Origin of the sequence: Rickettsiales endosymbiont of Trichoplax sp. H2, assembly GCF_009690945.1 — a bacterium.
In the GTDB taxonomy this organism is placed as follows: domain Bacteria; phylum Pseudomonadota; class Alphaproteobacteria; order Rickettsiales; family Midichloriaceae; genus Aquirickettsia; species Aquirickettsia rohweri.
Genome location: NZ_NPHZ01000006.1, coordinates 1 through 57,671 on the forward strand (window position 1 = coordinate 1; position 57,671 = coordinate 57,671).

Genomic DNA, 57,671 nt, shown 5'->3' on the forward strand with positions numbered 1-57,671 from the left:
ATTTATCAAAGTAATGATAAAAAACTCTATGTGCCCGAAATAACGATATAACCGCTTGTTTAATATATACTTTGCCGTTTTCTCAACTTCCCTACCCTTAGGCCTAATGCTAACTTTCTTCTTTTTTATTTGCAAGTTTTTTTATATAGATCCATATGATAAAACTTTGTCATTTGGTAAAATAAGAACTGTGAACAAAGGTTGTTAGTTTTTACTGATATGAGACCTAAAGATCCAATAATTAATATTTTTTAATACTAAATATTATAAATAAATCACTTATTCATTGGGAGATAATAAAAATGTGTCGATAGAAAATAGAGAGAAGCTAAAATGAAATTAGCTATTAAAAATAATAGCAACTAAACCTAATTACCTTTTCTGAATTTAAAAATTTATTCACCAAAAACATCTACATTTGGCATTTTAGATAACTCACTAGTGGATCTACTTTTTTTCTCTACCCTCCAATCCCACTTCTTTTATAATTTCTAATGCTATTTTTATAGCATTCAGTTAATATAGAAAGAAGAAAAAATAATTATATGTGTAAAGATAATTTATGTTATAAATTAGTTATAGAAAGCACCTAAAATTATTCTTACAAACTTATATTTTAGTATTTTATTCTTATATTTTTCAATAGATCTCATGTTACGAACAATTTGTTTAGAAACTCTATCTGTTTTACTAACCACTTTTATTTGCTGCTTTATCTCAAGTAATTGATTGTTAGCATCATTAAGCATATCGTTTGCATAACAGATAGCTCTTTGCTTATTGCTATATTACCATTATTTTTTAGCTCTCTTTTTAAATTATTATAACACTTTTGGATATCTTCTTTTATATCTTCAATGATTGACAATTTAATACCAAGCTCCATAGAATTTTAGATTATTAATTAATTATTTCTTACTATAATGGCATCTATTTTATTATATTCAACATGCATACCTATAAATCTAATATAAATATTTTATACTTACTATCAATCTATATTTATTACCTTTAATTTTATATCATTAGATTTTTCTCAAATACTAGCTTTTACAATTTCAAACCAAGCTTTTAAAGATTACTTGCATCTGAGTATTTAATCCAAAATAATTTTAAAGTGCTAAAAGCAACAATTCACAACATTCTAATACTAAATTTTATAATAATTATTATCTAATACCAATATGGGAATAATTGTTTTAGTGCTCTTGAAGTTATACAAAAAGCCATGGTTTTTTGTATAGGAATTTGATTACTGACAATGCCTTCTTTTCAATAAAATTTTACTTCCCATTAGAGATTTTGTTTATTTAGATCAATAGCATCCTCTATATAATAATCAGCAGGAACAGAAATTTTGTTGATATATTTGAAGTTACTAAAAGTATTTTATAAAATAACTATCTACTAAAATTTTTATATCTAATATTTCTATATGCTATAATTTTTATATAGTTATAAAGCATAATTATGTTATTGAACTTCTAATAGTACTAACATCCTCAATGATTTGATTATCCTTTTTCATCAATTCTTCAAGTTTATTAATATAATATAAAATAGTTGAATGATCTCTGTCTCCTATTTTATTACCTATTACTTTAAGACTATTTGTTGTTAACTCCTTACTTAGATAAGCTATTATTTGTCTACCTATCACCAACTTTCTATTTCTTTTTTTGGAGATTATATCTGTCAGCGCTATTCTATAGTATTTTGCAACAGCATTCATTATACCAGTTTGACTTATTTTTTTATTACTACTTCTTATATAGTTTTGAATATATTTACATATATTTTCAGTTGTTGAATTCTTTTGAGATACACTTAAATAAATCTTGAGATTATTTATTCCTGCTTCTAATTCTCTAATACTTGTTGTAACTTTTTCTGCTATTAATTTCAGTATATTTTCTTCAAACTTAATATCATTTCTTTCATTATGATGATTTAATATTTTTAAACGTAATTCATAATCACAGGGGTCTATATAAATTGTATTACTTGATCTAAGTATTGATTTTGTTTTCTCATCGTTAAGTTCCAACATATGACAAGGTACACTTGATGCTATAACTACTTTTTTCCCTGATTCAATAAAAGAATTCAATATATAAGCAAATTCCTTTTGTGTACTTTCTTTACCACATATAAATTATAAGTCATCTATTAAAAATATATCCAATTCATTTATTTTACTCCTTAATTCAAACAAACTATTTGATTTAACTGCACTTACAAAATTATACATAAATCTTTCTGCACTTAAATATCCAGCTCTACATTTACAAACACTGCTATTCTTATCATCATTCCTTTTGATACTAGTATTGCTTATTTCATTAACAATAGATTGTAATAAATGTGTCTTTCCCATTCCTACATGTGAATGGATATAAAATACATTACTATGACTATAATTTATATTACCATCAGCAATATTTTTAGAGACTTTATATGCAACTTGATTAGATTCCCCTATCACATAGTTTGCAAATGTATGTTTTGAATTCGCCTTAGTAAATATATTATTTGTGTTAATTCCTAGCTTTTCATTTTTATAGAAAGATGTTTCATTTGCTTTAATAAGTTGATTGTTATCATTATCTACTCTAATACTATTCTCCACAGAAATAGATAACATTTTAATATTTCTATCAATACTGACAGCAGTTTTTTTCATAAGAAAAAAATAATTCCTAACTAATGTTTCTCTATCAAAATTATCTTTTACTGAGAAATATAAAATATTGGTTTTTATCTCTAAAAACTTTGCATTTTCTAATATATTTCTTAATTCTATATTTTGATTATCAGATAGTTTTAATTTATCTAAAATATTTAGCCATATACTTTTAGATGAATATTCTAATTCTTTTTTTATTGTAAATTTATCTTGATTAATTGTATTTGAATTTAATACTGAAGATAACTGCATATACTTTATTTATTAAAAATAGACAATAACTAATCACTAACTGCAAAGCCCTATATTGCAGCTTTAAAACGAATCTATAATGTTTGTATTTGAATTACTATATTAGGATTATTTTCTATACAGTAAAGTAAAATAATTGAATATTTTGTTAATATATTTCTTGACTCTTTTTAACTCCAGAACTTCTCATAAAAATATTTTGAAGAATTAATTTATAAATATAAATTATAGATTTTAATTTACTTTTTAATTCTTAAGCATGGGTATAGTAGAAGATATATTATCTTGATTTATCATATTCTTTACTACTCCAATAGAGTTAATTAACTTTTCTGCAAATGGTACTTTTCTTTCATACTTAATTAAATATACATTTTTGTTTTCTTGATATAAAGAAGTTAAATAATTAGTACTAGTCATTGTAGCATAAACTAACCCTAATTCTTTAGCTTGAGTACCTAACCAAAACTCTCCTGTTGATATCTTCTCTATATCAATATTTGGACGTTGTTTTTTTATTAATGACTTGAATACTCTATGTATTTGATTTAATTCTTCTTTTACTTTCTGACGTCCTTCTTCTGTATTTTTACCTAATATACTTATCGTCTTTTTGTATTTTCCTGAAGTAATTTGTTCATATTTCACCCCCCTTTTTTCTAATAACTCATTAAAATTAGGACTTTCAACTAATACCCCAATAGATCCTATTATTGCAAAAGGTGCCGCAATTATTTTATCAGCTATTACTGCCATCATATAACCACCACTTGCTGCAACTTTGTCAACTAATACAGTTAAATACAACCCTTTTGCAGTTAATCTTTCAAGTTCAGATGCTGCTAATCCATATCCATTAACAGTACCACCTGGTGACTCTAACATTAAAACTACATTATCTTTATGATCTGCTATAGATAAAATAGCAGTTATTTCCTTTTTTAATGAATCTACTGCTTTTGCTTGTATATCTCCATCAAATTTAATCACAAAGGTTCTACCTTTTTTTTCTATTTCACTATTCTTAATATCAGTAGTTAGCTTTTCTGCTTCAGTTTTAGTGTATATATTATTTATCATTTCATTTTTGATATCGTAATATTGATTTCTTAAATCCTTAATTATTAAAGAGCCAATATCTTTGTTTTTACTTTTATCTCCAAAGCTTGCAAAAATTAAACTAACACCAAAAAACAATAAAATAATTGTTGCAGATTTAAGAATGAATAATAAGTAATCTCTAATAAATTTAGCCATCCAATATTTTCTATGTTACTTTCCTGTTTCTTTATTTTTCCTATGTGAACCATCACATAAAGGTGGTAAATCTGTTTCTTTACATGTACAAAATGATATAAACCTATCTGAAATAGCAGTATATTCTATTGGCTTTCTTCCTTGTTCGTCATCTTTATGGCTGCCATCACAAAATGGCTGCTTACTGCTTAAACCGCAACTACACCAATAATATGTTTTACCTGCATCTACTGCTACTCTTATTGCTGGACTCTTCATCTTTTTAACCCCAATTTTGATTTCACATTATTTATAAAATTACCTATGTTATCTTGAGTAATAATTGCCTTTCTTACTTTCCTATCATTATTTGTCTTTGAATAAGTACTTCCTTGTTGATCTTTACTAATACTTTTATTTTTAACTTTAGCGCTATTATTTTTTTCCTCTTGCTTCTTAGCTAATTTTTCATACCTTTGTTTTTTTAATTCTCGTTTCTTCCTTGTCTCTTCTCTTAACTTAACAAGACCTTCTATTTGCTCTTTTGTAACAACTCCTGCTTCATTACCCTCTAAATCATATCTCTTTGCGTTTTCTACATGAAGTTCTTTATATTTACTACTAGTACAATATACTTTTAGAAATTTAGCTAATTGTGATTTGGTTATTTTTAAATTTCCATCTGCTATTATCTCTTTTCTTATTCCTGTTTTCAGTAATTTAACTTACTGCTTATTAAATAACTTTGGATATTTACTAGATAGCTTATTATAAACTTCTTCATACCTCTCAGGTGATATTATATTACTCTTTTTATTTTCTATTTTTGTTTTATTATTGTTAGTTTCTAATTCTTCCGTATTTTTTATTTCTTTAGTCATTGCTATATCTAATATCAATTTTTATTTTTTGAGTTTATTTTTATGATCATTCCCCAGAACTATCCTGATCTATTCTTTTGCTAAGTCCCTTATAAAGCTTGGTTTCCTCTTCTACCATTTTCCTTAAATATTCCTTTACTTCTTCTATATGAGTTAATCTAGCATTGAACTCTATGTTCATTAACATGATAAATGCCTATTTCTTACTTTCAGCTTTTGATTTTAACTCGCTACCTACTGCAAACCTTACTACTCTTTTTGCAGGTACATGCACTATTTCTCCCTTCGGTGTTTTTACATCCCTCGCTTTGCTTACAGTCACTTTAAATGTTCCAAAGCCTATAAATCTTAATTCATCTGTCTCTTGTATTGCTTCTCCTATTGTTTCAAATACTGACTTAAGCCACTTATCTGCTTCTGTTATTGTACTTCCTTTTTTCTTTGATAACTTTGCTAAAAATTCTTGCTTATTCATTCATTGCTCCTTTTTTATATTACCTTATTTATTATTGTTTAAAACTTTATTGTTAAAATATTTAACCCTGCTTCTTTTAATGCCGATATATGTATAAATACATCTTTTTTTAAATCCTCTGATGATATAAATCCATATCCTTTTTCAGCATTAAACCATGTATGTTTCATTTTCTTTATAACTATGTTGATTCATTATCTGTTTCATCTTCTTCGTTATGATCCTCTACATCTACATCTTCGTCTCCTTCATCATCAATAATCTGACTAGACCTTTTAGCTTGTTTATTACTGTTATGCTTCTCACATGCATTTGATACTAAGCTTACGAACATTGCCATTATTAATAATGCTGTAAATATTGTTGTTATACTTTTTTGTTTCATAATTTAAATTAATATAATTAATTATTAATCTCTTATACCATTAACTCTTGGAAAAAAGCCAGTAATTATTAGGCACTATACTATAAAAACTCTGAATTATTTACTTTTATTACTGTTTTTATGAGTTGTAATATAATAAAATATTACTATTAATACTATCAAACCAAAAACTACTAACTCATTCTTACCCATATACATATCAGGTATAATAGATTGGGTAGTATACTCAAATGCTTTGTTTATCATATCAAGGGTATTGTTTTTTAATAATTCTATAAATTCTACTTTATCCATAATATCATTAAAATTATAGGAACGTGCATGAAATAAAATAGACATCTTTTAATTTTTATTAATATTCTTCTTAAAGGAATTGAGTTTTCCTTAACAAATACAGGGGATTACAAAAATATTATCAAAAGCTAAGTTATTTTGCTTTTGATAAATTTTGTAAAAATAAATCACTTTTAAATATGATGTATAAAATAATTATTATGGATTAAGAATTTTTCTTAGAACGTTAAAAATTATGTATGCAATCTATGAATTCGTTATTAATATTTAACATTTCATTAACCTCACATTCTATATTTTTACCATCAGTAAATTGAGCAAACACTTCTACCGCATCCTTTGTTCCTAACCAATGTCGAGCATTTATTATAGCTAACCCATCTTCAGCACCACCATAATATTGTAATTCTTGATTCATATCTTTGTTATGGTGCACCATATCATAATCAATGATATGTGGTGTTAATTCTTTATAAATACTAAAAGCAAAAATATCTCCTTTAAGCATTTTTGATATAATCATAGGAATGGTTTTATCTTTATTATCTAATAAATGCTGTTTCCATTCCTGAAATTCATTCAATTCATTTATATTGATAGTAGATAAAAGTGCCAATGGAGATTCTTGGTAAGCTTTTATTACTTCAGCATATTTAGATTGAAATTCTTTCATTTCTTGTAGTTTTAATGCTTTTGCTGCTAATACCGCTATTTTGTTCGCAGCTCCTTTTTCATTTGTCATAAATACCTCCTATAATTCACCATGACCTTGATCTTTAGTTATTAATACTGCATATGCAATATTATCACCATATAAAGAATATTCTCCTCTAAGATCATCAAGTTCATGCGATATTAAAATTGATTGTCCTAATTTAAAAGTCCATCTATTTATCATTTCAGTTTCTAATAAAGTTTCTACATACCTTGCGCCATGAAGAAATTTATTGTTATTATCAAAATAAAAAGCGACTGTATTGTTATCCAATTTTACATTGTTATCAGATAGTGAATTAAGATCATCTACTATATGTAATATATTAGAAGATGACTTTGCATATAACTTAGCTTTATCATCTAAAAATGAATTAATTACTTCAGTTATAGATAATCCTCCTTTAGCATATGCGGTTATATCGGAAGGATTAACCCACTTTGTTACTCCTATTGCCCATCCTATGCAATTATATGTAGCATAGTATTGAACATCAATAATACATTCAAATTTCTCATTATTACATATATTCTTTATCGTTTTAGGATTATAATGGCTAAGTTGTGATATATAATCTCCTGTGCCCTTATTATACAAATGGATTAAAGGGTCTTGTCCTATGCAATGATATTGTTCGCATAAAAAAGTTAGCATCATTTGTATATTTACCACCTTTGGTTAAAAACTTTATATCATCTGTATTGGCTTGTGGGAAATATAAATAATTAGTATTTGGATTAATTGTAGTAAAAATACTTTTTTCTTTATCAGTTAGGTACCTGTTAAAATCTGTATTTTTAAAAAACTAATAAATGATCGATAAAAAATTATACATACGTATTGTAACTTATAAAACGTTAATATGCAATAAGTGATTCATTTATGTATCTCTTTAGGGTTATGCTTCTCCTGTAATTAGAATGTGTTAAATAGGTGTACTTTAGGGCATATAGAATAATTTAATTCTGGTATAACTTTATCGTATTTTATATTAATATTATCCAAAAGCTTTTTAGCTGTTTCAATCCCTATATGTTAGAATGTATCATTATATTAGCTGTTACTCTAAGTCCTGTTTTAGTTTTTGTGTTTTCAATAAGTTTTCGAACTTGATCATGTGTTCTTAAAATTACTCCATCCATAACACGTGCAATATGAGGAAAAACTTTATGCTCAATTGGATTCCATTTTGAACTATATGGAGGGTAATGAAAAATAGTTAATCTTTAACTTTATATCTGTACTAAGTTTTTGTAATTCCACTTTAAATACATATATCCTCCAAGAATTAGCACCACCTGCATCGCAAAAAATTAATAATTCTCAGCATTAGGATAATCTTTTTTGCCTTGTTTTTCCCACCAAATCCTTAGTGAATCATATAGAAACTTTGCTGTTTCATGAGTAGTTCCAGTGTTAACATAGGCCTTATTTTGTTTTATATCATAAATCCCATGTGGTATTACTGTCCCGTCTGTAACTGTAATGATATCAGTAGTATGGTCGTATACTTCAAGAGCTTTGGTACAATATACTTTCCCATTTCTATAAATTTGTCCTAATAGCTCTTTTTTCTTAGTATCAATACTAATTATGGGATTATCTGATTTTTAAATTTATTTAATTTTTTGGTTGTTATTTTAAATTGAATTTCTCGATCAATAAAATAACCACAAGCTAACTTTCCTTGCATTTTTCTTTTTACAAAATGATGCTTTTTAAACAATTTTGTAACTATATTACGGCTAATCTTTACCCCTTCTTTTTCCATTAACTCAACTATTTCCAGCTTTGTGATCTTAAGCCATCTGATATTTGAATTTATAGGGTCTCCTGCAATATGTTTATCAATTACATTTTAAAAAAGCTTCTTCTATTATGTGTTTATTTTCTTCTAAACAATTTTTTCTACCAGCACCTTTATTCCTAGAACGACTCGAAGACAAAAGATTGTTTTCTTTGAGCTCATCTATAGCTTTGTAAATAGTTTCCTAGTACATGACAATAGACTAGATATATATTTGATGCCACCATATCCAAGTTTTATTGCTTCAATAACTGCATAATGTCGTTTATCTTTTTCTTGCAAATTATTATAAAACGCAACCATTTGATCTTCTATTTTTTTGTTATATTTTTGCATAAACTTCATATTTATTCAATAAAAACACTTATCTTAAAAGATATCATAAAAAATCAAAGTTTAAAGATGTATATTTTATTTCATGCACGTTCCTATAGTCATACCATATTTCCAGTAAATAAGTTAGTCTTTTCAAAATTAATTCCAAGCTTTCCTTTTTTTGTATTCTTCAAAATATACTTCCTAGACTTTCTTTTATTTTGCAATTTTTCAATCTTATTTTGAGCATCCTCATATGAATCGCAAATTTCAATTTTCATATTTCCTAATTTATTAAATTTACCACCATAATATTTTATTATACTCCACTCATGAAATAAGTTTTGTTGGAGTATTATTACATAATATCTATTCTCTGATTCAAATTTATATCTTTTCCATTTGATTGATTCTATTGCTGGTAATTGATTCTTTATATTCATGATGTGTAATCATTTTAATTTACTTATTACCCTAGCTACTAATACTTAATACCTTTTGCCTTATCTCTATATATATTTTTCTTATCCTTTCTTTCTCTTTTTTTAATAATTTTATTTTATATACATTAGCGTTACTCTTCTTAGCTTTAGAATATAAAATAATCTCTCTATCTATTTTTTGATATTTCTTAAGTAAATCATTTGCATTTTTCTTTAATATATTAACATTTGTACTTTCTAAAACTTTTGTTAATTTATAATCACTTTTATCACTACCATATCCAATTGCATCTTTGCCAAACCTTTTATTAATTTTATCAATAGTTAAAAATAATTCTGGATTAAATAAATCTTTTTGATTTATTTTGTTATTGTTTTTTATATTTCCTGAACTCATTTTCATTTTTTTATCATTTTTATTTTTAAAAATTATATAAATTTTAATTAATAATTATTAATTAAGATTAAATATTCTACGCTCTCTTTTTTTAGTTAAATATTTATCTAATAAATCTTGTAATTCATTCAACTTATTTTCTTTCTTATATTTATTTAAAAAATAATCTCCTATTATCATTTTCTTTTTTACTTCTACTTCTTTCTCTTTTTTATCTTCTTTATTTTTTAATTCTAATATCTTTTTTGCTATTTCTTTTTTCTTTTTTTCTAAAGAATTTATTTTTCTTGATATTGCTTTTTTATTCATTATTTAAATAATAAATTGTTTATGTTGATTCTATTATTTTAATACTAAATATTCAACTTAAATAGTAATAAAAAAATTATTTTTATTTATAAAGTTTCTAAAAAATAGCATATATTTTCCCTCACACTTAATGCTTATTATTAAATAACTCATACTTCATAAATTACACTTGGTAATTCATCAAATAACTTTTATTAATATCAATAATATTTCTAACTATAAATTGAGTTGAGATTTTAATACTCGCTCTTTACTTTCTATTAAATCTTTAATTCTTAATTTCTCTTTTTTGAATAGTGATAATTTTATCCCCGTAAGCTCATCTATTATATTATTTTTGATATCTATTTCTAATTCTTTAATTTTAGATTTTAAATTAGTATGTTTATCTCTAAGATGAAATATTTCTCCCTCTAACTTTTGCTTCGCATTTTTAGTCATTATTTTCTAATTACTCATTAAATATTATACTAATCACAATATCTTCAATTGCAAAGTATTTTATAATTACCAATAATTTATTAAGTTATATATTTAATCACTAAACATTAGAAAACCTAGGTTTTCTTATTTTTCCTAGTAATTAATAACTTTACTTAATAGCAATACAGTAAATATATTTATATATACACCATTATTTATACGGTTCAAGCCTCTTTGCAGCCAATTATTAAGACCAAGCAGTTGGTTTTAATCAATAGACTTCCATTCCAAATAGCTTAAGTGCAGAAGTTTGATAACTATGATATAACTTTTCATCTCTCTTTTGCTTTCTATTTGCAAAATCTTCTGAAAATTGTGGATCATATAACCTCGCTTTCTTCTTAATTTTCACATGACGTCTAATTGGAGTAAACCTCATTTTCTTAAGAGTATTCTCAATTTTCTGCCCTTTACTATTTGTATGTGCGCCGAAGAATACCCAATTTGACAAACCCTTTCTGCAAAAATATTTCTTTGCTATCCAATATTTGTTTTTATTATTTTGCCTTCTTCTTGCCTATTTCGCTATACACCTGTATATGCAATCATCCACATACCCAAATATCCTATTGCTTACCACATATTTATAATAGTTAGCCCACCTAGATATTTTAGGATTTAGCTCTCCTATTAATTGATATGCTTCAACCGTTTTTCTACTTTTTATCAAATTTCTAATTATGTTTAAAAACCTCTTTATTGAGTTCTTTGAATGTTTAACCAGCAATTTAGCTCATTTCAATATTCTATCTTCAATTTCAATGTTTAAATGCTTTATTTGATTTTTCCTGATTTCATTTTGTAGATTGTGATAATGTATTTTCATGATATGGTATCTTCTGTTTTTATCTGCTTGCTCTATTTGCTTTTTACATGATTCTATCATTAATCTGCAATCCTTTATTTCTTTAGCCCTAATCTTAGCTTACTGCTATTGGTAGATTTTATATTAGCTACGTCGTTATCTTGAGTAACATCTGGCTTTACTACTTTTGTATCAGTATTTGTTTTTGAATGAGAACTGCTTTTTTGATTTTTACTAGTGCTATTTCTTTCATCCTTAGCATTATTATTTTGCTCCTTTTGTTTTTTAGCCCATTCTATCTTTTTTTGTTTTTTCAATCCCCATTTTTTCTTTGCTTCTTCTCTAACTTTAATAAGACCTTCTATATGCTCTTTTGTTACAACTCCTGATTCATTACCCTCTAAGTCATATCTTTTTGCATTTTCTATATGAAGCTTCTTATATTCGCGACCAGTACAATATACTTTTAGAAATTTAGATAATTGTGATTTTGTTATTGTTAAACCACCTACACCAATTATATCTTGTCTTATTCCAACTTTAAGTAACTTTACTTCTTCTTTATTAAATAATTTTGGATATTTAGCTGAAAGTTCATTCAAAACTTCTTCATATTTTTGTGTAGATATTATATTGTCTTTTTGTTTGTTAGCCTTTATTTTATTATTATCTACTTCTGGCTTTTTACCAACTTTTAATTCTTGAGTCATTACTATTTCAACTTATTTTTTATTTTGTCATATAGTTCTTGATTAGATTTATCTTCGGCAATTCTCTTCCCAAGGTCTTTATAGTGCTTAGTATCTTCTTCTATTTGCTTGCTTAGGTTTTTACGTTGTTCTTCTGTTAACTCTATCTCCCATGGCCTAGGATATTTTTTAGGCACAAACTTCTTTTTTTCTTTAGAATTAACTTTATGATCTTGCTCTTTATTATCTATCATCATAACCACATAATTTATATATTTTTTCTCTGTAACCTCTTATAGATCTCATGCTGCGCTCAATTTGATTGGCAACCCTATCATTTTTTGGAGCTTTTTGTATTAAACTTTTTACTCCATAATAATGCTGATCAGCATGAGCTGTCATCTCTTTTATATATTTGACCGCTCCTTGTTTTAAACCCAATGAAAGATTACCCTCTTGTTTCATTCTAGATTTTAAATTAACATACCTCTTTTTAAAAGCATCTTTTATCTCTTCTATATAAGATGCTTTTGACCATAACTCCATAGCTTATAATCTTTTAAATTACTATTTCTTTGCCTTGCTTACTTTTTTAGGCTTTGTAGTTGACTTTTTTGCTGCAGCTTTTTTACTATCATCAGCTTCAGAATCAATCTTTGTTAATGCTTTTTCTTTTAATTCGCTACCTACTGAAAAACTCACTACTCTCTTTTCAGGAACATGTACTGTTTCCCCTCTAGGAGTCTTTACATCCGATGCTTTTCTAATCTTTGATTTAAATGATCCAAATCCCACAAATCTTAATTCATCTGTTTTTTGTACTGCATCTCCTATAGTATCAGTAACAGCTTTAAACCATTTGTTAGCTTCGGATGCTGAGCTACCAACTTTTGCAGCAAGTAGTTTTATAAAATCTTCTTTATTCATGTTTTTATTTATTAAATAATTAAATATTAATTTATACCATGTTCCCAACAATTAAGCCAATCTTTTCAAAGTTTAAACCCAATATTTGTGTATTTGTATTTTTTAAAATATATTTTCTTGATCTTCTTATCTTCTTTATTTTCTCTATTTTGTTTTGCCCGTCTTCGTAGGAAAAACATGATTCTATAGACATGTTGCCAGTTTTATCACTTTTAGCCGTTGATATTTTTATTATATTCCACTCATGAAACAAATCTTGTTGAAGAATAACAGAATAATACATATCTTTTGATTCAAAATTATATCTACGCCATTTTTCAGGTCGTATATCTGGTAATAATTTGTTTTTAACCATGGTATGATTTTAAATTTAAATAATCTTTCTATTTATTACACTATTCGATATTTATCCTACTTATTATTTCTCTTAGCTCACTTCTAGCTGCTACTGTCGATAAATTCATTTTTACTTTTGGACTTATCCCTACATCACTTAATGTTAGCCCATCTAAAAATAACTCTTTAAATATGACTCTATCTCCAAAGCCTGTTATTACCTCAAATCCATACTTTTTTGATAATTTGTTCACAGCTTTTGATATTTTATTCATATTTATTGTGCTTATACTGGATATTCTATTTCTGAGTACATACCATTTTATTTCTTTTTTATGCTTTATAGCTTTTTGTTTTTTACAATCAAATATCATATTGCTATAAACACCTGCTTTTGAATTTGTTAGATCATCACTATCTACTTGGCCTAATAAATCTACATCTATAAAACTATCATTGATTGGCGTTACTATTATATCTGCTTGCTCATGCAGTACCTTGCTTAACTTAGTATAATTGCCTGGTGTATCTACTATTATAAAATCAAATTCTTTTTTCTTTTCTTCTATTATTTTTTCTAATTTTTCTCCCTCTCCTTCTATAATAAACTCTTCTTTTATATCAAGTATATATGGCAATTCTAGTTTTAACTTATCTTTTTCTATTGCTTGCTTTCTATTTTCTAAATATCTTGTACATGATTTTTGACGTATATCGGCATCTATGATTAACACTCTTTTTGATTTCTTAAGCAAAACTGTCGCTATATGGAATGCTACTGTTGTTTTTCCAGAGCCACCTTTTTCATTACCAAATACTATTACTTTCCCCATTTATTCTTCTGGAATTTATTAATCATATATTCTTAATTCTACTACTAGCAAATTTATAACAAGCTTTTATTCTATTTTTCCAGGCTTTAATTAATTCATCGTGAATTGCTCAGAATATTTTGTTTCCTTATTTTTATCTGCAATTATTTTCATATTTTTTGCAAATTCTTCAATTAACTGATTGGGATTTCCATTACTCACTCCAATTAATGTGTTTGTAATTACCGTACATAATGAATGAAGTAAGGTAACTTCATTTTTTAAAGCAATTGGCATATCCTCAAAACTTTTGTGTATAGCTTTATTTATTCTATTACTTAAAAAATTAACTGCACCTGGTAAGTCATTTGGGTTTAATCCAGATGCTGACTCATTTATTGCCGGATCTCCATTTACCATCTTCTCTACTGTTTTTACTCCCTCTCCGTTATTTCCTACTGCTAGATTTATTGAATTTATATATTCATCTCCTAATCCACTTTCTAAAGTTTCTAATTTTTCTTTTATCTGTATTACTAAGCCCATCGTATAGCTCATCATTAAAACCATCTTTTCTTTTGGATTATTATCCTTTGCTTCTATTAATTTATGTAATTCTTTTAGTGTTTTAGCCATTATCTCTGTTACTTCTTGCATTGATACTGCATTTGGTATTACTGCCATATAAATAACCCTCCCTAATTACTTTACTAAGACTAAAAACTCAGTTTTTATAAATAACATTTTAATTTCTCTAATTATTTAATATTCCCTTTTAAAGTTTTTACTTCTTTTTAATTAAATCAAAATAACAAAATATTAAAACAACAAAACCTAATAATATAATTATTAATAAGTCAGCTTTACCTAAAGTAGGTGCAATAGATTTAATTGCATAATCAGATGCTATATTTATGGCATTATCTGTAGTATTTTTAAATGATTCGATAAGCTCTAATCTATTCATAGCACTTTAAATAATTTTCTCCAATCATAGCATATTTACTGCAAATACTCTAATCTTTATAACATAATATTAGAAATCACATCGATAACCACATATGTTATATATTTTGGTTGTATAATTTTTTACTGATCTCATATTACTTATCACTTGTTTGGCTATTATATTAATTTTTCTCCACTCTTCTGCTTGTAATTTAACTTCTAAATAATGTTCATTTGCATAATCATGCATTGCTTTTGCATGTCTTACAGCAGTTTCTTTTGTTGATGATTCAAGTACTGAGTTTTCTTTTAACCCGGTTTTTAAGCTATTATACTGTGTTCTTAAATCTTTCTTTACTTTCTCTATATGGCTTAATCTAGCATTAAACTCTATATTGATTGACATAATCAATAATTTTTTATTTATAATAACGCTTATAATAATATTTTTTATTCTAAAAGCCAGAAAACATATCTTAGTATCACCTCAAAAGTATTAATATTAATTTAAGGGTTTTTTCTATAATAATAGTTTACTGATTGTTAAAAACAAAAAGGCTAAGGCTATCGCCTCGCGCAGTACAAGGGTAAATTCGCTACGCTCACAAAATGCAAAATATTTTAATTTTTTTCTTCTTGCAAGCAAGCTCGCAATTCATAGCAAAAATCAAAAAAATGAAAATTTTTCACATTTTTCCCTTTCCCTTTGCTACCCATGCTTCGCCAGCAGGCAGGAAGCATGACGGGGGTCATACTTCTAGATTAACTAGTAGTAAAAATAATGACTAATCGTTTTATTTTAACAATTTTATTAGAGGTTTTTATGACTTATAAAGTAAACTTAATAAATTCTAGTAATCAATCTCAATTAACTAATACTTTTATTAAATTAGTTCAGTCTGAAATTTATAATCTTGAATTTAGACTTAAACATGAAGTTAATGCTACAGATATAAATAACAAAAAGATTGATTATCTTAAGCATCAGATTATTTCTGAATTTAAGTCTAATATTGATTCTTTAGCCAAACATTATCTTTCTCAAAAATCTAGTTACTCTGTTTGGCAATCTGCCAACGATCAAAATAACAACCAGACTCAACTTAATTTTAACTGATTTTTTAATTTTATGGATTAAGAGGCGGGAATAATGTGAGAAGTAGAGATATGCTAACCTCTTAATCCTATCAAATAGATAGGAGCATAATATGAGAACTGAACATAATTTACAAGTAATAAATTTAATTTCACAAAAAAACTTTAATCCAAAGCTTTTAGAAAAGTATTCTGGCTTTGGTGGAATGGGAAATGAATTAGTAGAACATAATTATTACAAAAAACTTAATGCAGTTATCTCTAAACAAGAGATAGCTGCAATTAAACCTACAGCTAAAACCGCTTATTACACTCCTGAGTTTTTAGTTAAATTCATTTATCAAGCATTAGATAAACTAGGGTTTAAAAGTGGCAATATTCTTGAGCCAGCCGCGGGCACTGGTGCTTTTGTTAAGCATATACCTCAAGCTATGAGAAAGAATAGCAATATCACAGCAATTGAATGCGAACCTTTTGCTTACCAAATACTCAAAGCCCTTCATCCTGATATAAAATCGATTAATAAAAAATTTGAAACACCACTCTTCCAAATAATTCATTTGATTTAGCAATCGGGAATCCACCTTTTTCTAATAATATGGCCATCGATTCTAACAACAAGGATTTAACAAAAACTGTTCTCACTGACTATTTTGTTGCACGTGGAGTAAGATTACTTAAAAAAGGAGGAATCTTAGCTTTTGTTGTTAACCAATATGTCCTAGATATGATAAGTGGTCATATCAGAGATGTTATTACAAAAGAAGGAGCTAGTCTTCTTGCTGCTTATCGATTGCCTGACAATATATTTACTGGTGCTAGAGTTACTACTGATGTGATTTTTCTTGTTAAAGATAACTTACCTACCAAATGGATCAATACTAAGCCTTATAAGCTTAAAAATCAAAATAAACGTATCAATGAATATTATATCAATAATCCCCAAAATATTTTAGGCTATCTTGATGTTATTAATGTAAAGGATAAGACTCATTTAATTTGTAAAGCTAATTCTAATTTAACTGATAGATTAAATAATGCTTTAAAAACTTTCCCTGCCAATCTTAATAATATCTCTATTAATCCTCTTAGTGATAATTTAGAGTTAAATACCAGAGTGAATAATTATTTAAATAATTTGATTTCTAAGTATTGGGATCATTTAATTAAAAAAATAAATCTTAAAAGAAATTTGTTTTTATTTGATAGTTTATTGTTAAAAATTAATAAACCAAAAATTACTACTCAGGAAGTTAAATCAAATTACTCTATAAATTATGAAACCTTTTTAAGTAATACTGATAACATAAATGCTAATGATATTTTAATTGAAACACCTCTTAATAAAGAAGATTATTATTTTGAGATTAATTTATTATTTAAAGATAAAATACTTTATAATGACATTATAAATATTGAATCTATTATTGAAACTTTTATAAAAAACAACGTCAAAAGTAAATTTCAATATAAGTTATTTTTTAATTATAAATAATTATTTAATTCAAACTAGAATTACTAAAAACTAAGTGAGATAATTTTATAATTATTTCACTTTTTTATTATTTTTATTTTCAATATTGAAATTAATGCTAAAATCAAATATTTAATCCAATAATTTTTGATAAAATTAAAAATCAGTTTCATAAATTATAAAATAATTACACAGATTTTTTATTAAGACTTTTTAAGTCTATTTCTTTTTCTAAAATCATATCTTTAATTTTCAACTTTTCTTTTTTTAGTTTTTCTATTTTTAAACTATCAATAACAAAATAACTTTTGTTTACTAATTCAATTAATTTTTCAAATTCAAAATGTTTATTTTGTAATGATTGAATTGAAGAGTTTAGTTTTTCAAAATTATCTTTTCTCATAAACTACCTATAAAAATTAGTTAAATTAAAAAATAATTAATTTACTTTAATTTAGGTTAGCATTAAAATATTTATAATTTTAAATCATTTGTATCTATATAATAATATTATAAATAATTTAAATCAAAAAGTTAAACGTTCATTCGCCACTGAGGCTTGATATCTAAAAATAAAATCTAAAGAACAATTAAAGAAACATAATTAAAAAAGTAAGTACAACGGCAGAGCTAAGATAAGGAGAAAATACTAAAGTATTTTCTCATCACACCTGACGCAACTTTGTTGCATAGCTTATAAAGTAGCTTTTTTACTATGTTATAGAGTGTGAGCCACTTGTAGGACAAATTTTATATTGTCATTTTTTTTGTGAACCATTTGTAGGACATGCTTTTTATACATGGTAAAAAGCCTTTTCTGATGTAGGACAATGTGAACCAAAACCTAAAATTTTAAAATAAGTTGTATATTTGTGAACCATTTGTAGGACAAATTTTGTATAGCTGATAAATTGCGCTTTTTGGTGTAGGACAATGTGAAACATAAGTCACTAAAGTTTTATTACAGCTCTTACAGGGTCGATTTTTATTGAATTATTATGTTGTTTTATTGTTTGATTATTAACCTCATTATTTACTTCAAGTTTATTTTTACTACCTACATGCTCTAGTGCAGATATACTATAGCCAGTATTATTCTTAATATTTTTAGCCAATATATTTTTATTGTCAGTTATAATTGATGCTTCATTTTTTGCTCTTGATATTGTTACATAAAACATCTGCTGATTCGTTAGATATGGATGTTTTGATTCTATTGCTCCCATTACATTTTCATGTGATACTCCTTGTGAACTGTGTACTGTTGATGCATATCCATAATCTATATGATTTATTATACTTTGATCTTTTTTAATACTCAAAACCACATTTTTATCATTTCCTGCTTTTATTATAATATTCTTATTATCTATCTCTAATATTTTTCCTTTTTCTGAATTTATTATTAGCGGATTTGTTTTTGAATTTTTTGTCCATTTTATTGTATCGCCTATTTGTAAATTTATCTTTTTTTGTTTAAAGACTTCTATTGCTTTATCTAAATTCTTAACTGTATATGTTAGGTTTAAATTTAGTTCTCTACCTTGTTTGCTTTTAAGTGTAATTATATTATTATTTTTTATTTCTTTTACTGTTAAATATTCATCCTTTTTGATGCCTAGTTTTTTATATTCATTGTTAAATAATATTACGTCATTTTTTTCATAATTAGTTGCTAAACATTTTTCTGCTTTTGTTAAACTTTTATTTTCTAATACTTTTAATTTATGTTCCTGACCTTGTAATTTATTTTCTAACTTTAAGTAATTTCTTATTTCATGATTAATACCTTCTCTAATTTTATTTGAGGGAGATACTATTAGTGTATTTTCTCTTTTTTCTTCATTTAAATTTATCCAGTGTGAAGCTGTAGTTTTTATAATACCTTCTTTTTTATCCTTTATCTTACTTGGTATTTCATAGACATTTTTGTCAATTTTTTTAAATGCCGATTCTATTAATCCATTTATTGAATCATATACAGCACTTTTAAAAGTATTATTTTTTTGCCTAATTATTTCATTCATTTCCACTGTATTCATTCCTCTTTTTTGCAATTCGGAATGAGGGTTTCCTGCCTCAGCTGATTTTGATTGTTTTCTATCACCTATTAAAACAACCTTTACAAATGTTTCATTCGCAATTTTACATATTGCTTCAATTTGATTTGTAGATGTAAGCGATGCTTCATCTACTACAAGCATTTTATTTCTAAGTTCAAATCTATACTTATGGCTATCAATGCCTGTGTGTTTATTTTCAATGAGTTTTTTATATTGATATAAGAATTTATGGATTGTCTGGGACTTAATGCCAGTTTCTTTCTCAAGAGTGTTTGCAGCAGAGGCTGTAGGCGATAATCCAATAATCTCATAACCTTTGCCATTTGCTATTTCTTTTGCTTTTTCCATCATAAAGGTTTTGCCAGTCCCTGCATAACCATTAACACCTACTATCTTATCTTTACTACAAAGTATATGCTCTACTGCTTTCCTTTGGCTTGAATTAAGTAAGGTATTTCTCAACCTATCTGCAACATAGGTTTTTTTACATATTTGATCAGAAGTTCCCTTACCCTGCTTCATTGTTTTAATTATATACTTTTCTTTTTTTATTGCTTCATTAGTTGTAAGCATACCCTCATGTTTTCCTGTAAGTAATTCACCCTCCCTTTTCATTGATTCTATTTCTTTTGCAATATCATCATAACTTAACTCCTTTGTGGAAAAACACATAGCTGCTATATATAGTTCTTTTTCACTCCAAACTGATGACCTCTCACTCAAATGCTCTATTCCATATTTAATTGCTCTCTTTGCTGATCTATTATATCTACTTACTGGCGAATCTGGGTGATTGCTAAAATGCTCTATAGTTTTTTTAATTTTATATTCAAACTTGCGACAAAATTCTTCGTATTTATCACTTAGCCTTTCTATAGTTGATTTATCATCTGAATTTTTTTCTACTGTTATATTTTCGTCGCTATATTCAGTGCTTAATCTTTGTACAGCAGTTTCTGTCTGAAATCCTAACGAATTAGATAGGCTACTCCAGATTTCTTTAAGCTCTTCTGAATCAACTGATTTTTTTGCAACCCTTGTTTTAATTGTTGCATTTGCAGCAGTAATTGCATTATGGTATTGATAATTACCCAGTGCTTCTAATATTTGAGCTCTTCTCTTACTAAATTCATTAATTAAATCTTTTGGCACACCCTTTATTTCAAATATTGAGTTCTTGCCAGTTATTTCTACTTCATAACCTAATTTACCTACTTCTTTTGCAAGAAATGATCTATATATCTGACCATAGAACATTTTATTATCGTATATTGGCTTGCTTTCAATAGACATCCATTTCTCACCATACTTACTCATGTTCATCAAAACATAATGCGTGTGCTTTTGTGGATCAAGCTCCCTTGATGTATTCTCTTCGAACATTGCAGCTACTAAATTACCAGTCTTTTCCATGGAAGTAACGCCATCTACTGTTTTCCTTGTATGTATTACGTTTTTTTCAAGAACATCTAAAGTATTTTTAACTGCTTGTGTGTGTGCCTCTGATAATCTTTTATCTCCTACAACTTCAGACATTATAGACACACTCTTTGGAGCTGAAAATGTTAAATCATATCCAGGTCTATGCTTAATTTCTCCGCCCTCATTTCTTCCTAGTCTTTGGTCATTTACATGGCCTTTTAGCAATAATTCAAAATCTCTGTCTTTAACATTCCCTTCAAGACCTAATTCCTTTGCACCAGCACCATACCACTGACTTTTATCTTCTATATTCTCTACATCTTTAGCATAGTAGTTTATTATATTTCTATAATATTCTACTGCCACTCCTGCTGATTTTATTGTGCTGATTGATAACATTTTATTTATATATTTAAAGCATATTCTCTTTTGGTACTATTTCCAATAACCTGTAGTAACTTCATATCTACTAATTTACTTATTTCCATTTGCAACGTTCTTTTTGTTAAATAAGGATATAACTTATTAAAGATTCTTATATTAACAGAATCGTATTTTATTATATTATTTATTAATCTTATTTGCCTCTCAAATAATCTATTTTTAAGTTTTAATTCCTCATATTTCTGATACTTACTAAGTGATTTCCTTAGTATATCGCTTTGCACTTCTAAGGCCTTACTAAAATATTCTAACCACGCAGTTATATCTATATCATTTTTAATCGAATGTTTTATTGCATCATAATATCCTTTTTTATTTTTGCCGTAATACTCATTTAATATCAGTAGGTTATTAAACTGATAGTTATCTCTGTATAAGCATAATTGAGCAACAATTTTTGCCAAAATCTCATTATATATTTTAAATGGCTGAATATATATAATCTGAAATTGTAGAATACCAGCTAAAATTACACTATTTACTTCTGTTGACTGCTCATCATACTGAACTAAATCATTTATCATTACATTAACTTCATCTTTGTCATCCTGGTATTTTAAGGCCATATTTGACATTATTATGTTCTCAATCTTTGATTCTCTATATTTAATTGAGTGCACTGAACAACTCTCACCTTTGTTAATAAGTTGTCTATAAATATCTCTTATTATATTTTTATTAATACTTTTATTTTTTGTAATATCGTTATTGCTCTTCAGATAATACCGCACTACCTTAAGAGCTTCTATATAATTGGCAATTATTCTTAAATCTTCATCTAAGCAATTACTATTTTGCATTGTTTCTTTAAGTTGCTTAAGGCTCATATTGCTGAACTCACTACTTGTGCTATAATAAGCTTCTTCTATAATTGCCTTTTCCTGTAGCACTGATAGTAACTCTCTTGATAATTTGATTGCATCGCAATATCCCATATTCCTTTCTATTTGTCTTAATGAGTTTACTATTTTGCTATTTAATTGAAACTTTGGTTTATATACCATAACTTTATTCTATAGTTTTATATCCCCATGATTCCATGGCTTTTTTAGCTTTTTCTTTAACTTTATTTACTTCTTCAACATCAAAATTACCTTTGGCTAATTTGTCTATTAAATAATAACTATAAGTTATCAATTGCATTGAAATGTCGGAATAATCTGTGTTTTCATTCTGATTGCATGCATCTATTAGTGCATTTCTTGCAAAGTCACTAAGTGATATTTCAAGCTTCTCTGCTTTCTTCTCTGCCATCTCTTTTTCTTCGGCCGTTAATCTAATATTAAGTCTTAAATCTTTTAACATTGCCTACCTCCTAATTAATCAAAAAATTTGTCTACGCCTTTTTTATTGTCCTTACTTTCTTGGTTACTTATAGAACTTGTTTCTTTCTGTACCTCTTGATTGTTAGATTTCATTGTTTTTTCTTCATTATTGTCTGTTTTTGGCTTCTCCTGTAATTCTTTTTTATTGTTAACAGATTTTTTACCTTTTTGATCCTCTTTAAAATTTACTGCTAGTCCCATCCTACCATCAAATATTTCCTTAACATCTTGCTTTATTTTTAATATCTTTTCATTTAATGTATCATCTTCTATAAATCCCTGACTAATAGACTTTTTCTCTATTGGCTCAACTCCTACTATTGCTGGATATTTACCAAACATCTTTATATACATTTCTCGTATTTCTAGGTATTGCATCTCTGCCGCATTAACTATAGGTACTGTCTTCTTATAAGAGGATAGATTGACTCCATCTCTCATCGAATGCGCACCATATGACATAGACTCTGAACGCTCTTCTATTTCTTGATAACCTAAATCCTTTGATATCCATTCCGCTGTTTCTGCATCATTTGTTTTGAAAAAACATCTAGTCCCAAAATTAGAACTAATTGTTTTTGATTCTTCTCTACCATATATACTTCTTATCTGTGATATATCTTGCATACAAGCTATTATACATCCATTGTACTCTCTTGCTAGAGCAACAATGTTTGCAAATGAAGGTATCCTATATAATGCCCCTAATTCGTCTAATATTATCCAAGTTCTTTTTTTTCTTTTTTCTGAGATCAATCCTTTGAGTGCCACTTCCCACCAGGCTGTTTGCAGTGGCCTTAATATTGATTCATATTCGCTATGCCCGCTTATAAATATACAACTACCTTCTTTCCTCTCTTTATACCATCTTCTTATACTAAATCCACCATCCTTTGCTGCTGTTATTAACCTCAAACCTGTTATATGCGTACTTAGATTAAATACTACACTTGCTGCTGTCTCAGGTGATGTCATATCTATAACTGAGCTTGCATATGTTCCTTGAGCTAATTCTGCTATCTTTTTTACATTTTGCTTCAAAAACATTTCTACCAATTCATGGTTTGATAGTCTATTGCCCTTTTTAAGTTGATTGTCTACTATTCCTGTAAATCCCTCTCTTGCAGCCTTGTTCCATAATTCATTTTTACCCTCACTATGTGGTATGAATGCCTCTATTAGTGCTTTGATATGACCATAATTTTCTACTTCGCTCATTAAGTTCCAACCTGGGCATCTTTTATCCAGTGGATTTAAAATTACATCTTTTTGTTTGTCATAAAATTTCTCTATGTAAGTACCTTTTAAGTCTAACACTATTGCACTTTCTCCTCTTTCCCTTATTTGATTAAGTAAATCAGTCGTTACAACTGTTTTGCCTACACCTGTACTACCCATTATTAATGTGTGCAAATTCTCTGATCCCCTAGGATAGCATATTCTATCATTTCCTATACAAAGCGGCTTCACTCCCATTAATCTCGATATCAAGCTCGGCCTTGTTTCCTTTTTAAGTTCTTTTGCTTTTATTAGCATTGCACCACGAACATGCTTACTTTTCTTAAGTAAAGCCCCTGAAATCATCATTAAAGTTATAGAGCATACTGAAATTAATATACTTGATATTATACCCCACCTAACTGCATATGTTATAATTTCCTCAATTTCACCATATACTTTTTGGATAACTTCATGCCTTGTTGCTTTATAAAAATCTTTTGGCTCATACTTCATAGGGAAGCTATATTCTCTAAGTGGTAGAATTATATAAGATTTACGATAAACATAACTCACATCGTAACCAACCACTTTTACAAAACCCCACATATATTGATAATGATATTTTTGTAAGTTATTACCTATAATTATTATCAACATCATCAACCCACCAAATATACCAGCCGCAATACTTATCTTTAGCATTTGTATTGCCATCCTTGTTTTATGGGCTATTGTCTGACCACCTCTTATAAATGAATCCAACATCTATTTATTACCTCTATTTAATCTTTTTACTTTCTTGCTGTGTGCTTTTTTATCTACTTTGGTTAGTGTTTTAATTATTTTTTTTGCAGAAACCTTTTTAGCTTTTTCATATCTCTTAGATGTTTTAGTCTTTGGCGTCTTGCCTAGGCTTTCTTTTTTCCTTTTTTTCCTATATTCCTCAGGCTCTTCAAATTCGCCTTGCCATATCCCAATATTATTATTAATTGCATATTCTTCATCTAACTCATATCTTCCCCTATATTTAGGATATGATACAGCGTATCCCTGCTTTACCATTAGCCTGTTTATTTCATCTTCACCATTATAACAAATACCTAATTTCCTTTTATACTTATCATGACCCTTAATTTTGCATTTTATTAACTTACCTTTAATCATCTTTCCTAACCTAGCCTTTGATACTCTACCACAATCCCAGCTTTTCTTATTTTCATCTTTACATTTCTGATCTAGCTCTGGTGCATCAAAGCCATAAAGCCTTATCTTTGCCACTTTATTTTTTATTGTATCGCCATCTATTACTTCAAATACCTTATTACTAATAATTTCATTATTTATTTTCTTATTTTTAGGCTCATTTGCATAACATAAAATATTAGCAAATGTAATAAATAGCCCTATTAGCCCTAATAATATTTTCATATATTTCTGGTTCATTAAATTTATTACCTCACTATAAATTATTCTGTTCTTGTTCATTGTTTTTTATAAAAATATCAGCTATCTCTGCAAATAATTCTGTAGCATATTTCATCCCTTTTGCTACAGACCATTGATTAACTGACCCTATTTGCTCTTTAATTTCTTCATCAAATATTTGTTGTATATCTTTCTCTTCTTCACCTAAAAACATATCTGTTAAGTCCGTAAATAATTTTGTGGATTCGCCTAAATTTCCTGCTATCTTTGCTTCTTGATGCATACCTCTTTTATTAAAGTCCTTTTGCATCTTATTAAATGACTCAAGTGAATCATGCGACCCTTCCGTTGCTTCTGATACTATATCCATTATATTACTGCCATAATCAGCTATTCCTGCAGTTTTCTTTAAACCTTCAGCTAATTGTGCTTTCCCTTGCTGCTCAACTTTTTCACTTAATCTTTCTAACTTTGCTGTTACAGGGTATTGACCTTTTTGATCCGTACCTTTGTTGCTATTTTCTGTATAACTCATATTAGACTCCTAATTTAAATATTATAGAAATAATTATTCTTTTTTTGTTAAGTTGATAAATTTATTAATCTCTAATTTTTTTACCTTCTTGTTCAAGGTATAGATTGTTAAATTGCATATTATTTTTTTCTCTGCTGATTTACTTTTATTTAGATATTTAACTGCATAGAATTTATCAAATATTTCATTACCTATTTTTAATTGGGGTTTATTTGATTTTTTTGTTTTATAAAATGAAGCACCTACTTTCTCTAAATCATTAAGCATTTTTTCTAACTCAGAATTCACTGGATATTTCTTATTTAAATACTTTTCTAATTCATAGGAATTCTTAAATCTTTCAAACCTAAATGGCTTTATATCTATAAAACAATCTACTATATATAATAGTACATCTATAATTACTTCAATCATTGTTTTTGTACTTAATGTTTTCCATCTTGCTTATAATTCATTATTATCATACATCATATCGCATGAATTAATTATACGCTCTATATGTACTTTATCTTGCATGGTTTTCTTTTAAATGTTTTATCATACTTGGATCATGTCTCACCATTTCAGCTATTTCCGCAATAATATCTAATTCTTGTTGTATATAGTCTACACTATACCTACCATTATAAGATGCATTGGCAAATCTAAATATCCCTACTACTAATAGTAAAACAATTAATATTATCAGAGCCACCCTTAATCTACTGAATAATTTATATAATTGGCGATTCCCAGCTTTCTGCACTACCTCTCTCTGCATCTTTCCATGATTTATCATATACCATTTGCCATGATTTGCATGATCTTTTCTGCTTATTAAGTATTCTTGTTTCTCAAGCTTAAATAGCGCAGTCCTTGTTCTTTGCATGCTCCAGTTATCAGTAAGGCTTTCTTTTATTAAAAAATGTGTCAGATGAACTTCCTCATCATCATATAAAAATTCTCCCGACTCCTGCTCAATACAATCTTTTATCCTGAAAAATAATTCTGCAGCATCTTCTCCAATTTCTTTTATCAAATATTTTTTTTGATCTTCTTTCATTATAAATTTTACTAAATCCTTTATTCTCATTCCCACCAATATTTAACTCGTTGAATGTTTTCTAAATTATTTTTATGCATAACATTTGTTTTAACACATTGGATGATTTCATCTGAGTTAAGTATATCAAACACCCTTTGTCTTTCTCTTAACGCTTCTTCTTGCGCCATCTTTGATTTGCATGCTTCAATTTGCCTTGCAAGTTTTTTACTATCCCTGTTGCGCTCACAATAAAGCTTAATATCTCTTACTTTCTTCTCAGGAACATACCACCATATAGTCCTTACAAATTCTTCGTCCGTACCAATTGCGCAATATTTATTATCTTCTTTTTGCTGCTTGGTTAATATAGAGGTATAAAATCGCTTTTTTACAGCTTCTTCACCACATCTTCTTTGATGCTCTTTCCAATTTTTCTTTAATCTCTTTGTTTCGGTAGCTACTATTTTAGTGCATGTGTCATGCTTATTAAAGCACACTTTTGTGTAGTCTTTATTGCTTCTATAATCAATTAAATCATCAGGTAGTATTGTAGATGAGTGATTTTCTCCTTTATGATATATTGAAAAGCTCCTGTAATTCCATACAACATTATCTTTATTAGGCGTTGGATATTTATTTTTTAACTCCTCTCTAAGTGTAATTGGTATATAGGGATATTTTAATTTTATATTTTTTTTACTTAGACATTTTTCTGTTTCTGGTTCATATTCCAAATAACCATTTTTTTTATTATAAGCTTTAACAAGTTCTTTAAAATCTATATCCTTAGCTACCCCAAAGTACTTTTGCAACATAGCTGCCTCAACTATATAAGGAGGTTTATTACCCAAGCGGCTGGCAAACAAGTATCCATAATCATATTTAACAAGAAGAGGTATGGCTTTATCAGCCACCATCAAACATTGTCTTAAAAATTTATCTTTATGTGCATTTTTTGCAATATTATTTAAAATATCTTCTAATTTTTCTTGCCTGCTTTTACTTCTTACTCTTTTGATATAATCTTTTTTATGGCTTAACTCACTTTGCTGCATCTGAGTTAGTGATGTAAGTGATTCTAGGAGTTTAACCTCTTGCTCATATTTCTTTGCCATTGATATTTGTGCATCAATATTTACTTTATGGGATTTCACATCCATTTTAATCATATTTCCGCAAGAACCCATTTCTCTTAAAAAATAATGATCATTTTTCATATCTTTCTCTAATCCAATATCTATTACTTTTGAAAGCTCTAAATTATTTTCAAATTGGTATTTTATTGCCTCTATTCTTTGTAACTCTCTTTTTGTTTCTTCTTCTATTTCAAAGTCTCCACGAATATTTCTGGCTTTAAAAAACTCTTCTGTACTGGTCTCTAAATTATTTTTTTCTCTGATCAATGGTTCTCTCATCTTATTAAATTCTTCTTCCTTTTTATCCATCTCATAACTTAATACCTTCTTTTTCTCTCTTACTTCTTGTTTTTTCTGCTCATACATCTGCATTACATTTTCCTTGTGATTATAAATAAAGCCATTTGTATAAAGAAAAATAACAATTAGGGGCAAACCGATAAAAATTGCCAGAAATCCAAAGTATAATACTGGATTAGCATAATTCTCAGGTAAAAGCAGGCCAAATATCTGTCTAAAGCTATTTATTCTATTTTCTTCTTTCTTCATTTTTTCTCACCCTTATTATATTCATCTATATCTTCTAGGCTTAATTCGTCATCATTTGATAATGAACTTGGAGTGTAATTACTTTGTTTATTATCTCCAGCTGAAGGATTTTTACTTATCCCTTGAAGTACTAAATCATCTTTAGCAATATCAGATATTGTTGATTTATTGCTTATACCACTACTTGGCTCTTGGCTTATAGATTGCTGTATCTCATTTGGTTTAACTGTATCAGCATTACCTTGTTGATTTAGATCATGATCTTGATTCTGCTGGGTCGCTGAAGGATTTGTACTGCTACTGATTTCTGATGACTTAATTATTTCATTTGAAGTGTTTTGTGAATCTTTTGTCTCTGGCACTGTATCACTTTCTATATTCATACTCCTACTCTCTTCATTTGTCTTTTGCTCATCTGGTAATACTATCTCTTTTGCCTTAACAGTATAATTGCTGCTTAGCTGGCTTGTTACTTGATTTACTTTCTGCTCAGCGCCCTCTGGCTTTGCGTTATCGCTTACTACTTTAGATTTAGGATTTTGACCTAAATTTACTCCCTTAGCATCCTGAATGTTTTGCTGTTCATTTTGATTAACCACTTGGTTATTTATTTTTGGATCAATATTTATATCACTGCTTTTATACTTGCCTGGGAAATTATCATGTGCCATCCTGTTATTTGCCCTTCCAATATTACTCTTGTCACTAGCTTCATTATGCTCTTGATTCATAGTATCTAAATTACTTGTAATACCAGTAACTCCTTTGTTGATATTGCCTGATCTTTCTTCATCCTTCTTAATGGATTGATCTATTAGATTGACAGTTGTCTCCTTACCAGATTCATCTGTTACCTTAACATTTTGATATTTCTTTTTAGCGTCTTTTTCATTCTCACTTATAGTAACACCTTTGTTCTGAGCATTAGTTACACTTTGCTCGCTCTCATCTTTATATATATTCTCTGGGGTTAGTGTTATAACTTTTGTATCACTTCCCCCAGTTTCGTTAGGCACTTTAACTGTCTTTTTATCAAATATATTTTGATCCTGATTTTTATTATCATCTCTAAAGTTATCCCATTGATTTTTATTGCTTGTATCAACAGGAAGTCCTGTATTAGCACTAGCGTTGCTCGATGTTTTATTTAACGTATCGTCATTAAATACATTGCCCTGATTGTTTATTGCACCTTGAGAATTTACTCCACTTAATAGTTCACCAACAACTTCATTTTGTACTTTTTTTACTGCAGTGATATATCCAGGACTCCCTGTTGACATCATATACCTTATATGAGAATGACTTGGAAAATCCCTACCTGATCCTATACCACCTTCTCCACCTGACACCTTTGTATTAGCCAGCTTGTTGTAAACTCTTTGAGTTAAATCTTCATTTGTTACAAATGATCCACTCTCAAATAAATTTTGTGCCTGCTGATATCTGCTAAGTGATTGCTGTGATCTTGATAAACTATCTTTTGCCGTTGTCATATTTTGATGAGAAGAACTTACATCTTTGGCAAGATTTAAACCCTCTCCACCTGCTTCACTATATACTGAATCCGCTGTATTTTTAAATAATTTATGTAAACTCTCTGTATATCCATGCTCATCAGCATATTTTTTTACCTTTTGTTGCATTTCTTGTGTACCTGCACTTGATGAGAAATTTATCCCACCTATTCCTGGCATACCTAACGAAAGCGCAAATCCTGACGCATCTTGCTCTGATAATCCAAACTCTTTCATTATGCCCTTCATAAAATTTACTGAACCCTGTAATGCCTTCCCTGAATCAGTTGTTGTACTCATACCCCAGCTATCATTCCTTCCTAGGTTTTTATACGCTGATTCTAGAAACTTCGTTCCTTTACCGACCAACGATGATTCTGCCTGACTATATTCATGCGCAAAAGTATCACTCTTACTTTTTTCTGCTGATATATTTGCATTTAACTGAGAGCCTATGGCATTACTACTGCTTATACTTTTCTCAAATGTCGATGCCGTCCTTCCTTTACCACCTATAAATCCTGTACCACCATCTGTATTTACAAATGATATTGTTCCGTCTGGATTCTCTATCTCCGTTCTTCCTGCCATATGCCTAAAGTCTTCATTTGACTGCCATCTTGTCGAATTACTTAAACTAGATGTATCGTAATTAAGTGCCCCTATACTCATTGATCCTGATGTGCTCTCAGCTGCTGCTTGTCCTGCTGATGATGATAATCCACCAGTCATCCCTGTTGCCGCATGCATTAAACTTGCAGCACCACCTCTCATAAGGGTTAACAACCCGTATGCCAAAAATGGTACACTTAATGAAAAATACCCTGCTGTTGCAGCTATATCTGCATGAAAGCTTCCGATCCCTACAAATGAATTAATATTAAAGCCACCAGTACCTGCAAGTATAGCATCAGTTCTATAATCACTATATACTGTAATTGCACAATTTAGTAATGCATATAATGGCTGCCATAACTCTAGCCATAGAATTAATGATAAATAATTTAATACTATCATTACCCCATTCGGCAGTATGGCCAGTATCCCTATAAATAATATCGATCCATATATAAGTATTTCAAATATAACTTTTGCCGTCACTAACATAGTTGCTACATTTTCACCTATTGCATTATACCAATTCCTTTGCTGTAACATCGCTTTTGCGCTAGCATAGTTTTGTGGCGACCCCATCGCTTCTGCTGCTGATTTAGTTGCATCATTTATCGCATGTATCATCATCGCTTGCCTTAACACTTCTGTTGCATTCTCCTTTATCGGTATAAAGTTATCTCCTGCTTTTGACACCATTGTTGCACTAAATACCTTCATAAAAAAATCTTCTGCTTTTAATCTCTGACTACTATCTTTATCACTTATTTCTACAAAATTATTTAACCCCATTCCCTTAGCTATTTTAATAGCCACATTCTTTACATTACCTGATCCAAAATATGTTTCAAAATCTTTCATAATTAATGGACCAGCATCCTTACATGATTTATACTCTACATCTTTAGGTGGTGTACCCTTTTCCCTAATCTCAAATGGCCTATAATATATACCAAATATTGGATGACCATCTGTAAATACTAAATCAAATATATTATCACTAGTTCTAATATCTTCATATGTGTATTTTGTTCCAATTGCTGCATCCATAACCACACAATTATTAATATATGATTCCACATTTTGATATAAGTCTGCATTGCTGATCTTCATATTACTAATTTGTGCGACCGCCTTTGATCCAAATGCCATACCTGAGTTTCTATATTTCCTCGTAGAATCTAAATCTGTCATATTATTCTCGATTAACTTCGTTACCCCATATCCAATGCTATTTATCCTGCTGCCAAAATATCCTACTAATAACGGTACATTATCAACATCATGCGTCATCCCATTTACTGGATCTGTAACCTTAACCCTCACCGTTGATGCCCATAATATTGATGTAACCACCCATACCCACATTAAATGCTTAAATAATATTGCACCACTACTTTTACTAAATGCTATAAATATAACCCATAAACCAGCATACAAACTAGCTATATACAATATCGCTTTAAATGTCTCATCTTTGTTTGTCATCGCAATGGCATCAAATATTTTTACCATTGCAGGCCCACCACCATGTGTTATTATTTCATATATCTCATTCATGATTACCTCATTTTACAAAATCTAAAGCACCTGATGTGCTGCTTCTTAAATATTGCTCGTGCCTACCAGCTTTACCCATCGCACCCAGTACATGATCTAATTCTTGGTACAATGCATTTCTCTTATTTGCAAGTCTTCTTGATACATCTCTTAAATCTCTTTTGAGTGCCTCTATGTGGTGACTGCTTACTTGAACCTTTTCTAACTCCCCTAATCTTTGACTAACAAAATCTGTTACTTGTTCCATATACCGTATTACCATATCATAAGCGATAGCTTCTGAGAATTGCGTTATATTAATTACACCACTTCCTTTACTATATGCTATTTCTACTCCAATTATCTTCAGTATTGGTATTGATGTCATCTCTATCAGCCCTTGTTCCTTTCCATCAAGAGCTTCCCGATTTTTTATCTTACTTCTTATACTATCTAATAACTTATGTATCTTATCTACCCATCCATTATCATTTTTGTTAATTTTATACTGCACTTCCTTTACATCAAGACATTTATCTTCCTCATGCCCATCTGTACATTGATATACCATAGGTACTGTGGGAGTCGATATACCCCCTTCTTTTTCATCCCCAGAATACCTTCCTTTTTCTCCATACATAAATGCTTCTATTAAATCATTATTCCCCTTAGCTAATGAATCTTTTGTTTGTGGCTGCAACCTTGTATCTTCTCCTTTCGCTCCATCATCTCCTGTTTTACCACTTTTTCTATCTTGCTTCATTATTATTGTTCCCGTAATTGTCATGTATAATTCTGCTACTTCATTATCCATAACACTTCCAGCCTTACTCGATTTTATAGCTTTCCATACAAGATTGAATTCATCGCCTAAAACATCTTCAAAGCCAGCTTGCTGCTTTTTCTCCTTATTTCCTAATGTCTTTCCTCTCTCTCCCTCATTACCACATTTCATTCTTGCTTTTGAATAATCTGAGAACATGTTGCTAGTTGTTCCCATTCTGTTACATAAATATGCTGAATTAGTCTCATTAACTGGTAATACTCCACCTAAAAATGTTGCTGCTGCCTTGCAGTTATTTATATTAAAATTATTAATCTCTCTAGCTATATCCTGTAGCTTTTGTATTGTGTTATATACTTGAGGCACCATCGTCTGCATAGCCAAGTTAAATGCATAACCAGTTGCACCCTTTCCTATCTTTTTTAGCATCTCTACCAATTGCTTCATCTCTATAAATTGGAATGATCCCATAAATGCATCTATCCCTTCACAATCAGCCCTTAAATATGGTGCCTGCAAATGGAATGGAGTTAACGTCATTGACGGATTCCTTGCAACAACCCTACCACCATAATAATATCCAGCACTCTGGCTTCTATATGCAGCCGATCCAGTTGCATTTACATTGTAGCCCTGTTTTTCATAAAATTTACCCAGCTCATTTGCTATACCTGCTTTTGCAGTACCAGCTATTTGTACATTTAATACTATACCTATTATTATTGCTGATAATAATCTTCTACTCATTGACCAATTTACCGTTTTCTATTAAAAAATCTACCCTGTCTTCTATAGCATCTTGCGCTATATAACCATGGGCCAGTGGTATCACCTCATTATTCTTTGGATTAACTGCAACAAGTGTCGGCACTACTTTAATTCCTAGATTATCAGCTATCCCATTATCCATTCTCGCTTCTGGAAATTCTTCTACTAAAACACCATCTAAACTTATTGCCATCACTTCCCAATTATATTTTTTAGAGAAATATTTTACATCTTTTGCAAATGCTACACATTTAGGACAACTTCCCTCAAAGAAATATATTAATCCATGTGTTTTAGTTAGTTCCTTTATCTTATTTTGCTTAGCTATATTATTTGCAACTCTATGCATTCTTAAAGCTTCATGTGATGCTGGATTATCTAACTCAGAATTATATTCTGGATTCATAAAAATAAATCTCTTGAAATTATAGGCAAATTTCTCACTTATGTTCATTGCCTTATCTGTTGCATTCCTAAATTTCTTTATATTATCAAATGTTGGCTTCACTATAGCTTGGTGTAATTTTTTCTCAGTATATTTTGTAATTGCTTCTATCTCCTCTGTTGGCGTTAACTTTTTTTCTTCTACTTCCTTTTTGATCTTTTCTTTTTTCTCCTTTTCATACCAAAACCATCCCCTAGCTCTTTCATTATAAAATCCTGCATTTGCATATTCACTAATAAAAACTAAAGCCAAAAGTGTAAGTATTGATAATTTTATATTTTTCATCCCCATCATAATGCGCTCTTCTTATTTATTTGGCTTGTTTTTTTGTTGCAATATATTGAAAAAGTAAAATCACTTTTCTCCCCCCTACAACTATATCTCCTCTGCCATTTCCAACATTCTCTTTTTATTTCATGCACCTTACCATTTTTATCTGTAAGCTTCTTTACTGAAACACCCTCAACACATTTCTCTTCTGTTATACTGCAATTTGGATCTGCTCCATGACCCCCGCACTCTCTGTCTTCAGTTGTCATTTCTTCATAAGCCTTACAAAGCTCATCATTGCTTTCTGCATTACACTCTTCGTATATTCGCTCTGTAGCATTATATTTAGCATCTCCTGCCTGATTTAACTCTTTTTCTTCACTAAGCTTATGACCTACCACTTTTGTCTCTCCTCTTTTAGTATTTATCCCATATGGTCTCTTTTGCAATTTCATTGGCCTACTTTTTTCTTTATTTTTATACTGCTCTTCCTGCTTATCACCAGATTTTTTTTCATATAATTTCTCATCATCTACTATATCTGCATAATCTTCTGAAACTCTTCCTTTTTCGTATATCTGCTCCTCTCTTTTTCCATCTGCTTTAACTGCTTCTTTGATTGATTCAATTTCATTCACTACCATGTTTTTCGCATGCCCCATCGCATTTACCATATTCCCCATTTTTTAAAATGCTGCACTCTCCAACACTTGCGTTTCTAAAAACTCAAAACTTAATTTTGACCAATCCATATTCTCTAACTCCTCTACTGTAAACCCACTGCAGTCAGCTTCTTCTGGATCAGATGCAAACCACTTATCTCCTTCTATTTTTAAATTTGACCTATTTACCAAACCTTTAACCCTCGCTTGCTTATTTATCTCAAGTGCTAAGTTATTATCAAAGCAACAATATACTTTAAATTTTTTCCACCCTGATATAACCCCTAACGCCTTCTTCTTAAACATCCCCATATAGTTACATCTATCCTTATCTGCTGATAATAATTCTGCTAACTCTTTCTCCTCTGCACTGCATGTTGATAATTTTACACTTTCTGGCAGCCTTTTTTTCCTGTTATTATCACAGCAATTTACCGCTCCCCATGATTTCTTACCACATTTCTTTTTATCTCCCTTCCATATCTGCATTGTTGCTGGATCAAATCCACCACTTGACCTTAAATCTTTGAGTGATGCAAGTATAGAAGTGGCCTTTCCCATATCTTCATTTGGCTCATGACTCATATCAAAGCACTTACCATCTATACATCTAACTTGTTCATTACATTTTACTCTTTTTCTTAACTCCTCATCATCTTCCTTCTTAAATTTTGGTACTTTTATATATTTTTGTATTCTCTTTACTTTTGTTTCCTTACTACAACCATATTTTATCTCCTGATTTACTACCCAATCTCCATATTTATCTTTGTCTTCTACATCTTCTATTATACAGTTATTATCCGTTTCATATTGACTACAGCTCTTTACTGGATCTGCATATCCTTTGCATTTGTACATTTTCTTTCTTTTCCAACAATCTTTATGTATTTTGTCTCCATTTATAGTCCTAGTCTCTCCATCCTCTATGCAATCTATTCTATCTACCCAGCACTCACCACTAAAAGCTATATTACTCTTTATTATTATTACCATAATTATTAATATTTTATTTATTTTGCCTACCATAAACCCTACTTTGGACAATTTCCTTTCCATTCTCCATCTCCCCACTTTTTGCAGCAGTATTGCTCAGCCTCAAATACCACATTAACTTGACCAAGTTGAGCAAATACCAATTCTATCTCTATTTCATTCACTCCCTCTCTTAAATAATGCTTCACATCCTTACCTACATAATCATAATGATTAAACCCATTACTTGGATACAATCTCCAACATGGGCCACTACCTGCTCCACTGGATATTATTCTATCATTATCTCCGTCTCTATCTGATCCCCAATATCTTCTGGTTATATCTAGATAACTACCACCTAATGTATTATGTACTGTAACTCCATTTATCTTGACTAGGGCATAATCATCATACGAGATTTTATGTAGAATAAATTTTTTAACATTATTCAAATCCTTAATTCTCAACCTAGCACTTCTATGCTTCTTGTCACAACATGTCCGTGACCCACATCGAAAATGCCAGTCTTCTTCATTGCTTGAATCTGGAGTTCTACTTCCTAGCCTTAAATATGGATAAGTATAATCCCAATCAATACCTGTATCTACTGAACCCTCTTCTATTCCACCTGCATTATATCCACAATTAACTTTATTCAAACACCCCACTTCTTCTAAACTCTCCTCACAATAAAATGGTCCTTCTACATCTTTCTCACATGATCCTTCTGAATCCTCTATTTCTGTTTCCTCTTCTTCTTTTTCATATTCTTCAAGTATTACTTCATCTTTTTCTGCATTCCTATCCGATACCGCACAATCAGTACCTTCTATTTCTTCACCCCCTACTGTTTTTACTTTTGCATTTAATCTAACCATAGGATTTTTTGTTACTTCATTACTGATTACATTTAAATCCTTGTTTATCTCTGTATAGCTATTCTCTGCTAAATTCGTACCAGCATTGTTTTGTACATATGAAAAAGCCTCTGCTGCATTTTTTTCTGATTCACTCATCTCTTCGCCTGTTATGCCACCTTGAGCCACCCACTCTTCACCTTTCTTTTTTAATTCATAGGATTTGTAGTTCTGCTCCTTATTATGCTCTGCATCCTTTTTGATCTTTGACTGCTCATCCTTACATTTTTCATATTTATCCTTCTCTGCATCACTTAATTCTTTGCAATCAAAATAATAATTATTTATACTTTTTTCGACATTACTTATCTCCCCTTCTTTTAAATAACTCATTGCTTCATCTTTGTAAGGATTTATATAACTAAAATCATACTCCTTGCCATATGATTCCTTTATACTTAGTAAATTTATACTTACTATTATCATAACTACTATAAACCTCACCATTTCTCACCTTTTTGTAATAATTCCTTATCTGCTTCTGCTATCCCAATATTGCCAGCTATCTTATTATATTTTCCACTTTCACAGCTGCTTTCTTCAAAACAATTTAACTTTCCCTCTGATAACACAAAACTTGGCACTACCTTTATGTTAAACTCTTTAAATACTTCTGGATTTATTTCAGCACCTGCATTAGTTGCTTCCATCATAGGCTTTAAATATGCTATAGTTTTTTTATAACTTCCTTCTAGCAACCCTCTAAAAACAGGTAAATAACCTGTTACCACAGATTCTTTGAAATAGCTCTCTAGCACCTTACTCGGCATGCTAAATGATAAAAATACATATCTTCTCCCCTCTTTAACTCCTAATCTATTCCTTATATTCCCAGTTTTTCTTTTAAATTCTTTTATATCTCCAAATATATCGCTATGTTTATCTATTGCTGCTTTTTTTAACTTTTCTGCTTCACTACCCATTTGATCCGCATCCTTTTTATATTGATTAATCTTTGCACTGTTGATGCTTTTCTTAATCTCACTTACATCTTTTTCATATAACTTAACCTTCGCAATGAGTTGCTTATCTGCCATCTCTTTATTTAAATGCTCTAATCCTTCTGCACCTACCAATGATACTTGTAGTAGCATAAATATTATCGCCATAAATACTTTATTTCTTATCCTTTTAATTCTTTGCATTACTTACCACCTCCCGCAACAGCCATTGCTGCTAATTCTGTTATCAGCGTAAAACAACAATATCTCTTCCTCCAAACCAAATATCCAAAATCCTCACCATTCCCAGGCGTCTCCTTCCCAGCTCCCCATATAGCACTTGATCTACCAAATGGATTACAATCTAATTTATCACTTCTTTTTGTATTGGGTACTGGATAAGTCATCTGCAACTTATATTGTGTTTTCTTTATTTTTGGCGCATAGGTTTTTTCACAACTATCACTTACTGTATCCCATGCAAGTCCAACTCTATGCAATCTAGCAAGTAATCTTTCTACTATTAATGTGCTTGCCTGAACCCCACCCTGTGTATGCTCAATAGACCCACCAAATGGATATAAACTTCCATTGCATCCAGCACAATGGAATAACATATCTGATGAAAATCCCGTCGTTGCCTTTATACAATCAAATATACATGCTGTTTGTGCTATTGGATTGCCAAATAACGCTGCTTCTGGATTAAGTATCATGTTTAACTTGTCATTCCCCCAAAGTGGATCAAATTCACTCATATAAGCTATGTCTATTGACATCTGCTCCATGCAAATAAAATCTGCCAGTAATTCCAACCAATAAATAAGTGGGTATATATAGTAATGTACTTGATAAAAACTATGCTTCAGTGACTCATTTGCATTTTTCCTTGCAACCGTACCATGCTTCTTGCTACTCTTCATTATCTGAAATCCACCCAAACTCACCATACAATACGGTGTCCTGGTTACATCTGCTAAACGTACTGGCTCCCAAAATGATATCGCAAGACCTGGTAAAGACACTTTTACACCCATTCCAACATCCGTTGGACAAACACATATTATCTTACTCGGATTATCTGTATCTTGTCTACCTCCACTATATATAGAAGTGTTACCTATCTTAATGGGAAATATACAACTCCAGCATATGTCCTTTATTGGATTTACAAATTTTCCTACACATGGTTCTGCATTGACATTGGTTATATTTAATACTACAGTGATTCCTGTGATGAGTATTATTTTGCATACTTTTTCATATGCTTTTATTATTACAAATCTAATTAAATTTATAAGTGGAGATATTATCACCTCACTAATTCCTTTTATTCTCCACTTATAAATATCTATATTCTCTTTTTTATAAATTATGTTTTTTGATAGCTTTCTAGCTTCTTTTATGGTATAATCTTCACATGAATTATATTTTATATAACTACTTACTTTTTTATGAAAGACGAAGAGGTTACTATGCATTATAAAACTTTTGATACTCATAAATATATTAAAAGCCTTCAAGAAACTGGCTTTAATGAACAACAAGCTGAAATGCTCGTTAAATCCCTTCTTGAATCCAGAGACTTTGACCTCTCTATTCTCGCTACTCGTGAGCAGGTTTCTGATGTTAAGAAAGAAATTGCTCAACTCGACACTAAGTTGAGTAAAGAAATCTCTACTGCAAAGTACGATATCCTTAAATGGATCGTACCTATGTTTATTGCTCTCCTTATCGCTATTTTCTTTAAAAGATAACATACATATAATACTACACCAAAATTCCTGCCTTTTTTCTGAATAACTTTCTGTATTATAGCAAAAATATTTTACTAATATCATTGTAGCATCACCTCCTTCACCTTCAATTTTCTACCTTCTTGAACAACTAATGCTGGAACCGCTTTTATCTCAAGCTTCTTTATTATCACACCGTCTTGATCATAGTAAAAATCTAACTTGTATTTCTTTTCTAATTTGATAGGTGAGCCACCTGTTAATATTAGAATTGGCTTTTTAAAACTATTCTTGTATAAATCTATTGCAAATTCTAACTGTTCGCTATCCTCTCCATCAAAGAATATCAACTCACTATCCATATTCATTTGATCCAGTGGATTTATTACAGTTCCTGCTTTGTAATATACTTGCCCCTTATGATCCCTTAAATCATGCGGCTTTGATATGCTTGGATTATAATAATACTCTTTCTCTTCTTCTGCTCTTCCTATCCCTAGATTCTTTGGATTTTCTATTCTTTTTTTTATTTGTTCTTTGATTTTCTCATTATGCTTATCTAGCTCACCATTACTCTCCATCACCTTCAACTTATTTTTTATATCTTCAATTGGATCACTTTCTGATATCTCCCATACTCGACCTACTACTCCTAAATCCTTAGCATCTGCTGTTGATGTTAAATATATAAAAACTATTGCTATAAATATAGCTGCTATAATTATATAAATTAAATATATGTAATTTATACACCTATCAAAATCACATCTTTTCTCTTTTTTATTTTTATCCTTTTCCATAAACCCTCTCAGATACTTCTCTTATCGCATCTCCCATATCCATACCACTTGCAACTAAACTCTCTACCGCCTCAAATTCCTCTGCCTTACTCGAATATAATATTTTTGTATATGGATCTGCTATAAACCTGCCTACACTTGACCCACTCTCATGAATTATCATGAATTCTGAATATTTACCTTGCTGCGTCCTTATTGTCTCCATCACCCTCTGCGACGCTTCATCTATTTCGAACTTTCCTGCATTCTTTAACTGCTCTATCGACTCCTTCTTCTGCGCAAACATTATTAGCCAATCACTATTCATAAATACAGCTTTCGATCCATCATTCTTATAGAAATCCTCTAAATTTTGTGTTCCAGCTATCAATGACCCATTATATTTCCTTAAAGTCCTTGCTAGCTTATCCATAAACTCTGCTGTCTTTTTCCCTGTAAGCATATTCCATGCTTCATCAAATACTATGCTGCTTAAATATTTCCTATCCCCAAGTATTACTTTATTTGTAATCGTAACTATCAATATCTGTAATACTACAGCTTGAAGTGACGGCTTGTTCTTCAACTCCTCTAACTCAACTACACAATATCTTGAGTCTAAATTTATATTTGCCTTACCATTAAAATGTTTCCCATATACCCCATCTTCTGTGTAACTATATAACATTTCTCCAATCCTTTGGCATAAATCTCTATTCTCTTTTCTTGCTTTAAACCATCTTGCTATATCACCTATCCCTGCATTAACACCTTTTGCTTTCCATACTTCAATAAGCGCCTTTTCAATAAGTACATCTTCAAAATCATTAGTGCCTGCTTTAGGTGCTATCATCATCGATATTACTGGCTTCATTAAATCAAGTGAGTCACTTACTGCATCCTCTTTATTTGCATTTATCGTTGAGAATGGATTAAGTACTATATTTGATTTTGTACTAAATTCTAAATATTCTCCTTCAAACCTTTTTACCTGCTTCTCAAAACTTCTACCCATATCAAGTACATATACCCTTCCCCCCAAACTCAACGTACTTTTAGTAACTTCTTGCATAAAAAAACTCTTCCCCTTACCAGGACCACCTGCTATCGATACATTGAAATTCCCATCCTTATTGTCAAATGGATACCAATAAAATAATTGCCCCCTTCTTCCTGTAAGCATTATCCCTGGTGTGCTCGTACCCTTCCACTCCGCTTGTATCGGCATCATATTTACTGGCTCATATGATAATGCTGTCTTTGTTCTTTTTAAATAATGCATATCTCTGTAAGAACCTTCTCCCCACATCATTGGCCATGTACTTACTATACTTGGTAATCCTATATAATGATCTCTTTGCACTGACCACCCATTACCCTTATATATTAACTCTAACTTCGCTTCCGCCTTCGTCATTAACTCTTTTCTCTCAAGTAATACTACTTGATAATGTAATTTTACTAACCTCTCTCCCTTATCAAATTGATCTCTTACAAATCCCCATTCATCAGCTTCTTTTCTTAAACTTGGTATGATCTTTCCCAGTGGTGAGCCAGCTTGCGCCTCTACTCTTGATGCTTTTGCCAGCATCCCCGCTTTTAACCCCTTGCTATCACATATATGTACCCCCAATTGCGTCACAAATGGACATGGTAATTTTGCCACTTCTCTTATTGCATCCCCCATCATCTTACCCATTCCATTTATACTCCATGTCCTTGGAAACTTAATCACACTATAACTTCTAATCTCTTGCTCGTTATTAATTAACACCCCCTCATCACTAATTTCGTATAAATTACTCCTATCTACTATTTGCTCACCAATCGGCTCATATTTATTCCATTCCTTCTCTGAACTTTCTATCCCCTTATAACCATTCATGTACTCATCTAAAAATCTTATTAATTCAGTTGGAGCCATTACCCTAACTGTACTACCTGCTGTTTCAAATACTGACGATACTTGCTCTTTAATCTCACATGCCTCAAGTATATCTAACTCATCTGGCTTTGCGTTTTCCTTACTTACTGATATTATTAATTTGAAATCTCTTAATGCCTGCTGCTCATCTTGCTTTAATCCTAAACTTTTTAAATAATTTGCTCTTCCCTTATTCAATTCTCTGATTACTTCACTACCACAATCCTTATTATTTTCTTTTTCCCACTTCTCTATTCGATCATTTATTTTTGGCGTTGCTGCCATTAATATTTGAATATTATATCCAGGCAACATTATACTTTGAAATAATGAGGCAAATTCATTCTCCATTGCCTTGGTAAGTCCTGTAAATATTGATACCTCAAAAACACATCCCAGTGATCTGCTATTTATATAGATTTCTTTTTCCTCATCATAACTCTCATATGGCATTAAATCACTAATACTGTCCCATTTTAATATTCTCCTTCCTGTAACACCACTCATTTCTCCTATTGGGCTACCAAATACCTCATCTATTTTATTTTTAAGCGCATTAATCATTACCAATCCTCTTTGACTTGATTTGCACTGCTTTCAACTTCCTCCCATCTCCCTTTTTCTACCACCATATGAACATATGTCTCTTCTATATAACTACCTGAATTATCCTCAAACCCACTCATCCATATCTTTACTGTTTTTTCTGGTATCCTTATAATATCTTGGCTCAAGCTTTTACTAGGTGCATCATTAAATGCTAATCTTTTGCTATTTCCCTTTGTATCTTCTGACCCCTTGCCTTTTATCTTTTTTTCATAATTATCTTCTATCTCCCCCTTATTTATTGCTTCATTTACTTTTGTAATAGATTTGCAACCCATACCCTCTCCCGCTGGACAATCTATTATCCTCTTATTCTTTGCACTGCAACCTGATAATATTACTATTGCTGCAATCAATATTATTTGTTTTTTAATCATTTTCAGACTCCTTTTCTAATGCTATTCTTTTTTTCTCTATTTCCTTTCTTACTTTTATTGTCCCTATTGTAGCTCCTTCCGTAAATACTATATCTACTGTTCTACCTGATGCCACAAGCACCACTGGACTTATTGATTCAGCTCTATCTATATAATATTTTGATAATCTATCCATTGAACTGCCAGCTCCTTGCGTCAGTCCATCCTTAAATTTATCACCAATCCCCTGCCTCTCTGTAAGTAACGTATTTACTCCACCTAAACTACCTGGTACTATATTCCTTCCTGGATTAAGTACTCCAGCTACTCCCTGTAAAACTCCACCTATCATGCTTTTTGCTAAATATCCTCGCCCTTTTTCAATAACTTCACCTTTTACTCCAGCTCTACCATCCTCACCTGCTATATATCCTGCAACCTCTGTTTCAATTACTTCTCCTGTTTCTCTTTCTATACATGATAAATTTTCTAGCCTTGCATAAACCCTCTCACTGCTTATATCTCCATGACCACTGGCAACTATATGGCAATCCTTTAAATCACTTTTAAATCTTCTGGGTAATGTCCCCATATCTACTATCCTTACCAATATCGGCTTTGGATCACTTGTTGCACTAAGTGCAGTTGAAGCATCTACCCCACTTAACAAAACTGCTTTTGCAAATGCTCCAGGCGGTATCGTATCCTCTATATGTTTTAATTTCTCTTTATCTCCCTTAGACTCAAGAGTTACTTTCATTACTTCATAACTTTTTGCCTGCCCCTTATCTTTACTCATTTGCATTTTAGTTAATTTTGCTACCATGTCAGTAAGCACGTCTATCTGCTGTTGCATTACTTCATTGCTATTTGTTTGTACTGCTTCACTATCCTTTTTTATAATTTTATTTAAATCATTCCTTATATCTAAAAGCCCTTCATTAAATTCCTTAATTTGCTTATCCTGCTCACCTACCTTGTTGTTTACAGTATATCTCCAAACTTGCTGCTCATCTACCATGTTAGCTGCTGTCTCTATTTCTGTCTTTGTTGCCTTGGCTTCCTTTGGCTCTGTATTATCTACTTTTGCATTTTTTCCAAAACTCACTATACCACTTATAAATAATATCCCCATTAATAAGCCTATCGCAGTGAGTGCAGTTATTAATTGCTGCGCTAATATCGGTAATTTTTTATAATATTCTGCTATCTTTTTCATTTTTAGTTCTTAATTATATATATTTTACTTAACGATCTTTTATTCACTAAAACTGACTTCTCTATCACTACAGCTCTAGTCTCCTTATCACTAAAGTTTCTCTCCTTACCTTTTAAATTAAGTACTTCATCTTGACAGTTCATGATCTCCCATACTTCAACTTTATAACCTTCTATATTTAATTCTTTTAAAAGCTCTGTCTCATATCTTGCCTTTAATTCTTTCTTGCCAACTTTTTTCTCATTGCATGCCATAGTTTTACTTGCAAGCTTCCTCACTTCTTTATCTGACATTACTCCTTCTACTACCATACTTATCTCTTCATGCACCCTATGTTTAGCTCCTTTTAATTTTACTTCCTCGCTTTTTGGAACTTCTATAATTATTGACTGACCAGATATTTTTTCTTTTATTCTTAATTTCAAATCCTGTGATTTACCATTCTCCGTAATCAATGATAAAAATATATTTTTTATATCCTTGTCTTTTACTCTTATATAAACTTGCCCTGTTATCGAATCTGTTTTTATCTCATATAATTCTTCATTTACTCCCATTATCTCCTTTACTCTATCTCCCTCTATCATTATCTTATTCGGTTCTTCCCTTGATATATTACCACTCATTACATCATATTTATTAATTCGATATTTCTGTGCAGCTTTTGCACTACTCATTATTCCTGTTACTATTATTATTGCTGCTATTATTTTTTTCATAACTTTACTCTTTTTTATTTTCCCTTTTAAATTCTTTGACCAACATTATACCACTTGCATACCCAAATCTTATTGTAACTTTCTCTTCCTTTTCAGATACCCTTTGTCCCGCTACATATTTTATTAATGTCCCTATTACTTTAGCTTGTAAGTTCTGCTCATCTACTATAATTTTCTTGACCACATAATCTGTAGTTAAATTATATTTCCTTAACTTTTTCTCCTCTTTTATTAGCTCATTTTCTAATATATTATGATACTCAGGTGATACATATCTTAGCACTATATCTCTTTTATACTTACTGTTATCTGCTGTCACATCTAGTAATAACTCACTAAAATATCTAGCCATTTCTTCTAAATATGAGCTACTCATTAGCTCCCCTTGCACCCACACACTCTGCTTCAAATACGCAGGTATTATTACCGTCTTCTCTCTTGCCTTAAGTACACTTAAACTCAATAGTACATTTGCTACCAGCAGCACTATACATACTATTACAGCAACATTCCTCTGATTATAATATTTATTAGTTACTTTTTTTTGATATACAGCTTCCATTATCCGATATACCTCCTTTTTGTAGACGATATCTGTATCCTTAATCGCTTATGCATCCCTGGAAAATATCTGTACATCCCATGTACCAATATTCTTCCCCCTAACATCGTCTTGCACTGCTTCATTCCTATACAACTAACTAACCCTATTATCGTACCACTACCAGGAAAACCAAATAACAGTCCCGCAAAAAATGGAAGTAATAATGCCATCGCCTCATCCATCGTAAAAAATGCTACTCTTGACGGCGCGTCCAAATATATAAGTATTATGTTTCTATTGTACATCTCTAGTTGAATAATTCATTTACATAACCAAAGAATACATTCGCATATGCGATTATCAGTCCACCTAAGACTAGTACTCCTTTATTAAATCCATTAAACACTGAATATATTATACATCCTATACCCACCACATTTAATGTGATCTTTAAACCATCTCCCTGCACTTCATTTTTTACCTTAGTACTTAAATCTCCTAAATTTGTTATTGGCTGTATATCAGCACTTGCTAATTCTGGAAATATTGAAATACCTATAAGACCTACCCCTAATGCTATAAATATATGGCTTTTTGTGACTTTCTTGCTTACTGCTTTTATTTTTTTTATTATTTTTTTCATAATTATCCTTATTTATTTTTGTTATTTTAATTTTGTATTTTTATAATTCTTCATGTACCACACATATTTCCTCCATTTTTATTTCTAGGTTTTGATTGAATTTTAAAAGTAATTCCTCATTACTCAACACATGATCTCCGTCTTTTCTATAATTAGTACAATAATCACTGTCAGCTCTATCTATACACTTCAGCTGAGCATTTACAGTTTCAGCTATAATCTTAATTTTATTTTTTTCTTGTAGCATTTTATCTACACTCCCTTGGCATCTTTTGCTTATTTTATCTAACACCATATCTTTTTGTAACCTAATCTCAGCTTTATTCTCTATATTGAATCCTAGCACCTCTATCAACTCCCTTACTTTACCAAGTTCTCCTTTTTCTCCTTTAATTACTTTCATCTTATAAACTTGTGCAATTTTTATTGTGTTTTCTATCGCAGACATTTTATTGTTGCTATAAGCTTCAGATAATTCCTTAAGATTTACTAGCTCTCCTTTTAATATCTTCACTACCTTCTTCTCTAAATCTTCCTCTATAAAGCTAACTGTAGACTTAATATCTTCGTAAGTTATTCCTAATTTTAACCACCCTGCTATCAATTCTATTAGTTGCTTCACCTCATTTATTGATTCTTTTTTTATTTCACTTAATTTAAATCCTATCAAATCTACTAAATCACTTAAATTGACCTCACCTGCCACCAGTCTATGCTCTTTTTGTATTAACCCCTTAGTTTCCAACTTTATTCCTAAATCAATACTCATATTTATAACTTCTTCAAATCTATTATCATTCATCGCTTCTATCTCTATTCCCCCATCCTTCAAACCTTTAACCGCCACTTTAATTTCTTCAGCACTTACCTCAGAAGCCTCTTTATTTATTAATTTACAAATTAATTTGATTTTATTTATATCACTCTTTCTTAAATCAATGATTTTCTTCTCACTTCCAACATTTACACTACTCGAGCTTTCGTAATATGCTTTGATTTTAGCCGATATCTCTTCTAACTTCTTCCTTATTAAGCTTTCCTCACTTGTAAACCAACCGCCACTTTCTTTTTTCATCCCAAGTTGATTTATCCCATACATTACTGTCTCTATACTTCCCTCACTCACTTCTTTGATTTCTATCTCAAGACTATCTAAAATTATCTTTGCTTTTTCTATCTCTCCTTCAGAAACCTCATATAACTCCTTACCAATATATCCTTTTATGATAATTTTTAGCTTAGCTATTATTTTTTCATTAATTTGCCTATTAGGATACGTCCTATTATCTTCTATACCAAGTGCATCTCCAATTTTCTTTACCTTTGTTGCTATTTTTTCGTATATACTATAATCCTCTATTATCACTCCTTTTTTAACATTTCCAAAAGCCTCTTTATATAAATTTACCTTAGACCCCTCTTCATATGCGTTTTTATAAATACTTCCAAAAATCTCCTTGCTGAATTTTATTATGTTTTCATTATGCTTCTTTTCTTTTTCATCGCTCGTATTATACCTGTAACCAATTTCATCCAAAAATCCTTTCAATTTATACACATTGTTTTTGCTGACTCCATCTGGAATTTCACCAGATTGCACCATAAACTCCCTAACTCCTTCTAATTCTTTTTCACTACAATTAGATATAAACTTTTTACTAGTGATTTCCTTTGCAAGCGCAACTGCATACACTATTACACTCGCTTTTGCTTCTCTAAAACTTGTACCTATTAATTTCGAGGCATCTAAGGTTAATGCCTTTAGTTTTTCTAGCTCATTTATTTCTAACCCTACCCTCTCTCCATTTATTAAATCTTTTATTTTACTAATGTCTTCTCTGCTTCTTACATCTACCCCAAGTAACTTAACTACTTCTCCAACTCTATCTATTTTACTTTCTTTTTTATAGTCCCTGTCAACAGTTTTGCAAAAATCTATTAAACCGCCTATATCACTATCTTCACTGATCTTTTCTATCCCCAAACTTTCCATTTCTGATATTTTGCTTTTTATATGAAGTGTTGTTTTATCCCCTATTGATAACCCAAACTCTTTAAAAATCTCTATTATCTTTTTTACCAAATCATCACTCAGCTTTGTAATTTCTATTTTAAACTTATTAACTATCAACTTTAATTTTTTAACCGCCTCTTTATCATAGATTTTTTCCTCAGTAACCCCAAGACCCATTGATAATTTTTGATAATTATTCATTCCTACTGATATTCCACTATTGAATTTTATTTCATAACTTTTAATGAAATCTACAAATCCTTCTATATCAAATTTCCCCAACTCCTTTATAGGGTTATCTCTTATATTATCTATTTCATTTAATATCTTATCTTCAATTTTAGATAAATCATTAATGCCAAGCTCATTATAAAATGATTTTAGCTTATCTATATCTGATTCTTTTAATTCATGGTTTATTCCATGTATAATTAATATTTTCTTTATGTATTTTGCCTTTGCAATTACCTTTTCATCAAATATATCCCTACCACATATAGCTTCATCTGCTTTCATTAACTCCAGCATTTTACCAATGCATTCTAAATCCTTTGCAGTTCTTTCTTTTAATTCACCTATTGTCTCTTTAATTAAATATTCAGCTCTTTCAAAATGACTTTCTTCTAAATCTTCACTTAAATCTATTTTTAGTACCTGGCTATATAACAATTCTATAATATTCTTTTTTGCAGCACCTAAACCTTGTAGCACCCTGTTATTTATATATTCTTGTAATTTCATTTTAATCCTTATAAATTATATTTTTATATGACTCTGACAAAGCATTGATAATTAATTTTGTACTGCTTCCCATAGGAAATGCCGTCGCTATATAAAGTATTGCATTAAATCTAATTTTTTTGGTAATCACTGCTATTTACTAATATATCAGCCGCCTTTATTATCTCTTCTTTGATTTCTTCTTTTTCGCTAAAAGTTATTTTAACCTCATTATTCACATCTTTCTTAGTACATTCTGATCTTGATTTTACAAAGTCCCATCTTTTATCTGGAATACCCATAAAACTTATCTTTTTTACTCCTTGATTCGCATATAAGCCTAAAAACCCTCTTATGCCTATTTGACTATATTTTTCCCTTATTGCTCTCTTATCGCTCTTATTTAAATCTTTTATATTTTTATTATGATTTTTGTTATATTTATCCCATACTAATTTATAAGCATCTGCCATTGCTTGCTTTACTTCCCTCTCCTCACCCTTGTACATCTTTACCTCTTTTTTATATTCACCTATTGCATCTAGTCCCTTATTTAATTTTTCTTTAACTCCCTTCTCATCAATTAAACCCTCTCCATATTCAAGGGATATTGCACATAAGTTTTCATAGGCTGTTCCTCTTTTTTTTGCTTCTTGCTCTATTTCTTTAATACTCACCCCACAACTGCAATTTTTCTCCCCAATATTTACCATGCTTTTATATTTTATTTCAGCACGTGCTTGCACTATATCTCTCGTATATATTCCTATAGCTAATGTTAATATGATTAATATTTTTTTATAATTCTTTTTCATATTAACTTTCTCGATCTTTACCATTTTCTACTTTTTATATATTAAACTTATTTCACCACTATTATCTATATACAGATAATCCATATATTTGCCCTTATTTAACGATCCTCTTAACTGCACTTTTTTACCAACACAAAGCTTCTGTTTATTTTCTTCTAAATATTGATGTAACTTCTTCCCAGTCACTACAATTTCACACTCAACTCCATCGTCTTCCTTAATATTCATCCAACTAAATCCAGACATATCATTACTTACTTTACTTGCAATACATGGACCACTTAAAATTAGTCCCCTCACTATTACGTTTTCTTGATATATTACTTTCTCTTGTTCATATATTTGTACAGTATTCATATTGACCTCGTATTTAATTAATTATTTTTCTTTACGCGCTTCTCTTGGTGCACCACTCACTTTAGTCTCAACCTGTAAATTACCATGCTTTATAATTTTGGTAGTTGTGTTGCAAGTTGTTAAACTTCCCATTCCTAATGCTAGAACAATGATTGCTAGGTATCTTTTTATTTGCTTTATCATTTTTATTCACTCCTAATCATTTGTTTTGTTTACTAAATTGACAAACTGTATAGTAGTATGTATTAATATTTATAACTTATGCTATATAGTAACTTAATTACAATTTATTAAATTAACTTTGTAATCTACATTACAAATTATTAAATGATATGTCAATTATAAATAAAAAATTTGTTGCAAGAAATTTAAAATTCTTTATGGCTAAAAATGAGATTAATATCCCCTCTTTAGCCTCTAATGCTGGATTAAGTAGGTATCTAATAGAAAATGTATTATATGCCAGAGCCTGTAAAAAAGAGGTGTTAGAAAAGATATCAAATGCTTTAAATATTGATATTAATGATTTAATTATAGAAAATATAGAAGATAAAAAATACAGAGACTTTAATATCTCTATTTATTCTGAAATAACTAGATCAGTAGAATCAGTCACTAAAAAATATAATATTGCAATTAATAAAGCTTGTATGGAAGGTATTATATATAGTTTATATACTAATTACAAAGATATTAAAAATTTAGACGAAGCTGTTAAGGGAATTGTACTTTATTTGTACAATAATAATAAAAATATGTCTTAACTTAACTAAGTAATATACTTCATTAATTCATTCCCTTTAATCAAACTATATAAAAATCTATTATTAATTGCTTTTGCTTTGAAAATTATTTTCTGTAAATTATCAACATTATTCATATCTTTTAAAAGATATAGAAATCTATTTCCATTTTTAATATCATTGATATATTTCTTACAATTATTAACCTGTTCTAAACATTGTAATTGTGCATCTATTGATAATTTATCTGATAATAATAATATATAAGTCTCACCTTTCTCATTAATTAATAAATAACTACCTAATGTATCCAATAGATAAACTTCTACAATAAATTTTTCTAAAATAATATTATTAATGATATCTTGATATATACTATTCATTAAAATCGTATCACCACTACTAGAGCTATTAATAATATCGATTATAGATTTACTCTTATTATAAAAATACTGATTACCCCCTTTTTTTATTTCATCAATCAACAAATATGTTGGGTCTGATTTTTTCACAAATGCGTTAATATATCCTTTGTTAAACGAATCTATTGCTATTTTTTCATCTGCTACTCCAGTATATAGAATTTTATATACATCTTTATCCTTTATACTATTTAAAACCTCTAAGCCATCCCCATCAGGTAAACTATAATCTGATATCACTACTGATACATTTTTATATTTCTCTTTATCATCTTTTAATTGACATATTTTTAACATATTGATATTTACCTTTATATCATTATTCATTTCTGTATTTACTATTTCAGAAAATATTTTTGGATAATTATATATTGGTAATTGAGATAAAAATACTTCTGCTTCTTGAAAAGAAGTAAAATATTGTGTATTTTTAAATGAAAAACTTAAGGCAGCTTTTAAAGACTGTATTTCTCTTAAATTATCTTCAACTACTACTATTTTACAAGGATATTTATAACAAAACATTTTTTATTTATTCATATTATTAGCTATTGGTAATTCTATCATTATTTCTGTATATTCTCCATATGATGAGTCACAATATATATCACCATTCATTTTTTTAATTAATCTTTTGCAAAAAAATAATCCAATCCCCGTACCATCATTTTTTTCAGAGAAAAATGAATAAAAAATCTTTTGTACATTACTACCAATTATGCCTTTGCCATAATCTTTTATTGATAAAATCACTTTTTTATTTACTAATTTTGTATAAATATCTATCTTCTTATCTTCCTTATCCATCATAGCATCTAACGCATTTTTAAATATATTTAACAAAATTAAACTAAATAATTTCTTGTCTACATAAGTTATAATATTATTATCTATATTAATAGATAGCTTAACATATTCTCTAATATTAGGATGGCACTCATTTATAAATTCCTCAACTATCTTAATGCACTTTATATATTGACAATCTATTTTAATATTTTCCCTAAATTGTAATAACATTTTTTCTATTATTTCTTCCGCAAATTTTATGCTTTTACTTAGTTCATTTATATAATTTGATTCCTTTAGATTGTGTATCTTCTCTAATACATAAACATTATTATTAATTATACTTATAGAGCCTCTTAACTCATGAGCTATTGATAAACTTAGTGCTTTTGCAATTGATAAATTAGCCTTATACTTGTTAAGCCGTATTCTTGAAAATATTATAGAGATTATTATTGAAATGACCGTACAATACGTATAACTTACCCATAAATCATTCTTAATTTGAATCTCATAGATATTCTGCATAACAAAAAAAATAATTTGTGCAAAAATAATAAATATCACAAATATATCCCAAGTAATTAGTGTAGATAAAATTAATATATTAATCAATAAGTTAACTAGCCAAGATTGATTATTATTAAATAAAAAATGCAAAATAGGAATTAATAATAGCGTTAAAAATATTGTAAAATGTATTACTAATGGGAAATACTTTCTTATAATGATAAACCAATATTCTCTAAAAAGAAGCACAGCTAATATTGTACCACTTATAAATCTTAATATAATTGCATCGTCTACAAATGCTTTATTATAATCCCATATAAAAAATGGAATCAATATATTTACACAAGAAAAGGATATAAAGACATTAAAGTCTATTTCTTCTTCTTGTGTTTTAGAACTAAAAAAATTATTTAATTTTTCAATAAAATTAAATGCCATTTTTTTTAAATACCTTCTGGTTTATTATAAAAATAAAGAAAATACTTATGGATATAAACATTGGTAAAGATATAAATATATACTTATAATCTTTGCTATTTATCTCACCCGTAATTAAAATAGTTAATATCACCAATATTGCATTAGTATAAAAATAATATTTTTTTAGCTTAATCTCGCATAATAATACTATAGTAGGAATCGTAATAATTGCACTATAGAATGAACCAAAAAATAATATAATCTTTAATATATCATTAAACTTAAACGCTAAAATTATTGATAATAAGCCTAAAAATAACGAAACAAGTTTAATTATCAATAATTTTCTTTTTTCATTAATATTTATTAGATATTTAGAATTAAATATCTGTTCACCTAATATCACACTTGATGCATTTAAATCTGAATCAGCAGTTGACATTGCCACTGCAATTATACCTGCAATAACAATCCCCTTAATACCTATAGGAATTAGGTGTTTAATAATTTCAATAAGTACTGAATTTTCACTTGCATTAGGAAATAATTGAATTGCTCCAACGCCTATAAATATAATCATTATCCCTAATGGAATTTGAAGAAAGGCAGAATATAGCATCATTTTCTTCAAATGATTTTTATCTCTTGCCATTATAATTCTCTGCATTTTTGAAGGATAAAATCCTGGTATCATAAACCAAATAAATAATGCTGAATAATCAATAAAATTTTTATATGATAATTTGTTATTATTATATTGCTCCATAGAAATAGATACTATTTTATTAAAACCTCCAACTTGCTCCACTAAAATGGAAGCGATTAATGGAATAATAATTATTAAGAGTAAAAATTGAAAAATATCTGTTAATACAACTCCTTTGACTCCTCTAAGAGAGGTGTATATCAAAAAAACAACTCCTGCTGATAAAGTTGCAATTTCTTGATTAATTGGATATACACAACTTAATACACTTCTAATCGCTATTATTTGTCCAGCTATAACACCAACACACATCATTGAACCTACTAATGATACAATTATTTTAGCATTTTGGCCGTAACCTTTACTAATAAAATCAGATATAGAAATGCAACCAGATAATTGCTTATATTTATTAGATAACCAATATGCTACTATTAAATAATTAATTGCTACTGCTACAGAATTGATAACTGCAAATAATATTTCTTTTGAATATACTTTGGCAGTTATTCCAACTACATTTCCACTTCCTATTTCAGTAGCAAAAAAAGTACATACCAAAGCCGCTATAGTATAATTGCTCCCAATTGAATATTCTTTAATTGAATTTATAATTGGTTTAGATTTTATACCTATAACTAATGCTATAAAAAGATATAACAAAATAATAAAACTATCTAAATTAAATATTTTATTGAATAATTTTACGTTATATACTGTAAAAAATTAATAACTCAGTAAAACATTTTGAAAGAATATTTACAATTAGAAAAATTATTTGAAGAAATAGGTTTATTAAAAACAAACTTATCAATATTAAATTGGGATAAAGAAGTTTATATGCCTAGCAATGCTATTACAGAAAGAAGTAAGCAAATTTCTTTAATTTCAAAAATTATGCATAATATGATTTCATCATATAAAGCACAAAAACTTTGTGAAGAAGTAAATATTAACAAACTAGATAATTGGCAGCTTCAAAACTTCAAATTAATGAAAAAAAAAATAAAACTTAATGCTGTCATTCCTTCAGAAGTTATTGCTAATTTATCTTTATCTGTAACTAAAACAGCATCTCTTTGGAAGGAAGCTAAAAATAAAAATGATTATAATATTGTAAAATCCGAATTTGCTTGTTTATTAGATAACATAAGAAAATTTGCTAAATTTAAATCTGAAGTTATTAATAGCACTCCATATGAAGCTTTAATAGATGAATATGAGCCTGGATTAAAAATAGAGTTTATTGATAAATTATTAAATTCAACTTTTAATTTTGTTATATCTACAATTAGTGAATTAAGGACCTCCTATCCAACTTCTATATCCTCAAACTATAATATTGAAAAGCAACAAATGCTTATAGAATTTATTTTATATGATCTTGGCTTTGATTTTGAAAAAGGTAGAATTGATAATAGCTGCCATCCATTTTGTGGAGGAAGTGCATCAGATATAAGATTAACTACAAAATTTAACTATAATGATTTTTCCCAATCATTTTATGGAGCAATACATGAAGCTGGACATGCTAATTACGTTAATAATTTACCATCTAAATGGCTCTACCAACCAGTTGGCAGTTATTTAAGTATGGGAATTCATGAAAGTCAATCATTAATCTATGAAAATCAATTAGGTAAAAGTAAAAATTTTATTAATTTTCTCTTTCCTTACTTAAAAAAAATCTTTAAAAAAATATATTTTTCAACAAGGAAACTTTATATCAATTTATTAACTTTTTACAACCTTCCCTTATTAGAGTAGATTCAGATGAATTAACATATCATATACACATTTATATACGATATAAGATAGAAAAGGCACTTATTAATAATGATATTACTGTGAATGATTTGCCTGACATCTGGAATACAGAATATAAGAATTTACTTGGCATTACTCCTAAAAATTATAAAGAAGGATGTTTACAAGATATACATTGGTTTATAGGGTGTTTTGGCTATTTTCCAACCTATAGTTTAGGATTAATAATTGCTGCACAAATTATGCACCACGCTAATAAGTCCATAGTCAATTTAGAAGAAAAAATTGAACTTGGGAAATTTCAGGCATTTAATGATTTTTTACATAAAAATATTCATACCTTCGCATCTTTATTACCGAATTCTAATACTTTAATTAGAAGTAGATTCAAAGAAGATATTGATGATATATACTACCAAAAATACATTAAAAATAAGTATGGCATATGAAACAACTAATCATTTTAATAATATTTCTAGTTACCATAATTGCTACAATTACAGTAATCTATATGTTAAATAAAGTAAATAACCAACCTACTGCTGATAAAATAAACCATTTAGTGAAAAATCATCATGAAGAAATAAATGATTATTACTACTGGCTTAGAGATAAAAATTGGCCAAATGTATTTAACAAAGAAATAATTAATCATCTAAAATCTGAAAATACATACACAAATAAATTTTTTGAACCCCTTAAAGAACTTGAATCCTCTTTTTATAAAGAACTAAAAAATAATATTATAGATTATGAGGAAACTTATCCTATAAAAAAAGATAATTTTTTTTATTTTTCAAAAGTTATCAAAGATAAAAATTATCCTGTTATTTGCCGAAAATACCAAAGTATGGATGCAAATGAAGAAATAATTTTAGATCAAAATCAATTAGCACAAAATAATACTACATTTGCTATGGGAACTTTTTCTGTTTCTCAAAATCATAAATTATTAGCTTATTCTGTAGATTTAAATGGCAAAGAAAACTATACCATTAATATTAAAGATTTAGATTCAAATAAATTATCTAACGATAATATTCATAATACTATAGGTAATATAATTTGGGATAATGACAATAAAGGTTTTTTCTATATAAAATTAAATAAAAATTGGAAATCTAATAGTGTTTATTACCATGAATTAAATAATGATCAATCTTTTGACAAATTAGTATTTAAAGAAAATGATGAAAGCTTTCATATCAAAATTAGTAAATCTTCTGATAATAAATACTTGTTTATATACACAAGTAGTTTAGATGAAAATGAGGTATGGTTTATAAATCTAGAATATGCCACATCTCATAAGCCTACCTTATTATATAAACGTCAGCATAAAATACTTTACTCAGTAGAACATAAAAATAATTATTTTTATATAAAAATTAACGATAAAGGAGAAAATTTTAGACTTATTAAAATAAATGTAAAGTCATTCAGTGATATTAGTAAATCAATAGAAATTATCCCACATAATAAGAATTCTTACCTTACTAGTATTAGTTTATCAAAAAATTATTTATTACTTAATAAAA

General features: G+C 29.1%; 72 protein-coding genes and 2 pseudogenes (1 of these 74 running past the window's edge). 8 read left to right on the forward strand and 66 right to left on the reverse strand.

Features of this window, described 5'->3' with window-relative positions; genetic code table 11:
• Positions 1–572: 572 nt before the first annotated feature.
• The 33 genes and pseudogenes from h2es_RS05965 to h2es_RS06135 all read right to left on the reverse strand — a co-directional run bounded on the left by h2es_RS05965 (position 573) and on the right by h2es_RS06135 (position 15,601).
• Positions 573–749, reverse strand: coding sequence for a hypothetical protein (locus h2es_RS05965; protein ID WP_154512293.1), 177 nt, complete (start codon positions 747–749; stop codon positions 573–575).
• Positions 750–1,468: 719 nt separating this feature from the next.
• Complete coding sequence (locus tag h2es_RS08195) at positions 1,469–2,050, reverse strand: helix-turn-helix domain-containing protein (RefSeq protein ID WP_462687175.1); 582 nt, start codon at positions 2,048–2,050, stop codon at positions 1,469–1,471.
• Positions 2,024–2,938: pseudogene (locus tag h2es_RS07720) on the reverse strand (DnaA ATPase domain-containing protein); the annotation flags it as partial. The pseudogene h2es_RS07720 and the gene h2es_RS08195, both read right to left, overlap by 27 nt.
• Before the next feature lie 246 nt (positions 2,939–3,184).
• Positions 3,185–4,195 carry a protease SohB gene (sohB, locus tag h2es_RS05985; protein ID WP_154512299.1) on the reverse strand — a complete coding sequence of 337 codons (1,011 nt, stop codon included), beginning with the start codon at positions 4,193–4,195 and terminating at the stop codon, positions 3,185–3,187.
• 15 nt (positions 4,196–4,210) lie between these two features.
• Positions 4,211–4,453, reverse strand: a complete 243-nt coding sequence (locus h2es_RS05990; RefSeq protein WP_154512301.1) for a CDGSH iron-sulfur domain-containing protein — start codon at positions 4,451–4,453, stop codon at positions 4,211–4,213.
• Positions 4,450–4,890 carry a ProQ/FINO family protein gene (locus h2es_RS07935; protein ID WP_154512459.1) on the reverse strand — a complete coding sequence of 147 codons (441 nt, stop codon included), beginning with the start codon at positions 4,888–4,890 and terminating at the stop codon, positions 4,450–4,452. The genes h2es_RS05990 and h2es_RS07935 overlap by 4 nt, the downstream gene beginning before the upstream one ends.
• Positions 4,891–4,899: 9 nt before the next feature.
• On the reverse strand, positions 4,900–5,055 hold the full coding sequence (locus tag h2es_RS06000; protein ID WP_154512303.1) for a hypothetical protein: 156 nt from the start codon (positions 5,053–5,055) through the stop codon (positions 4,900–4,902).
• A gap of 46 nt (positions 5,056–5,101) precedes the next feature.
• Positions 5,102–5,236 (reverse strand): hypothetical protein, encoded by a 135-nt coding sequence (locus h2es_RS07830; RefSeq protein WP_268258914.1) that lies wholly within the window; start codon positions 5,234–5,236, stop codon positions 5,102–5,104.
• 15 nt (positions 5,237–5,251) lie between these two features.
• Positions 5,252–5,530 (reverse strand): HU family DNA-binding protein, encoded by a 279-nt coding sequence (locus tag h2es_RS06005; protein WP_154512305.1) that lies wholly within the window; start codon positions 5,528–5,530, stop codon positions 5,252–5,254.
• A gap of 38 nt (positions 5,531–5,568) precedes the next feature.
• Positions 5,569–5,700: a cold shock domain-containing protein gene (locus h2es_RS06010; RefSeq protein WP_154512307.1), complete on the reverse strand. Its 132-nt coding sequence runs from the start codon at positions 5,698–5,700 to the stop codon at positions 5,569–5,571.
• Positions 5,701–5,711: 11 nt separating this feature from the next.
• Positions 5,712–5,915 carry a hypothetical protein gene (locus h2es_RS06015; protein ID WP_154512309.1) on the reverse strand — a complete coding sequence of 68 codons (204 nt, stop codon included), beginning with the start codon at positions 5,913–5,915 and terminating at the stop codon, positions 5,712–5,714.
• Positions 5,916–6,011: 96 nt separating this feature from the next.
• Positions 6,012–6,254: a hypothetical protein gene (locus h2es_RS06020; protein WP_230204278.1), complete on the reverse strand. Its 243-nt coding sequence runs from the start codon at positions 6,252–6,254 to the stop codon at positions 6,012–6,014.
• Positions 6,255–6,435: 181 nt separating this feature from the next.
• Positions 6,436–6,951, reverse strand: coding sequence for a hypothetical protein (locus tag h2es_RS06025; RefSeq protein ID WP_154512313.1), 516 nt, complete (start codon positions 6,949–6,951; stop codon positions 6,436–6,438).
• 9 nt (positions 6,952–6,960) lie between these two features.
• Positions 6,961–7,581 carry a DUF7689 domain-containing protein gene (locus h2es_RS06030; RefSeq protein ID WP_154512314.1) on the reverse strand — a complete coding sequence of 207 codons (621 nt, stop codon included), beginning with the start codon at positions 7,579–7,581 and terminating at the stop codon, positions 6,961–6,963.
• 371 nt (positions 7,582–7,952) lie between these two features.
• Positions 7,953–8,141 carry an ISAzo13-like element transposase-related protein gene (locus h2es_RS07940; protein WP_369122804.1) on the reverse strand — a complete coding sequence of 63 codons (189 nt, stop codon included), beginning with the start codon at positions 8,139–8,141 and terminating at the stop codon, positions 7,953–7,955.
• Positions 8,119–8,776, reverse strand: a pseudogene (locus tag h2es_RS07945) (ISAzo13 family transposase). The gene h2es_RS07940 and the pseudogene h2es_RS07945 overlap by 23 nt, the downstream one beginning before the upstream one ends.
• A gap of 117 nt (positions 8,777–8,893) precedes the next feature.
• Complete coding sequence (locus h2es_RS06055; protein ID WP_154512320.1) at positions 8,894–9,067, reverse strand: hypothetical protein; 174 nt, start codon at positions 9,065–9,067, stop codon at positions 8,894–8,896.
• A gap of 98 nt (positions 9,068–9,165) precedes the next feature.
• A complete protein-coding gene (locus tag h2es_RS06060) occupies positions 9,166–9,489 on the reverse strand; it encodes a WGR domain-containing protein (RefSeq protein ID WP_154512322.1) in 324 nt (107 codons plus the stop codon).
• A 31-nt stretch (positions 9,490–9,520) separates the two neighbouring features.
• The gene (locus h2es_RS06065; RefSeq protein WP_154512324.1) at positions 9,521–9,892 is read right to left on the reverse strand and encodes a DUF4113 domain-containing protein; all 372 of its coding nucleotides are present in this window, start codon (positions 9,890–9,892) and stop codon (positions 9,521–9,523) included.
• 51 nt (positions 9,893–9,943) lie between these two features.
• On the reverse strand, positions 9,944–10,195 hold the full coding sequence (locus h2es_RS06070) for a hypothetical protein (protein ID WP_154512326.1): 252 nt from the start codon (positions 10,193–10,195) through the stop codon (positions 9,944–9,946).
• 216 nt (positions 10,196–10,411) lie between these two features.
• The gene (locus h2es_RS06075) at positions 10,412–10,636 is read right to left on the reverse strand and encodes a hypothetical protein (RefSeq protein ID WP_154512328.1); all 225 of its coding nucleotides are present in this window, start codon (positions 10,634–10,636) and stop codon (positions 10,412–10,414) included.
• Positions 10,637–10,889: 253 nt separating this feature from the next.
• Positions 10,890–11,129: a hypothetical protein gene (locus h2es_RS06080; protein ID WP_154512330.1), complete on the reverse strand. Its 240-nt coding sequence runs from the start codon at positions 11,127–11,129 to the stop codon at positions 10,890–10,892.
• Between the two features lie 66 nt (positions 11,130–11,195).
• Complete coding sequence (locus tag h2es_RS07950) at positions 11,196–11,405, reverse strand: group II intron maturase-specific domain-containing protein (protein WP_154512332.1); 210 nt, start codon at positions 11,403–11,405, stop codon at positions 11,196–11,198.
• Positions 11,406–11,411: 6 nt separating this feature from the next.
• Positions 11,412–11,564, reverse strand: coding sequence for a hypothetical protein (locus h2es_RS07730; RefSeq protein ID WP_154512334.1), 153 nt, complete (start codon positions 11,562–11,564; stop codon positions 11,412–11,414).
• Positions 11,565–11,578: 14 nt separating this feature from the next.
• Positions 11,579–12,193: a ProQ/FINO family protein gene (locus tag h2es_RS06095; RefSeq protein ID WP_154512335.1), complete on the reverse strand. Its 615-nt coding sequence runs from the start codon at positions 12,191–12,193 to the stop codon at positions 11,579–11,581.
• A gap of 2 nt (positions 12,194–12,195) precedes the next feature.
• Positions 12,196–12,429, reverse strand: a complete 234-nt coding sequence (locus h2es_RS06100) for a hypothetical protein (protein ID WP_154512336.1) — start codon at positions 12,427–12,429, stop codon at positions 12,196–12,198.
• Positions 12,416–12,718, reverse strand: coding sequence for a hypothetical protein (locus h2es_RS06105; RefSeq protein WP_154512338.1), 303 nt, complete (start codon positions 12,716–12,718; stop codon positions 12,416–12,418). The genes h2es_RS06100 and h2es_RS06105 overlap by 14 nt, the downstream gene beginning before the upstream one ends.
• A 21-nt stretch (positions 12,719–12,739) precedes the next feature.
• Positions 12,740–13,099, reverse strand: a complete 360-nt coding sequence (locus h2es_RS06110; protein WP_154512340.1) for an HU family DNA-binding protein — start codon at positions 13,097–13,099, stop codon at positions 12,740–12,742.
• Between the two features lie 31 nt (positions 13,100–13,130).
• A complete protein-coding gene (locus h2es_RS06115; protein WP_154512342.1) occupies positions 13,131–13,454 on the reverse strand; it encodes a hypothetical protein in 324 nt (107 codons plus the stop codon).
• A gap of 40 nt (positions 13,455–13,494) precedes the next feature.
• On the reverse strand, positions 13,495–14,268 hold the full coding sequence (locus h2es_RS06120) for a division plane positioning ATPase MipZ (RefSeq protein WP_154512344.1): 774 nt from the start codon (positions 14,266–14,268) through the stop codon (positions 13,495–13,497).
• A 90-nt stretch (positions 14,269–14,358) separates the two neighbouring features.
• Positions 14,359–14,931 (reverse strand): hypothetical protein, encoded by a 573-nt coding sequence (locus tag h2es_RS06125; protein ID WP_154512346.1) that lies wholly within the window; start codon positions 14,929–14,931, stop codon positions 14,359–14,361.
• A 100-nt stretch (positions 14,932–15,031) separates the two neighbouring features.
• The gene (locus h2es_RS06130; protein ID WP_154512348.1) at positions 15,032–15,214 is read right to left on the reverse strand and encodes a hypothetical protein; all 183 of its coding nucleotides are present in this window, start codon (positions 15,212–15,214) and stop codon (positions 15,032–15,034) included.
• Between the two features lie 69 nt (positions 15,215–15,283).
• Positions 15,284–15,601, reverse strand: coding sequence for a hypothetical protein (locus h2es_RS06135; protein ID WP_154512350.1), 318 nt, complete (start codon positions 15,599–15,601; stop codon positions 15,284–15,286).
• A 417-nt stretch (positions 15,602–16,018) separates the two neighbouring features.
• On the opposite strand from h2es_RS06135, the gene h2es_RS06140 reads away from it, so the two are divergent.
• The 3 genes from h2es_RS06140 (at position 16,019) to h2es_RS06150 (ending at position 17,785) form a co-directional block, all read left to right on the forward strand.
• Positions 16,019–16,312, forward strand: coding sequence for a hypothetical protein (locus h2es_RS06140; RefSeq protein WP_154512352.1), 294 nt, complete (start codon positions 16,019–16,021; stop codon positions 16,310–16,312).
• 91 nt (positions 16,313–16,403) lie between these two features.
• Positions 16,404–16,859, forward strand: coding sequence for a class I SAM-dependent methyltransferase (locus tag h2es_RS06145; RefSeq protein WP_154512354.1), 456 nt, complete (start codon positions 16,404–16,406; stop codon positions 16,857–16,859).
• Between the two features lie 29 nt (positions 16,860–16,888).
• On the forward strand, positions 16,889–17,785 hold the full coding sequence (locus tag h2es_RS06150) for a DNA methyltransferase family protein (protein WP_154512356.1): 897 nt from the start codon (positions 16,889–16,891) through the stop codon (positions 17,783–17,785).
• A gap of 166 nt (positions 17,786–17,951) precedes the next feature.
• Here h2es_RS06150 and h2es_RS06155 read toward each other — a convergent pair whose 3' ends face one another.
• The 18 genes from h2es_RS06155 to traU all read right to left on the reverse strand — a co-directional run bounded on the left by h2es_RS06155 (position 17,952) and on the right by traU (position 39,822).
• Positions 17,952–18,167, reverse strand: coding sequence for a DUF465 domain-containing protein (locus h2es_RS06155; protein WP_154512358.1), 216 nt, complete (start codon positions 18,165–18,167; stop codon positions 17,952–17,954).
• Between the two features lie 547 nt (positions 18,168–18,714).
• Complete coding sequence (gene mobF, locus h2es_RS06160; protein ID WP_154512360.1) at positions 18,715–21,648, reverse strand: MobF family relaxase; 2,934 nt, start codon at positions 21,646–21,648, stop codon at positions 18,715–18,717.
• 5 nt (positions 21,649–21,653) lie between these two features.
• Positions 21,654–22,697: a Fic family protein gene (locus h2es_RS06165; protein ID WP_154512362.1), complete on the reverse strand. Its 1,044-nt coding sequence runs from the start codon at positions 22,695–22,697 to the stop codon at positions 21,654–21,656.
• A 4-nt stretch (positions 22,698–22,701) separates the two neighbouring features.
• Positions 22,702–22,998 (reverse strand): plasmid mobilization protein, encoded by a 297-nt coding sequence (locus h2es_RS06170; RefSeq protein ID WP_154512364.1) that lies wholly within the window; start codon positions 22,996–22,998, stop codon positions 22,702–22,704.
• A gap of 14 nt (positions 22,999–23,012) precedes the next feature.
• Complete coding sequence (locus h2es_RS06175; protein WP_154512366.1) at positions 23,013–25,004, reverse strand: type IV secretion system DNA-binding domain-containing protein; 1,992 nt, start codon at positions 25,002–25,004, stop codon at positions 23,013–23,015.
• On the reverse strand, positions 25,005–25,682 hold the full coding sequence (locus tag h2es_RS06180; RefSeq protein WP_195909989.1) for a thermonuclease family protein: 678 nt from the start codon (positions 25,680–25,682) through the stop codon (positions 25,005–25,007).
• 16 nt (positions 25,683–25,698) lie between these two features.
• Positions 25,699–26,199, reverse strand: coding sequence for a hypothetical protein (locus h2es_RS06185; RefSeq protein ID WP_154512370.1), 501 nt, complete (start codon positions 26,197–26,199; stop codon positions 25,699–25,701).
• Between the two features lie 33 nt (positions 26,200–26,232).
• Entirely contained in the window at positions 26,233–26,613 is a 381-nt protein-coding gene (locus h2es_RS06190) for a hypothetical protein (protein WP_154512372.1), read from the reverse strand.
• 91 nt (positions 26,614–26,704) lie between these two features.
• On the reverse strand, positions 26,705–27,271 hold the full coding sequence (locus tag h2es_RS06195; protein ID WP_154512374.1) for a hypothetical protein: 567 nt from the start codon (positions 27,269–27,271) through the stop codon (positions 26,705–26,707).
• Positions 27,268–28,908: a hypothetical protein gene (locus tag h2es_RS06200; RefSeq protein ID WP_154512376.1), complete on the reverse strand. Its 1,641-nt coding sequence runs from the start codon at positions 28,906–28,908 to the stop codon at positions 27,268–27,270. The genes h2es_RS06195 and h2es_RS06200 overlap by 4 nt, the downstream gene beginning before the upstream one ends.
• Positions 28,905–32,597, reverse strand: a complete 3,693-nt coding sequence (locus h2es_RS06205) for a conjugal transfer protein TraG N-terminal domain-containing protein (protein WP_154512378.1) — start codon at positions 32,595–32,597, stop codon at positions 28,905–28,907. Before h2es_RS06205 ends, h2es_RS06200 begins: the two co-directional genes overlap by 4 nt.
• A 7-nt stretch (positions 32,598–32,604) precedes the next feature.
• Complete coding sequence (locus h2es_RS06210) at positions 32,605–34,107, reverse strand: conjugal transfer protein TraH (RefSeq protein WP_154512380.1); 1,503 nt, start codon at positions 34,105–34,107, stop codon at positions 32,605–32,607.
• Positions 34,100–34,858: a conjugal transfer protein TraF gene (locus tag h2es_RS06215; protein ID WP_195909990.1), complete on the reverse strand. Its 759-nt coding sequence runs from the start codon at positions 34,856–34,858 to the stop codon at positions 34,100–34,102. Before h2es_RS06215 ends, h2es_RS06210 begins: the two co-directional genes overlap by 8 nt.
• 5 nt (positions 34,859–34,863) lie before the next feature.
• Complete coding sequence (locus tag h2es_RS06220) at positions 34,864–35,526, reverse strand: hypothetical protein (protein WP_154512384.1); 663 nt, start codon at positions 35,524–35,526, stop codon at positions 34,864–34,866.
• 3 nt (positions 35,527–35,529) lie between these two features.
• The gene (traN, locus tag h2es_RS06225) at positions 35,530–36,564 is read right to left on the reverse strand and encodes a conjugal transfer protein TraN (RefSeq protein WP_154512386.1); all 1,035 of its coding nucleotides are present in this window, start codon (positions 36,562–36,564) and stop codon (positions 35,530–35,532) included.
• Positions 36,540–37,826: a hypothetical protein gene (locus h2es_RS06230; RefSeq protein ID WP_230204279.1), complete on the reverse strand. Its 1,287-nt coding sequence runs from the start codon at positions 37,824–37,826 to the stop codon at positions 36,540–36,542. Before h2es_RS06230 ends, traN begins: the two co-directional genes overlap by 25 nt.
• 14 nt (positions 37,827–37,840) lie before the next feature.
• Positions 37,841–38,545: a type-F conjugative transfer system pilin assembly protein TrbC gene (gene trbC / locus h2es_RS06235; RefSeq protein WP_154512390.1), complete on the reverse strand. Its 705-nt coding sequence runs from the start codon at positions 38,543–38,545 to the stop codon at positions 37,841–37,843.
• Positions 38,545–39,822, reverse strand: coding sequence for a conjugal transfer pilus assembly protein TraU (gene traU / locus h2es_RS06240; RefSeq protein WP_154512392.1), 1,278 nt, complete (start codon positions 39,820–39,822; stop codon positions 38,545–38,547). Before traU ends, trbC begins: the two co-directional genes overlap by 1 nt.
• Here traU and h2es_RS06245 point away from each other — a divergent pair.
• Entirely contained in the window at positions 39,817–40,098 is a 282-nt protein-coding gene (locus h2es_RS06245) for a CCDC90 family protein (protein ID WP_154512394.1), read from the forward strand. The two genes, traU and h2es_RS06245, sit on opposite strands and share 6 nt — an antisense overlap.
• Positions 40,099–40,178: 80 nt before the next feature.
• On the opposite strand, the gene traW is transcribed toward h2es_RS06245, so the two are convergent.
• From traW to h2es_RS06305, 12 genes are all read right to left on the reverse strand, one after another.
• Positions 40,179–40,877, reverse strand: coding sequence for a type-F conjugative transfer system protein TraW (gene traW, locus h2es_RS06250; protein ID WP_154512396.1), 699 nt, complete (start codon positions 40,875–40,877; stop codon positions 40,179–40,181).
• A complete protein-coding gene (traC, locus tag h2es_RS06255) occupies positions 40,864–43,344 on the reverse strand; it encodes a type IV secretion system protein TraC (protein WP_154512399.1) in 2,481 nt (826 codons plus the stop codon). The genes traW and traC overlap by 14 nt, the downstream gene beginning before the upstream one ends.
• Positions 43,344–43,763, reverse strand: a complete 420-nt coding sequence (locus h2es_RS06260; protein ID WP_154512401.1) for a TraV family lipoprotein — start codon at positions 43,761–43,763, stop codon at positions 43,344–43,346. Before h2es_RS06260 ends, traC begins: the two co-directional genes overlap by 1 nt.
• The gene (locus tag h2es_RS06265) at positions 43,756–44,961 is read right to left on the reverse strand and encodes a TraB/VirB10 family protein (protein ID WP_154512403.1); all 1,206 of its coding nucleotides are present in this window, start codon (positions 44,959–44,961) and stop codon (positions 43,756–43,758) included. Before h2es_RS06265 ends, h2es_RS06260 begins: the two co-directional genes overlap by 8 nt.
• Before the next feature lie 2 nt (positions 44,962–44,963).
• Positions 44,964–45,680 (reverse strand): TraK domain-containing protein, encoded by a 717-nt coding sequence (locus tag h2es_RS06270; protein WP_154512405.1) that lies wholly within the window; start codon positions 45,678–45,680, stop codon positions 44,964–44,966.
• Between the two features lie 4 nt (positions 45,681–45,684).
• On the reverse strand, positions 45,685–46,242 hold the full coding sequence (gene traE / locus h2es_RS06275) for a type IV conjugative transfer system protein TraE (RefSeq protein WP_154512407.1): 558 nt from the start codon (positions 46,240–46,242) through the stop codon (positions 45,685–45,687).
• Positions 46,242–46,529 carry a type IV conjugative transfer system protein TraL gene (gene traL, locus h2es_RS07955; protein ID WP_154512409.1) on the reverse strand — a complete coding sequence of 96 codons (288 nt, stop codon included), beginning with the start codon at positions 46,527–46,529 and terminating at the stop codon, positions 46,242–46,244. The genes traE and traL overlap by 1 nt, the downstream gene beginning before the upstream one ends.
• A gap of 2 nt (positions 46,530–46,531) precedes the next feature.
• Positions 46,532–46,867, reverse strand: coding sequence for a hypothetical protein (locus h2es_RS06285; RefSeq protein ID WP_154512411.1), 336 nt, complete (start codon positions 46,865–46,867; stop codon positions 46,532–46,534).
• Positions 46,868–46,907: 40 nt separating this feature from the next.
• Entirely contained in the window at positions 46,908–49,622 is a 2,715-nt protein-coding gene (locus h2es_RS06290) for a hypothetical protein (RefSeq protein ID WP_154512413.1), read from the reverse strand.
• Positions 49,623–49,732: 110 nt separating this feature from the next.
• Positions 49,733–50,416: a hypothetical protein gene (locus h2es_RS06295; protein ID WP_154512415.1), complete on the reverse strand. Its 684-nt coding sequence runs from the start codon at positions 50,414–50,416 to the stop codon at positions 49,733–49,735.
• Positions 50,417–50,443: 27 nt separating this feature from the next.
• Positions 50,444–50,773: a hypothetical protein gene (locus tag h2es_RS06300; RefSeq protein WP_154512417.1), complete on the reverse strand. Its 330-nt coding sequence runs from the start codon at positions 50,771–50,773 to the stop codon at positions 50,444–50,446.
• Positions 50,774–50,794: 21 nt separating this feature from the next.
• Positions 50,795–50,956, reverse strand: a complete 162-nt coding sequence (locus h2es_RS06305) for a hypothetical protein (protein ID WP_154512419.1) — start codon at positions 50,954–50,956, stop codon at positions 50,795–50,797.
• A gap of 149 nt (positions 50,957–51,105) precedes the next feature.
• Here h2es_RS06305 and h2es_RS06310 point away from each other — a divergent pair, with 149 nt between their 5' ends.
• Positions 51,106–51,537, forward strand: coding sequence for a helix-turn-helix domain-containing protein (locus tag h2es_RS06310; protein ID WP_154512421.1), 432 nt, complete (start codon positions 51,106–51,108; stop codon positions 51,535–51,537).
• Between the two features lie 5 nt (positions 51,538–51,542).
• Here the strand turns inward: h2es_RS06310 and h2es_RS06315 are convergent, their stop codons facing one another.
• From h2es_RS06315 to h2es_RS06325, 3 genes are read right to left on the reverse strand one after another with little or no spacing between them, the layout of a single operon-like run.
• Complete coding sequence (locus tag h2es_RS06315) at positions 51,543–52,463, reverse strand: response regulator (protein WP_154512423.1); 921 nt, start codon at positions 52,461–52,463, stop codon at positions 51,543–51,545.
• Between the two features lie 3 nt (positions 52,464–52,466).
• Positions 52,467–53,678, reverse strand: a complete 1,212-nt coding sequence (locus h2es_RS06320) for a sensor histidine kinase (protein WP_154512425.1) — start codon at positions 53,676–53,678, stop codon at positions 52,467–52,469.
• Positions 53,668–55,029, reverse strand: coding sequence for a sodium:solute symporter family protein (locus h2es_RS06325; protein ID WP_154512427.1), 1,362 nt, complete (start codon positions 55,027–55,029; stop codon positions 53,668–53,670). Before h2es_RS06325 ends, h2es_RS06320 begins: the two co-directional genes overlap by 11 nt.
• A gap of 84 nt (positions 55,030–55,113) precedes the next feature.
• On the opposite strand from h2es_RS06325, the gene h2es_RS06330 reads away from it, so the two are divergent.
• The 3 genes from h2es_RS06330 to h2es_RS06340 all read left to right on the forward strand — a co-directional run.
• A complete protein-coding gene (locus h2es_RS06330) occupies positions 55,114–56,133 on the forward strand; it encodes a gluzincin family metallopeptidase (RefSeq protein WP_154512429.1) in 1,020 nt (339 codons plus the stop codon).
• Complete coding sequence (locus tag h2es_RS07835) at positions 56,124–56,582, forward strand: hypothetical protein (protein ID WP_326845017.1); 459 nt, start codon at positions 56,124–56,126, stop codon at positions 56,580–56,582. Before h2es_RS06330 ends, h2es_RS07835 begins: the two co-directional genes overlap by 10 nt.
• 62 nt (positions 56,583–56,644) lie before the next feature.
• Positions 56,645–57,671 carry the 5' end (the start) of a S9 family peptidase gene (locus h2es_RS06340; protein WP_195909992.1) on the forward strand. 1,043 nt of this gene lie beyond the right edge of the window, so only the first 1,027 of its 2,070 coding nucleotides appear in the window; the start codon lies at positions 56,645–56,647; its stop codon lies off the right edge, out of view.

What these genes read in the sequence shown, in the direction of transcription:
- h2es_RS06210 (WP_154512380.1), bottom strand. Translation starts at nt 34,107, where the DNA reads ATGAGTAGAAGATTATTATCAGCAATAATAATAGGTATAGTATTAAAT.
- traC (WP_154512399.1), bottom strand. Translation starts at nt 43,344, where the DNA reads ATGATTAATGCGCTTAAAAATAAAATAGATGAGGTATTTGGTAGCCCA.
- h2es_RS06200 (WP_154512376.1), bottom strand. Translation starts at nt 28,908, where the DNA reads ATGAAGAAAGAAGAAAATAGAATAAATAGCTTTAGACAGATATTTGGC.
- h2es_RS06195 (WP_154512374.1), bottom strand. Translation starts at nt 27,271, where the DNA reads ATGAGAATAAAGGATTTAGTAAAATTTATAATGAAAGAAGATCAAAAA.
- h2es_RS06245 (WP_154512394.1), top strand. Translation starts at nt 39,817, where the DNA reads ATGCATTATAAAACTTTTGATACTCATAAATATATTAAAAGCCTTCAA.
- h2es_RS07830 (WP_268258914.1), bottom strand. Translation starts at nt 5,236, where the DNA reads ATGAACATAGAGTTCAATGCTAGATTAACTCATATAGAAGAAGTAAAG.
- h2es_RS06070 (WP_154512326.1), bottom strand. Translation starts at nt 10,195, where the DNA reads ATGAATAAAAAAGCAATATCAAGAAAAATAAATTCTTTAGAAAAAAAG.
- h2es_RS06130 (WP_154512348.1), bottom strand. Translation starts at nt 15,214, where the DNA reads ATGAATAGATTAGAGCTTATCGAATCATTTAAAAATACTACAGATAAT.
- h2es_RS06065 (WP_154512324.1), bottom strand. Translation starts at nt 9,892, where the DNA reads ATGAAAATGAGTTCAGGAAATATAAAAAACAATAACAAAATAAATCAA.
- h2es_RS06285 (WP_154512411.1), bottom strand. Translation starts at nt 46,867, where the DNA reads ATGAAAAAAATAATAAAAAAAATAAAAGCAGTAAGCAAGAAAGTCACA.
- h2es_RS06150 (WP_154512356.1), top strand. Translation starts at nt 16,889, where the DNA reads ATGGCCATCGATTCTAACAACAAGGATTTAACAAAAACTGTTCTCACT.
- traE (WP_154512407.1), bottom strand. Translation starts at nt 46,242, where the DNA reads ATGGAAGCTGTATATCAAAAAAAAGTAACTAATAAATATTATAATCAG.
- h2es_RS06220 (WP_154512384.1), bottom strand. Translation starts at nt 35,526, where the DNA reads ATGGGGAATATGGTAAATGCGATGGGGCATGCGAAAAACATGGTAGTG.
- h2es_RS06310 (WP_154512421.1), top strand. Translation starts at nt 51,106, where the DNA reads ATGTCAATTATAAATAAAAAATTTGTTGCAAGAAATTTAAAATTCTTT.
- h2es_RS06230 (WP_230204279.1), bottom strand. Translation starts at nt 37,826, where the DNA reads ATGATAATAGTAAGTATAAATTTACTAAGTATAAAGGAATCATATGGC.
- h2es_RS06265 (WP_154512403.1), bottom strand. Translation starts at nt 44,961, where the DNA reads ATGAAAAAGATAGCAGAATATTATAAAAAATTACCGATATTAGCGCAG.
- h2es_RS06315 (WP_154512423.1), bottom strand. Translation starts at nt 52,463, where the DNA reads ATGTTTTGTTATAAATATCCTTGTAAAATAGTAGTAGTTGAAGATAAT.
- h2es_RS05990 (WP_154512301.1), bottom strand. Translation starts at nt 4,453, where the DNA reads ATGAAGAGTCCAGCAATAAGAGTAGCAGTAGATGCAGGTAAAACATAT.
- h2es_RS06260 (WP_154512401.1), bottom strand. Translation starts at nt 43,763, where the DNA reads ATGATTAAAAAACAAATAATATTGATTGCAGCAATAGTAATATTATCA.
- h2es_RS06105 (WP_154512338.1), bottom strand. Translation starts at nt 12,718, where the DNA reads ATGGAGTTATGGTCAAAAGCATCTTATATAGAAGAGATAAAAGATGCT.
- h2es_RS06145 (WP_154512354.1), top strand. Translation starts at nt 16,404, where the DNA reads ATGAGAACTGAACATAATTTACAAGTAATAAATTTAATTTCACAAAAA.
- h2es_RS06110 (WP_154512340.1), bottom strand. Translation starts at nt 13,099, where the DNA reads ATGAATAAAGAAGATTTTATAAAACTACTTGCTGCAAAAGTTGGTAGC.
- h2es_RS06215 (WP_195909990.1), bottom strand. Translation starts at nt 34,858, where the DNA reads ATGAAAAATATAAAATTATCAATACTTACACTTTTGGCTTTAGTTTTT.
- trbC (WP_154512390.1), bottom strand. Translation starts at nt 38,545, where the DNA reads ATGCAAAGAATTAAAAGGATAAGAAATAAAGTATTTATGGCGATAATA.
- h2es_RS06020 (WP_230204278.1), bottom strand. Translation starts at nt 6,254, where the DNA reads ATGTCTATTTTATTTCATGCACGTTCCTATAATTTTAATGATATTATG.
- h2es_RS08195 (WP_462687175.1), bottom strand. Translation starts at nt 2,050, where the DNA reads ATGTTGGAACTTAACGATGAGAAAACAAAATCAATACTTAGATCAAGT.
- h2es_RS06075 (WP_154512328.1), bottom strand. Translation starts at nt 10,636, where the DNA reads ATGACTAAAAATGCGAAGCAAAAGTTAGAGGGAGAAATATTTCATCTT.
- sohB (WP_154512299.1), bottom strand. Translation starts at nt 4,195, where the DNA reads ATGGCTAAATTTATTAGAGATTACTTATTATTCATTCTTAAATCTGCA.
- h2es_RS06300 (WP_154512417.1), bottom strand. Translation starts at nt 50,773, where the DNA reads ATGAATACTGTACAAATATATGAACAAGAGAAAGTAATATATCAAGAA.
- h2es_RS06305 (WP_154512419.1), bottom strand. Translation starts at nt 50,956, where the DNA reads ATGATAAAGCAAATAAAAAGATACCTAGCAATCATTGTTCTAGCATTA.
- h2es_RS06185 (WP_154512370.1), bottom strand. Translation starts at nt 26,199, where the DNA reads ATGAGTTATACAGAAAATAGCAACAAAGGTACGGATCAAAAAGGTCAA.
- h2es_RS06005 (WP_154512305.1), bottom strand. Translation starts at nt 5,530, where the DNA reads ATGAATAAGCAAGAATTTTTAGCAAAGTTATCAAAGAAAAAAGGAAGT.
- traW (WP_154512396.1), bottom strand. Translation starts at nt 40,877, where the DNA reads ATGGAAAAGGATAAAAATAAAAAAGAGAAAAGATGTGATTTTGATAGG.
- h2es_RS06000 (WP_154512303.1), bottom strand. Translation starts at nt 5,055, where the DNA reads ATGACTAAAGAAATAAAAAATACGGAAGAATTAGAAACTAACAATAAT.
- h2es_RS06125 (WP_154512346.1), bottom strand. Translation starts at nt 14,931, where the DNA reads ATGGCAGTAATACCAAATGCAGTATCAATGCAAGAAGTAACAGAGATA.
- h2es_RS06010 (WP_154512307.1), bottom strand. Translation starts at nt 5,700, where the DNA reads ATGAAACATACATGGTTTAATGCTGAAAAAGGATATGGATTTATATCA.
- h2es_RS06135 (WP_154512350.1), bottom strand. Translation starts at nt 15,601, where the DNA reads ATGTCAATCAATATAGAGTTTAATGCTAGATTAAGCCATATAGAGAAA.
- h2es_RS06190 (WP_154512372.1), bottom strand. Translation starts at nt 26,613, where the DNA reads ATGATTGAAGTAATTATAGATGTACTATTATATATAGTAGATTGTTTT.
- h2es_RS06155 (WP_154512358.1), bottom strand. Translation starts at nt 18,167, where the DNA reads ATGAGAAAAGATAATTTTGAAAAACTAAACTCTTCAATTCAATCATTA.
- h2es_RS06270 (WP_154512405.1), bottom strand. Translation starts at nt 45,680, where the DNA reads ATGAAAAAAATAATAGCAGCAATAATAATAGTAACAGGAATAATGAGT.
- h2es_RS06115 (WP_154512342.1), bottom strand. Translation starts at nt 13,454, where the DNA reads ATGGTTAAAAACAAATTATTACCAGATATACGACCTGAAAAATGGCGT.
- mobF (WP_154512360.1), bottom strand. Translation starts at nt 21,648, where the DNA reads ATGTTATCAATCAGCACAATAAAATCAGCAGGAGTGGCAGTAGAATAT.
- traN (WP_154512386.1), bottom strand. Translation starts at nt 36,564, where the DNA reads ATGGAAAGGAAATTGTCCAAAGTAGGGTTTATGGTAGGCAAAATAAAT.
- h2es_RS06120 (WP_154512344.1), bottom strand. Translation starts at nt 14,268, where the DNA reads ATGGGGAAAGTAATAGTATTTGGTAATGAAAAAGGTGGCTCTGGAAAA.
- traU (WP_154512392.1), bottom strand. Translation starts at nt 39,822, where the DNA reads ATGCATAGTAACCTCTTCGTCTTTCATAAAAAAGTAAGTAGTTATATA.
- traL (WP_154512409.1), bottom strand. Translation starts at nt 46,529, where the DNA reads ATGTACAATAGAAACATAATACTTATATATTTGGACGCGCCGTCAAGA.
- h2es_RS06205 (WP_154512378.1), bottom strand. Translation starts at nt 32,597, where the DNA reads ATGAATGAGATATATGAAATAATAACACATGGTGGTGGGCCTGCAATG.
- h2es_RS06180 (WP_195909989.1), bottom strand. Translation starts at nt 25,682, where the DNA reads ATGAACCAGAAATATATGAAAATATTATTAGGGCTAATAGGGCTATTT.
- h2es_RS06140 (WP_154512352.1), top strand. Translation starts at nt 16,019, where the DNA reads ATGACTTATAAAGTAAACTTAATAAATTCTAGTAATCAATCTCAATTA.
- h2es_RS06015 (WP_154512309.1), bottom strand. Translation starts at nt 5,915, where the DNA reads ATGAAACAAAAAAGTATAACAACAATATTTACAGCATTATTAATAATG.
- h2es_RS06055 (WP_154512320.1), bottom strand. Translation starts at nt 9,067, where the DNA reads ATGCAAAAATATAACAAAAAAATAGAAGATCAAATGGTTGCGTTTTAT.
- h2es_RS06175 (WP_154512366.1), bottom strand. Translation starts at nt 25,004, where the DNA reads ATGTTGGATTCATTTATAAGAGGTGGTCAGACAATAGCCCATAAAACA.
- h2es_RS06030 (WP_154512314.1), bottom strand. Translation starts at nt 7,581, where the DNA reads ATGATGCTAACTTTTTTATGCGAACAATATCATTGCATAGGACAAGAC.
- h2es_RS06170 (WP_154512364.1), bottom strand. Translation starts at nt 22,998, where the DNA reads ATGTTAAAAGATTTAAGACTTAATATTAGATTAACGGCCGAAGAAAAA.
- h2es_RS06060 (WP_154512322.1), bottom strand. Translation starts at nt 9,489, where the DNA reads ATGAATATAAAGAATCAATTACCAGCAATAGAATCAATCAAATGGAAA.
- h2es_RS07730 (WP_154512334.1), bottom strand. Translation starts at nt 11,564, where the DNA reads ATGATAGAATCATGTAAAAAGCAAATAGAGCAAGCAGATAAAAACAGA.
- h2es_RS06095 (WP_154512335.1), bottom strand. Translation starts at nt 12,193, where the DNA reads ATGACTCAAGAATTAAAAGTTGGTAAAAAGCCAGAAGTAGATAATAAT.
- h2es_RS05965 (WP_154512293.1), bottom strand. Translation starts at nt 749, where the DNA reads ATGCTTAATGATGCTAACAATCAATTACTTGAGATAAAGCAGCAAATA.
- h2es_RS06295 (WP_154512415.1), bottom strand. Translation starts at nt 50,416, where the DNA reads ATGAAAAAGAATTATAAAAAAATATTAATCATATTAACATTAGCTATA.
- h2es_RS06100 (WP_154512336.1), bottom strand. Translation starts at nt 12,429, where the DNA reads ATGATGATAGATAATAAAGAGCAAGATCATAAAGTTAATTCTAAAGAA.
- h2es_RS06320 (WP_154512425.1), bottom strand. Translation starts at nt 53,678, where the DNA reads ATGGCATTTAATTTTATTGAAAAATTAAATAATTTTTTTAGTTCTAAA.
- h2es_RS06165 (WP_154512362.1), bottom strand. Translation starts at nt 22,697, where the DNA reads ATGGTATATAAACCAAAGTTTCAATTAAATAGCAAAATAGTAAACTCA.
- h2es_RS06025 (WP_154512313.1), bottom strand. Translation starts at nt 6,951, where the DNA reads ATGACAAATGAAAAAGGAGCTGCGAACAAAATAGCGGTATTAGCAGCA.
- h2es_RS06290 (WP_154512413.1), bottom strand. Translation starts at nt 49,622, where the DNA reads ATGAAATTACAAGAATATATAAATAACAGGGTGCTACAAGGTTTAGGT.